The organism is Rhizobium sp. UFLA01-1127, from assembly GCF_059803845.1.
This window is the reverse complement of record NZ_JAUQTZ010000030.1, coordinates 1-55,405: the sequence shown is the minus strand read 5'-3', so window position 1 is coordinate 55,405 and position 55,405 is coordinate 1. Positions and strand designations below refer to the sequence as shown.

General features: G+C 60.6%; 54 protein-coding genes and 1 pseudogene (1 of these 55 cut by a window edge). 23 read left to right on the top strand and 32 right to left on the bottom strand.

Translation table 11 applies throughout. The annotated features are described in order from the left end of the window. Positions 1-804: the 3' end of an anthranilate synthase gene (locus Q4Q11_RS10225; RefSeq protein WP_498569418.1), read on the top strand. The gene continues 1,386 nt to the left of window position 1, outside the view; 804 of the gene's 2,190 nt are visible here — the last part of the coding sequence; its start codon lies beyond the left edge, outside the window; it ends in the stop codon at positions 802-804. 119 nt (positions 805-923) lie between these two features. Here the strand turns inward: Q4Q11_RS10225 and bluB are convergent, their stop codons facing one another. Then, a complete protein-coding gene (gene bluB / locus Q4Q11_RS10220; RefSeq protein WP_498569417.1) occupies positions 924-1,664 on the bottom strand; it encodes a 5,6-dimethylbenzimidazole synthase in 741 nt (246 codons plus the stop codon). 403 nt (positions 1,665-2,067) lie between these two features. Here bluB and Q4Q11_RS10215 point away from each other — a divergent pair, with 403 nt between their 5' ends. Continuing rightward, positions 2,068-2,982: a cation diffusion facilitator family transporter gene (locus Q4Q11_RS10215; RefSeq protein WP_498569416.1), complete on the top strand. Its 915-nt coding sequence runs from the start codon at positions 2,068-2,070 to the stop codon at positions 2,980-2,982. 1 nt (position 2,983) lies between these two features. Then, on the top strand, positions 2,984-3,448 hold the full coding sequence (gene queF, locus Q4Q11_RS10210; RefSeq protein ID WP_498569415.1) for a preQ(1) synthase: 465 nt from the start codon (positions 2,984-2,986) through the stop codon (positions 3,446-3,448). A gap of 59 nt (positions 3,449-3,507) precedes the next feature. Here the strand turns inward: queF and Q4Q11_RS10205 are convergent, their stop codons facing one another. Next, the gene (locus Q4Q11_RS10205) at positions 3,508-4,317 is read right to left on the bottom strand and encodes a DUF2076 domain-containing protein (RefSeq protein WP_112506068.1); all 810 of its coding nucleotides are present in this window, start codon (positions 4,315-4,317) and stop codon (positions 3,508-3,510) included. A 231-nt stretch (positions 4,318-4,548) separates the two neighbouring features. Here Q4Q11_RS10205 and Q4Q11_RS10200 point away from each other — a divergent pair, with 231 nt between their 5' ends. Continuing rightward, on the top strand, positions 4,549-5,136 hold the full coding sequence (locus tag Q4Q11_RS10200; protein ID WP_112506067.1) for an ATP-dependent Clp protease proteolytic subunit: 588 nt from the start codon (positions 4,549-4,551) through the stop codon (positions 5,134-5,136). 217 nt (positions 5,137-5,353) lie between these two features. On the opposite strand, the gene Q4Q11_RS10195 is transcribed toward Q4Q11_RS10200, so the two are convergent. Genes Q4Q11_RS10195 through Q4Q11_RS10185 form a run of 3 tightly spaced genes read right to left on the bottom strand, consistent with a single transcriptional unit; the run spans position 5,354 to position 7,690 of the window. Further along, on the bottom strand, positions 5,354-5,737 hold the full coding sequence (locus Q4Q11_RS10195) for a VOC family protein (RefSeq protein WP_112506066.1): 384 nt from the start codon (positions 5,735-5,737) through the stop codon (positions 5,354-5,356). Further along, positions 5,703-6,887, bottom strand: coding sequence for an MFS transporter (locus tag Q4Q11_RS10190; protein ID WP_498569414.1), 1,185 nt, complete (start codon positions 6,885-6,887; stop codon positions 5,703-5,705). The genes Q4Q11_RS10195 and Q4Q11_RS10190 overlap by 35 nt, the downstream gene beginning before the upstream one ends. Before the next feature lie 2 nt (positions 6,888-6,889). Continuing rightward, positions 6,890-7,690: a DeoR/GlpR family DNA-binding transcription regulator gene (locus tag Q4Q11_RS10185; protein ID WP_113216625.1), complete on the bottom strand. Its 801-nt coding sequence runs from the start codon at positions 7,688-7,690 to the stop codon at positions 6,890-6,892. Positions 7,691-7,882: 192 nt separating this feature from the next. Between Q4Q11_RS10185 and Q4Q11_RS10180 the strand changes: the two genes are divergently transcribed. Then, positions 7,883-9,067 (top strand): benzoate/H(+) symporter BenE family transporter, encoded by a 1,185-nt coding sequence (locus Q4Q11_RS10180; protein WP_498569413.1) that lies wholly within the window; start codon positions 7,883-7,885, stop codon positions 9,065-9,067. Positions 9,068-9,394: 327 nt separating this feature from the next. Then, entirely contained in the window at positions 9,395-11,101 is a 1,707-nt protein-coding gene (gene leuA, locus Q4Q11_RS10175) for a 2-isopropylmalate synthase (protein ID WP_498569412.1), read from the top strand. 96 nt (positions 11,102-11,197) lie between these two features. Here leuA and Q4Q11_RS10170 read toward each other — a convergent pair whose 3' ends face one another. From Q4Q11_RS10170 to Q4Q11_RS10150, 5 genes are all read right to left on the bottom strand, one after another. Continuing rightward, a complete protein-coding gene (locus tag Q4Q11_RS10170; RefSeq protein ID WP_498569411.1) occupies positions 11,198-11,659 on the bottom strand; it encodes a GNAT family N-acetyltransferase in 462 nt (153 codons plus the stop codon). 73 nt (positions 11,660-11,732) lie between these two features. Then, a complete protein-coding gene (locus Q4Q11_RS10165) occupies positions 11,733-11,936 on the bottom strand; it encodes a hypothetical protein (RefSeq protein ID WP_113216622.1) in 204 nt (67 codons plus the stop codon). A 100-nt stretch (positions 11,937-12,036) separates the two neighbouring features. Beyond that, positions 12,037-12,858: an anti-sigma factor family protein gene (locus Q4Q11_RS10160; RefSeq protein ID WP_113223563.1), complete on the bottom strand. Its 822-nt coding sequence runs from the start codon at positions 12,856-12,858 to the stop codon at positions 12,037-12,039. A 21-nt stretch (positions 12,859-12,879) separates the two neighbouring features. Beyond that, positions 12,880-13,392, bottom strand: a complete 513-nt coding sequence (locus tag Q4Q11_RS10155) for an RNA polymerase sigma factor (RefSeq protein WP_113216621.1) — start codon at positions 13,390-13,392, stop codon at positions 12,880-12,882. Between the two features lie 402 nt (positions 13,393-13,794). After that, the gene (locus Q4Q11_RS10150) at positions 13,795-14,733 is read right to left on the bottom strand and encodes a metallophosphoesterase family protein (protein ID WP_113216628.1); all 939 of its coding nucleotides are present in this window, start codon (positions 14,731-14,733) and stop codon (positions 13,795-13,797) included. 50 nt (positions 14,734-14,783) lie between these two features. Between Q4Q11_RS10150 and Q4Q11_RS10145 the strand changes: the two genes are divergently transcribed. Further along, on the top strand, positions 14,784-15,275 hold the full coding sequence (locus Q4Q11_RS10145; RefSeq protein WP_112506056.1) for an NUDIX domain-containing protein: 492 nt from the start codon (positions 14,784-14,786) through the stop codon (positions 15,273-15,275). A gap of 17 nt (positions 15,276-15,292) precedes the next feature. Here the strand turns inward: Q4Q11_RS10145 and Q4Q11_RS10140 are convergent, their stop codons facing one another. Continuing rightward, positions 15,293-16,282, bottom strand: coding sequence for a glutathione S-transferase family protein (locus Q4Q11_RS10140; RefSeq protein WP_498569410.1), 990 nt, complete (start codon positions 16,280-16,282; stop codon positions 15,293-15,295). Between the two features lie 350 nt (positions 16,283-16,632). Here Q4Q11_RS10140 and Q4Q11_RS10135 point away from each other — a divergent pair, with 350 nt between their 5' ends. Further along, on the top strand, positions 16,633-17,205 hold the full coding sequence (locus Q4Q11_RS10135) for a GNAT family N-acetyltransferase (RefSeq protein ID WP_498569409.1): 573 nt from the start codon (positions 16,633-16,635) through the stop codon (positions 17,203-17,205). Positions 17,206-17,239: 34 nt separating this feature from the next. Here the strand turns inward: Q4Q11_RS10135 and Q4Q11_RS10130 are convergent, their stop codons facing one another. Genes Q4Q11_RS10130 through Q4Q11_RS10110 form a run of 5 tightly spaced genes read right to left on the bottom strand, consistent with a single transcriptional unit; the run spans position 17,240 to position 24,524 of the window. Beyond that, positions 17,240-17,665, bottom strand: a complete 426-nt coding sequence (locus Q4Q11_RS10130; protein WP_498569408.1) for a GNAT family N-acetyltransferase — start codon at positions 17,663-17,665, stop codon at positions 17,240-17,242. Between the two features lie 2 nt (positions 17,666-17,667). Next, a complete protein-coding gene (locus tag Q4Q11_RS10125) occupies positions 17,668-19,740 on the bottom strand; it encodes a hypothetical protein (RefSeq protein ID WP_498569407.1) in 2,073 nt (690 codons plus the stop codon). Position 19,741: 1 nt separating this feature from the next. Continuing rightward, the gene (locus Q4Q11_RS10120) at positions 19,742-22,567 is read right to left on the bottom strand and encodes a DUF4159 domain-containing protein (RefSeq protein ID WP_498569406.1); all 2,826 of its coding nucleotides are present in this window, start codon (positions 22,565-22,567) and stop codon (positions 19,742-19,744) included. Further along, positions 22,564-23,484: a DUF58 domain-containing protein gene (locus Q4Q11_RS10115; RefSeq protein ID WP_113222504.1), complete on the bottom strand. Its 921-nt coding sequence runs from the start codon at positions 23,482-23,484 to the stop codon at positions 22,564-22,566. The genes Q4Q11_RS10120 and Q4Q11_RS10115 overlap by 4 nt, the downstream gene beginning before the upstream one ends. A 26-nt stretch (positions 23,485-23,510) precedes the next feature. Continuing rightward, a complete protein-coding gene (locus tag Q4Q11_RS10110) occupies positions 23,511-24,524 on the bottom strand; it encodes an AAA family ATPase (protein WP_498569405.1) in 1,014 nt (337 codons plus the stop codon). A gap of 168 nt (positions 24,525-24,692) precedes the next feature. Here Q4Q11_RS10110 and Q4Q11_RS10105 point away from each other — a divergent pair, with 168 nt between their 5' ends. Genes Q4Q11_RS10105 through Q4Q11_RS10095 form a run of 3 tightly spaced genes read left to right on the top strand, consistent with a single transcriptional unit; the run spans position 24,693 to position 27,201 of the window. After that, positions 24,693-25,316: a DUF1285 domain-containing protein gene (locus tag Q4Q11_RS10105; RefSeq protein WP_112506040.1), complete on the top strand. Its 624-nt coding sequence runs from the start codon at positions 24,693-24,695 to the stop codon at positions 25,314-25,316. Then, complete coding sequence (locus Q4Q11_RS10100; protein WP_112506038.1) at positions 25,313-25,948, top strand: CoA pyrophosphatase; 636 nt, start codon at positions 25,313-25,315, stop codon at positions 25,946-25,948. Before Q4Q11_RS10105 ends, Q4Q11_RS10100 begins: the two co-directional genes overlap by 4 nt. Continuing rightward, positions 25,945-27,201 (top strand): CCA tRNA nucleotidyltransferase, encoded by a 1,257-nt coding sequence (locus Q4Q11_RS10095; RefSeq protein ID WP_498569404.1) that lies wholly within the window; start codon positions 25,945-25,947, stop codon positions 27,199-27,201. The genes Q4Q11_RS10100 and Q4Q11_RS10095 overlap by 4 nt, the downstream gene beginning before the upstream one ends. Positions 27,202-27,242: 41 nt before the next feature. Here the strand turns inward: Q4Q11_RS10095 and Q4Q11_RS10090 are convergent, their stop codons facing one another. The 3 genes from Q4Q11_RS10090 to hemF form a co-directional block, all read right to left on the bottom strand. Further along, positions 27,243-27,428, bottom strand: a complete 186-nt coding sequence (locus tag Q4Q11_RS10090) for a DUF1059 domain-containing protein (RefSeq protein WP_075851104.1) — start codon at positions 27,426-27,428, stop codon at positions 27,243-27,245. 125 nt (positions 27,429-27,553) lie between these two features. Next, positions 27,554-27,832, bottom strand: a complete 279-nt coding sequence (locus tag Q4Q11_RS10085) for a hypothetical protein (protein WP_112506033.1) — start codon at positions 27,830-27,832, stop codon at positions 27,554-27,556. 192 nt (positions 27,833-28,024) lie between these two features. Continuing rightward, entirely contained in the window at positions 28,025-28,936 is a 912-nt protein-coding gene (hemF, locus tag Q4Q11_RS10080; RefSeq protein WP_498569403.1) for an oxygen-dependent coproporphyrinogen oxidase, read from the bottom strand. Positions 28,937-29,110: 174 nt separating this feature from the next. Here hemF and Q4Q11_RS10075 point away from each other — a divergent pair, with 174 nt between their 5' ends. After that, positions 29,111-29,368, top strand: a complete 258-nt coding sequence (locus Q4Q11_RS10075; protein ID WP_112506029.1) for a hypothetical protein — start codon at positions 29,111-29,113, stop codon at positions 29,366-29,368. An 89-nt stretch (positions 29,369-29,457) separates the two neighbouring features. Here the strand turns inward: Q4Q11_RS10075 and Q4Q11_RS10070 are convergent, their stop codons facing one another. After that, positions 29,458-30,606 (bottom strand): hypothetical protein, encoded by a 1,149-nt coding sequence (locus Q4Q11_RS10070; RefSeq protein WP_113216611.1) that lies wholly within the window; start codon positions 30,604-30,606, stop codon positions 29,458-29,460. 94 nt (positions 30,607-30,700) lie between these two features. Beyond that, the gene (locus tag Q4Q11_RS10065) at positions 30,701-31,180 is read right to left on the bottom strand and encodes a tRNA (cytidine(34)-2'-O)-methyltransferase (RefSeq protein WP_112506025.1); all 480 of its coding nucleotides are present in this window, start codon (positions 31,178-31,180) and stop codon (positions 30,701-30,703) included. Positions 31,181-31,573: 393 nt separating this feature from the next. Here Q4Q11_RS10065 and Q4Q11_RS10060 point away from each other — a divergent pair, with 393 nt between their 5' ends. Next, positions 31,574-33,427: an ABC transporter ATP-binding protein gene (locus Q4Q11_RS10060; protein WP_498569402.1), complete on the top strand. Its 1,854-nt coding sequence runs from the start codon at positions 31,574-31,576 to the stop codon at positions 33,425-33,427. Positions 33,428-33,540: 113 nt separating this feature from the next. On the opposite strand, the gene Q4Q11_RS10055 is transcribed toward Q4Q11_RS10060, so the two are convergent. Further along, the gene (locus Q4Q11_RS10055) at positions 33,541-34,152 is read right to left on the bottom strand and encodes a LysE family translocator (protein ID WP_112506019.1); all 612 of its coding nucleotides are present in this window, start codon (positions 34,150-34,152) and stop codon (positions 33,541-33,543) included. A gap of 442 nt (positions 34,153-34,594) precedes the next feature. Between Q4Q11_RS10055 and Q4Q11_RS10050 the strand changes: the two genes are divergently transcribed. The 5 genes from Q4Q11_RS10050 (at position 34,595) to Q4Q11_RS10030 (ending at position 40,331) form a co-directional block, all read left to right on the top strand. Next, positions 34,595-36,457, top strand: coding sequence for an ABC transporter ATP-binding protein (locus tag Q4Q11_RS10050; RefSeq protein WP_498569401.1), 1,863 nt, complete (start codon positions 34,595-34,597; stop codon positions 36,455-36,457). A gap of 453 nt (positions 36,458-36,910) precedes the next feature. Then, complete coding sequence (gene petA / locus Q4Q11_RS10045) at positions 36,911-37,489, top strand: ubiquinol-cytochrome c reductase iron-sulfur subunit (RefSeq protein WP_112506012.1); 579 nt, start codon at positions 36,911-36,913, stop codon at positions 37,487-37,489. Positions 37,490-37,503: 14 nt separating this feature from the next. Then, positions 37,504-38,784 (top strand): cytochrome b N-terminal domain-containing protein, encoded by a 1,281-nt coding sequence (locus Q4Q11_RS10040; RefSeq protein WP_112506009.1) that lies wholly within the window; start codon positions 37,504-37,506, stop codon positions 38,782-38,784. Positions 38,785-38,805: 21 nt separating this feature from the next. Next, the gene (locus Q4Q11_RS10035) at positions 38,806-39,672 is read left to right on the top strand and encodes a cytochrome c1 (protein WP_113216606.1); all 867 of its coding nucleotides are present in this window, start codon (positions 38,806-38,808) and stop codon (positions 39,670-39,672) included. 116 nt (positions 39,673-39,788) lie between these two features. Continuing rightward, a complete protein-coding gene (locus tag Q4Q11_RS10030) occupies positions 39,789-40,331 on the top strand; it encodes an adenine phosphoribosyltransferase (protein ID WP_112506003.1) in 543 nt (180 codons plus the stop codon). Positions 40,332-40,379: 48 nt separating this feature from the next. On the opposite strand, the gene Q4Q11_RS10025 is transcribed toward Q4Q11_RS10030, so the two are convergent. Further along, complete coding sequence (locus Q4Q11_RS10025; RefSeq protein ID WP_113222492.1) at positions 40,380-40,847, bottom strand: MaoC family dehydratase; 468 nt, start codon at positions 40,845-40,847, stop codon at positions 40,380-40,382. After that, positions 40,844-41,308, bottom strand: a complete 465-nt coding sequence (locus Q4Q11_RS10020; protein ID WP_112506193.1) for a MaoC family dehydratase — start codon at positions 41,306-41,308, stop codon at positions 40,844-40,846. Before Q4Q11_RS10020 ends, Q4Q11_RS10025 begins: the two co-directional genes overlap by 4 nt. 183 nt (positions 41,309-41,491) lie before the next feature. On the opposite strand from Q4Q11_RS10020, the gene Q4Q11_RS10015 reads away from it, so the two are divergent. After that, positions 41,492-42,616, top strand: coding sequence for a hypothetical protein (locus Q4Q11_RS10015; protein WP_498569400.1), 1,125 nt, complete (start codon positions 41,492-41,494; stop codon positions 42,614-42,616). Between the two features lie 21 nt (positions 42,617-42,637). On the opposite strand, the gene ychF is transcribed toward Q4Q11_RS10015, so the two are convergent. Then, positions 42,638-43,741, bottom strand: a complete 1,104-nt coding sequence (gene ychF / locus Q4Q11_RS10010; protein ID WP_113222490.1) for a redox-regulated ATPase YchF — start codon at positions 43,739-43,741, stop codon at positions 42,638-42,640. A 229-nt stretch (positions 43,742-43,970) separates the two neighbouring features. Here ychF and clpS point away from each other — a divergent pair, with 229 nt between their 5' ends. Continuing rightward, on the top strand, positions 43,971-44,282 hold the full coding sequence (gene clpS, locus Q4Q11_RS10005) for an ATP-dependent Clp protease adapter ClpS (RefSeq protein ID WP_112506191.1): 312 nt from the start codon (positions 43,971-43,973) through the stop codon (positions 44,280-44,282). 16 nt (positions 44,283-44,298) lie between these two features. On the opposite strand, the gene Q4Q11_RS10000 is transcribed toward clpS, so the two are convergent. The 5 genes from Q4Q11_RS10000 to Q4Q11_RS09980 all read right to left on the bottom strand — a co-directional run bounded on the left by Q4Q11_RS10000 (position 44,299) and on the right by Q4Q11_RS09980 (position 49,536). Then, positions 44,299-44,772: a GNAT family N-acetyltransferase gene (locus tag Q4Q11_RS10000; RefSeq protein ID WP_113216602.1), complete on the bottom strand. Its 474-nt coding sequence runs from the start codon at positions 44,770-44,772 to the stop codon at positions 44,299-44,301. Position 44,773: 1 nt separating this feature from the next. Continuing rightward, complete coding sequence (gene pth, locus Q4Q11_RS09995; RefSeq protein WP_112506188.1) at positions 44,774-45,490, bottom strand: aminoacyl-tRNA hydrolase; 717 nt, start codon at positions 45,488-45,490, stop codon at positions 44,774-44,776. 73 nt (positions 45,491-45,563) lie between these two features. Next, the gene (locus Q4Q11_RS09990; protein ID WP_498569399.1) at positions 45,564-46,295 is read right to left on the bottom strand and encodes a substrate-binding periplasmic protein; all 732 of its coding nucleotides are present in this window, start codon (positions 46,293-46,295) and stop codon (positions 45,564-45,566) included. A gap of 14 nt (positions 46,296-46,309) precedes the next feature. Beyond that, positions 46,310-48,676, bottom strand: coding sequence for an EAL domain-containing protein (locus tag Q4Q11_RS09985; protein WP_112505986.1), 2,367 nt, complete (start codon positions 48,674-48,676; stop codon positions 46,310-46,312). A 242-nt stretch (positions 48,677-48,918) separates the two neighbouring features. Then, positions 48,919-49,536: a 50S ribosomal protein L25/general stress protein Ctc gene (locus tag Q4Q11_RS09980; protein WP_112505983.1), complete on the bottom strand. Its 618-nt coding sequence runs from the start codon at positions 49,534-49,536 to the stop codon at positions 48,919-48,921. 300 nt (positions 49,537-49,836) lie between these two features. Between Q4Q11_RS09980 and Q4Q11_RS09975 the strand changes: the two genes are divergently transcribed. The 3 genes from Q4Q11_RS09975 (at position 49,837) to Q4Q11_RS09965 (ending at position 54,111) form a co-directional block, all read left to right on the top strand. Continuing rightward, entirely contained in the window at positions 49,837-51,279 is a 1,443-nt protein-coding gene (locus tag Q4Q11_RS09975) for a hypothetical protein (protein WP_112505980.1), read from the top strand. Between the two features lie 110 nt (positions 51,280-51,389). Beyond that, positions 51,390-52,850: a hypothetical protein gene (locus Q4Q11_RS09970; RefSeq protein ID WP_112505977.1), complete on the top strand. Its 1,461-nt coding sequence runs from the start codon at positions 51,390-51,392 to the stop codon at positions 52,848-52,850. A 25-nt stretch (positions 52,851-52,875) separates the two neighbouring features. Continuing rightward, a complete protein-coding gene (locus Q4Q11_RS09965; protein ID WP_498569398.1) occupies positions 52,876-54,111 on the top strand; it encodes an MFS transporter in 1,236 nt (411 codons plus the stop codon). A 14-nt stretch (positions 54,112-54,125) separates the two neighbouring features. Here Q4Q11_RS09965 and Q4Q11_RS09960 read toward each other — a convergent pair whose 3' ends face one another. Next, on the bottom strand, positions 54,126-55,058 hold the full coding sequence (locus Q4Q11_RS09960) for a ribose-phosphate pyrophosphokinase (protein ID WP_112505972.1): 933 nt from the start codon (positions 55,056-55,058) through the stop codon (positions 54,126-54,128). A 105-nt stretch (positions 55,059-55,163) separates the two neighbouring features. After that, positions 55,164-55,405 (bottom strand): annotated as a pseudogene (locus Q4Q11_RS09955) (hypothetical protein); the annotation flags it as partial.

The following is a 55,405-nucleotide window of genomic DNA, read 5'->3' as shown; positions in this document are numbered from 1 at the left end:
CTGACGCTGCGCACCGTCCGCATCAAGGACGGCATTGCCGAAGTGCGGGCCGGCGCGACGCTGCTCAACGACTCGATCCCCGAGGAAGAAGAAGCCGAAACCGAACTGAAGGCCTCCGCCATGCTTTCCGCTATCCGCGATGCCAAGACCGGCAATTCCGGCAAACAGCAACGAGACGTCGCATCCGTCGGCAAGGGCGTGAAGATCCTGCTCGTCGACCACGAGGACAGTTTCGTCCATACGCTTGCCAACTACTTCCGTCAGACGGGCGCGACGGTTTCGACCGTGCGTACGCCGGTGCCGGAAGAGGTCTTCGACCGCCTCGATCCGGATCTCGTCGTGCTGTCGCCAGGTCCCGGCAATCCGAAGGATTTCGATTGCAAGGCGACCATCAAGAAGGCGAGGGCGCGCAACCTGCCGATCTTCGGCGTCTGCCTGGGCCTGCAGGCGATTGCCGAAGCCTATGGCGGCGAGCTGCGCCATCTGGCGATCCCGATGCACGGCAAGCCTTCGCGTATCCGCGTGCTGGAGCCCGGCCTGGTCTTCTCCGGTCTCGGCCGCGAGGTCACCGTCGGCCGCTATCACTCGATCTTTGCCGATCCTTCGAGCCTGCCGCGTGATTTCATGATCACGGCCGAGAGCGAAGATGGCACCATCATGGGCATCGAGCATGTGAAGGAGCCGATCGCGGCCGTGCAGTTTCATCCGGAATCGATCATGACGCTCGGCGGCGATGCCGGGATGCGGATGATCGAAAATGTGGTGGCGCATCTGGCGCGGCGGGTGAAGACGAAGGCCGCCTGAAGCGATAGCTGCCAGCCGTAGATTTGTGCACCTCGTGCGTTTGGAAAAGCGCATGGGGTGTTTTCATGCGTTGAAAGCGCCAGCAAATCGCTGAAGCATCTCATGTTGCTAGGGTGGCCTCACATGTCCTCGCAGTCCTGCCAGCCTTCTTCGAAGACAAGCTTGTCGAGCGGCAGGCGATTGCGCCATCCCTTCACGGCGAGTTCCGGCATGTCATAGAGCTCGTCGATATAGCCGACGCAGAGCCAGGCGACGATCTTCACATGCTCCGGAATGCCGAGGATCGCCTTGATGGCGTCCTCGTGGAAGATGCTGACCCAGCCGACGCCCACACCCTCTGCGCGGGCCGCGAGCCAGAGATTTTGTACGGCACAGACGGTCGAGTAGACATCGGTGTCCGGATTATGCGTGCGGCCGAGAACGACCGGGCCGCCGCGTTTGGTATCGCAGGTGATACAGATGCTGAGCGGCGCCTTGCGGATGCCCTCCAGCTTCAGCCGCTGGTACTGTGCGCGGCGGTCGCCTTCGAACATCGCACAGGCTTCCTCGTTGGCCTGATGAAAAGCCTGCCACACTCGCTCGCGCGTCTTTGCCTGACGGATCAGGACGAAGTTCCATGGCTGCATGAAACCGACCGAGGGTGCCGAATGGGCAGCCTCGAGCAGACGCCTGATGAGAGCATCGGGCAGCGGATCGGGGCGGAACTGGTCGCGCACGTCGCGCCGGGTCTCGATGGCGCGATAGACTGCGTTGCGCTCTGTCTCCGAAAATGCGCCGGCTGCGACCAGATGTTCCGATGTGCCGGTCGGAGCGTCAGCGATGGAGGGTGCGGCATCAGCGGTATTTTCAAGAATGGGCATGTTCAACCATGGTTTCATAAAGGATGGCGGTTCGTCGGCCGGTACCGCCGACCCTTGCACACGAGGCTGAAGCACAGCTTAGTGCTGGGTCGCAAGTCAAACTACCAGCACGAATTTTTGCGGGCGAGCGTATAATCGGCTTCCAATTGTCGCGGAACGCCGGCTGGAGCAAGGTCTTCCCATGTTCTGCAACCTGAATGCTCAAGCGGCATCTCGTTCAATGCGCACAATATGCGCGAATTGTTGCGCGAAAAGGGGTGCCTCCTTTGACAAACACCGCGTCGTGCGCCATATGGACCGCCAATGAACCGCCTGCGCGAAATTCGCGCGGGCGGTTTTGCATTTCAACGGCGCCTTTTTTGCAATTCATTCGCATGAGCAGGCGCGGGATACTGGAGAAGACATGAACAGCCAGGGAAACGATACGATCAGGCGGCTCGCCCTTTGGGGCATTCCGCTTTCGCTCGGCGTCATGGGGCTGAAGGTGCTGGCCTGGTGGCTGACGGGCTCCGTGGCGCTTCTGTCCGACGGTCTGGAATCGCTGACCAATGTCGTTGCGGCTTTCATAGCCTTCTTCGTCATCCGTTATGCGCAGAAGCCGGCCGATTACGATCATCCGTTCGGCCATCACAAGGCGGAATATCTTTCCGCCGTCACCGAAGGCGCCATGATCGTCGTTGCCGCGCTGATGATCGTGCAGGAAGCGGTCGGGCATCTCGGCAATCCGCAGCCGATACAGGCGCCGGTGCTCGGCCTGGCAATCAATTTTGCCGCGGGTGTCATCAACGCGATTTGGGCAGTCACTCTGATCCGTGTTGGCCGGGCGCATCGCTCGCCGGCATTGACGGCAGACGGCCAGCACATCATGTCCGACGTCTATACCTCGGTCGGGGTGCTCATCGGCCTGCTTCTTGCGCTTGGCAGCGGTTATCCGATCTTCGACCCCGTGCTCGCCATCCTCGTTGCCATCAACATTCTCTATCAAGGCTGGAGGGTCATCTCCCATTCCATCGACGGGTTGATGGACAAGGCTGTGCCGCCGGATGAGGAGACCGTCATCAAGGATGCGATCGCCAGGAATGCGGTGGGGTCGCTCGGCGTGCATGACCTGAAGACGCGCAGGGCAGGGGCAGTGACCTTCGTCGATTTCCATATGGTCGTGCCTGCCGCCATGCCGGTGCGCGAAGCGCATCGCATCTGCGACCGCCTTGAAGACGCCATAAGGGCAATTCATGCGGGTTCGGAAATAACCATTCATGTGGAGCCGGAGGGCGAGAAGGCCCATGGCATCCGCGTCAAGATGATCAAGGAGACCTGAGATGCCAAAGACCGATGTGTCCGGCCTGTCCATGCTCGGCAGCCAGACGGAAACCGCCGGCAATCCCGAAGAGGCCGTTCTGGAAAAGGTACCATCCGGCCATGCCGGCACCGACTATGTCGTGCGCTTCACAGCGCCTGAATTCACCTCGCTCTGCCCGATGACGGGGCAGCCGGATTTTGCCCATATCGTCATCGACTACATACCGAACGAATGGCTGGTGGAATCGAAGTCGCTGAAGCTCTTCCTGCACTCCTTCCGCAATCACGGCGCATTTCACGAGGATTGCTCGATCTACATCGCCAAGCGCCTCGTCGATCTCCTGCAGCCGAAGTGGCTGCGCATCGGCGCCTACTGGTATCCGCGTGGCGGCATCCCGATCGACGTTTTCTGGCAGACCGGCAAGCCTCCCGAGGGCGTCTGGCTGCCCGATCAGGACGTTCAGCCCTATCGCGGCCGAGGCTGAATGAAAAAGCCGCCATCCAGGGATGGCGGCTTTTCCGACAGATTCGATGAGACGGTGGCTCAGGCGAACGAGTTGTCGTCGCCATTGTCATAGGACGAGTCGTCATAATCATCGTCCTGGGCGTCCTGGGCGGCGTCCTGGGCGTAATCGGCCGCGCTCTGATCATCCTGGCCGCTGCTGTCGTCATTGCCGAAATAGTTGTTGTTGATGATCGTTTCCTGAACGGGTTGTTCGGCTGCATTGGCCGCAGCTCCGCCGAAGAGCCCGCCGCCGGCACCGCCAAAGAGGCCGCTACCGGTGCCGCCGAGGTGGGGGCTGAAGAGGCTGGAAAGCGATTCCGCCAGCATCACGCCGCCAGCCACGCCGGCTGCCGTGCCAAGCGCACCGCGCAGGAAGCTGCCGCCGGCCGAAGGAGCTGATGCCTGCTGGCTCCACGGGCCTGACGGCTGTGGCTGGCCGCCCCAAGGGCCAGGCTGCGGCTGCGGCGCATTGCGGGCATAGTCATCATAAAGACGGCCCTGCTGCGGATTGCCGCCTTGCGGTGCCGCGGCGCGCTGCTGCTGGCCGCCGCCGAAGAGCGAGCCTATTCCGCCGAGGAAGCCGCCGCTCTGGCCCTGCGGTTGACCGGTTTGGGCGCTTTGCTGCTCGAGTTCGTGCACGCGCGCTTCCAGCTGTTGGATGCGATCTGCCGCAGCCTTCATGCCCTGTTCCTGCATGATGACGGCCTGCGCCAGGAAATAAGGCGCATAGGGCTGGTCGCGGACCGACTGATTGATGAAGGCCTCCGCCTCGGCGTCGCGCTGCGTGCTGGCAGCACCGCGCACGCGATCGAAGAGAGAAGCAAGCAATTGACGTTCTTCTGGCGACATGATGGCCTCCTTGGCTATCCGTGCTGCAAATTCGGGGCGCGATCTCTAACCGCGCTGACCTGACGTAGGATCAAATCTCGGCTTTTCAAAGCCATTCAAGTTACATTTCGGTAATCCCCAATCATAACACCATGTTGTCAGTCGCTATTGCCGCCTTGTCTTTTTCCGGCATTGTTTTACGCATTGAGTCGCACTATGTGCGGTGAACGACGCATCATGCTGGAGAGTTGAATGAACGACGAAGACGAACAGGAAGACAAGAAGACCGAGCTGCCTTTGGGCAAGGACGCGGAGGCGAATCTTTTCAAGTCGCGTTCGATCTTCATCTATGGCGGTATTACGCAGGAACTGGCGCAGAAAGTCTGCTCGCAGCTCGTGGCGCTTGCCGCTGCCAGCGACGATGATATCCGCATCTACGTGAATTCGCCCGGTGGTCACGTCGAGTCAGGCGATTCCATCCACGACATGATCAAGTTCATCAAGCCGAAGGTCTGGATGATCGGCACGGGTTGGGTCGCCTCCGCCGGCGCGCTGATCTATGTGTCCGCTCCGAAGGAGCGCCGCATCTGCCTGCCGAACACGCGCTTCCTGCTGCACCAACCGTCCGGCGGCACGCGCGGCATGGCCTCGGACATCGAGATCCAGGCGCGCGAGATCATCAAGATGAACGAGCGCTTGAACAAGATCTTCTCGGAAGCCACCGGCCAGCCGGTCGAACGCATCGCCAAGGACACCGACCGCGACTACTGGCTCTCAGCCGAGGAAGCCAAGGCCTATGGCCTCGTTTCGCGCATCGTGACCTCGCAGGCGGATATCTGATCTAGCAGGTTTCCTAATTGAATTGAGCGCCCTTGCTTGCCGGAAGGCCGGCGAGGGCGTTTTGTATTGGGCGATGGAGCCTGTCGGCTTCGATCGGAGGAAGCATGCTGGCGGCGGAGATATCCGCCGCCAGCTTTCGCCACTCGGGAGGTTGCAACGTTTCCGAGCGCGGCGAACTCTGAAGGGCAAACGAAAGGCAGCGCAGTTTGGGCTGGCCCTATATGGTAATTTCGATCGGCGTTCCCTCGGGCATGACGATAATGGCCTCATAGAAGCCGTCGCCTGTCATGCGGGGCGCAGATTTCAGCAAGCCATCCGCCTTGCATCGTTCGGCCAAAGCATCGACGGCTGCTTTGCTGCCGAGCGATATGGCAATGTGGTCCCAGCCGATGCGTTCGTCGTGTGGATCGAGAGGAAGCCAGGGGCCGGTCATCAGTTCGATCTCACCGCCGCTTTCCGGCAAGGAAACGAAGCGGGAGATGAAGCCCGGGCGGCGGCTGCTTCGATATGCTTCGCCCACGGTGGCGCCGAAATAGGTTTTCCAGAAATCGGCGGCGGCATCGAGATCAGGCGTCCATAGAGCGGTATGAGCGATGCGCATCGGCCTCTCCCTGTTCCTGATTGCGGGTAACGATGCCGGCGCAGAGAGGGGCGACGCAGAGCAACAGGGCGAGCATCCAGAAGGCGCCGGGCAGGCCTATGTGATCCGCGGCGAAACCGACGCCGGCGGGACCGACGAGCACGCCTGCATAGCCCGTCATGGTGATCGCCGCGACGGCCAGTCCGGGCGGCATGATCTTCTGTGTGCCTCCCTTGCGGAACAGCACCGGGACGATGTTGGAGGCGCCGAGGCCGATGAGCAGGAAACCTCCCACGGCAAGGATCGAAATCGGGCTGATCAGCAGGACGGCAAATCCTGCGACCGCGACGAGCCCGCCCCACAACATGATCGCCCGGTCTCCAATTCTTGCGGTGACTGCATCGCCGGCGAATCGTCCGGCCGTCATCGCAATGGCAAACAGCATGTAGCCGAGGCCGCCATGGCTGGCATCGGCCCGGCCTTCGGTAGTGAGAAGCAGTGCGCTCCAGTCGAGGATTGCGCCTTCGACCAGGAAGGTGATCGCGGCAAGGGCCGCAAGCAGCAGTACGAAGCCGCGAGGCAGGACGAAGAGTGGGGCGTCTTCCGCTTGAACGGTGCGCAGCAACCGCGGCCAGGCAACGATCATGGCGATCACCATTATCGCCGAGCTTAGAAGCGTCGCAGCAAGGGGGCCGGCCTTGAGGGACAGAAGCACGGTGACCAGCAGAGAGCCGATGAAGCCGCCGACGCTGAACAGCGCATGGAAGCCGGACATCAACGGCCGCCCCGCGCCTTTTTCGACTTCGACCGCGTGAATGTTCATGGCAACGTCGAGCGATCCGAGACAAGCGCCGAAGGCCGCCAGCGCCACGCCAAGGGTGAATGGCGTGCCGGCCACGGCCAGCATCGGCAAAATAAGCGCGAGGCCGAAACCGCCCGCGATGATGATCGGCTTGCTGCCATAGCGCGCGCTCAACATGCCGGTCGCAAGCATCGCGGCCACCGAGCCCAGGCCGAGACAGAGCAGCAGCATGCCCAGCACGCCATCATCGACCCCGAGGCGAGCTTTGGCGAAGGGGACAAGGGGAGCCCAGCAGGCCAGCGCAAAACCGCCGACCAGAAAGGCAAGTCGTGTCGCCAGCCGGGTTTCCGGCCGATCCGTGGATTGCATGGTCATTCCTTGTCTTTCGAGATCGGGAGGATGACATCGCTCGCCTTCACGAGCGGCAAGCCGGCTTCGACGGCCGTCTTCTCGTCATCGGCAGGCAGATCATCCTCGACGACAAGCCAATCGACATCGCCAGCGCCGCCGATGCGGTGCGGTGCGCGTTCGTGAAACTTCTCCGAGGTAATCAAGGCGATGCGTGCTGCGCTTCTCTTGAGAAGCGTCCGTTTGAAGATGGCGTCTGCATGTTCGTACACGCTGATGCCGCTTCTTGCCGAAATGGCGCAGACACCCAGGAAGCAGCGGTCGATATTCATCGCCTCGATGGCGGCGACCGCAGAAGCATCGACGCTGCCGCCGACAACGGGATCGACCGCGCCGCCGATCAGGACGAGCGGAATGTCGCCCCGCTTCATGATTGCGCTCGCTATGTCGATGGAATTCGTCGCGATGGTCGCTTTCAGGTTCTTCGGCAGAAGATCGACCATTGCGAGATTGGTGCTGCCGCTGTCGAAAAACAGGAATTCGCCGGGCTCGATCATCGCGACGGCGGCTGCGGCCAAGGCTCTCTTGCGGCCGGATTCCTGTCCGACGCGTACGGCCATCGGCTGCGACGGGGTCAGGAGAGGGAGAGCGCCGCCATAGACGCGGCGGCATTTGCCCTCGGCGGCAAGCGCGCGCAGATCTCGGCGCACGGCATCTTCGGACACGTTGAACTCGGCTGCGAGCGATGCGGCAACAATTTGCCGCCCCTCGGCAAGCCGCGCTTCGATGATATCCCGGCGGGACAATGGGAGTGAATTGCTCATAAATATGCAATATCGTGTATAAACTGGAGAGTCAATGTGCACATTTATGCACAATTTGAATCGTCAACGATGCATGCCGCGATCGATTTGACGATCGCACCGCCATTTAGGTTCGAAACCGCCCTTGCACGTCCGACGCTTGTAATGCTCCATGCCGCTTCAATCGCTCTTCCCATGAGTCTCCGCCGCGCCATGCTCAAAGATTTCTCCGTCCAAAGTCTCTTCATGGGATGCCTGACCGCCTTTGTCGGCTTCGCCAGCTCCTTTGCCGTCGTCTTCCACGGTCTGCAGGTTGTCGGCGCCACCGATGCGCAGGCTGCCTCCGGTCTGACGGCGCTTTCGGTGGCGATGGGCCTCTGCGCCATCGTCCTCAGCATGGCGACGAGGCTTCCGATCAGCATTGCCTGGTCGACCCCTGGGGCGGCATTGCTTGCGAGCGCCAGGGCGATCGAGGGTGGCTTTCCTGCGGCCGTCGGAGCTTTCTTCGTCTGCGGCATATTGATCGTCATTGCCGGGCTCTTCCGGCCTTTCGGGCGTGCGGTGGCCTCGATCCCGGCGCCGCTCGCCAATGCCATGCTCGCCGGTGTCCTGCTCGGCCTTTGCTTTGCGCCGGTGAAAGCGATCGCCTTCAACCCCGCCTTCGGCTTGCCGATCATCCTTGCCTGGATCGTCGTCGGCGCGTTCAAGCGGCTTTGGGCGGTGCCGGCGGCCCTTGCGGCTTTTGCCCTGGTGCTGGCCTTCGGCGTGAAGATACCGGACGGAGCGTCTGCCTCGCTCGAACATTCGCTGCTGCCGACGGTCGAATTCGTGAAGCCGGTCTTCACGCTTGCCGGCATCGTGTCCATCGCGCTGCCGCTGTTCATCGTAACGATGGCGTCGCAGAACATCCCCGGCATCGCCGTTTTGAAGGTGCATGATTACGACCCCAAGCCGGGTCCCCTGTTTGCCGTAACCGGCGTGTTCTCGCTGCTTGCCGCTCCCTTCGGCGGCCATGTCGTCAATCTTGCGGCGATCACTGCGGCGATGTGTGCCGGGCAGGATGCACATGCCGATCCCAAGCGGCGCTACTGGGCGGCGATCGTCGCCGGCGTCGGCTATATCGTCTTCGGCCTGCTGGCGAGTGCCGTCACAGCTTTCGTGGCCTTGGCGCCGCCGATCCTCATCGAGGCGGTGGCGGGTCTGGCGCTGGTCGGCGCGCTCTCCAATTCTGCCTTGAATGCCTTCCAGCAACCTGAATCGCGCGAGGCGGCCGCCATCACGTTTCTCGTGACGGCATCGGGCGTTTCCTTCGGCGGCATCTCCGGCGCCTTCTGGGGGCTGATCGCCGGCGGGCTGATGCTGGCGCTGTCGCGCGGCGTGCAGATGCTGAAGAAATGACAAGGGGTTGCTTCTTTTCCGTCCGGCGGTTATAAGCGCGGCGATGAAGATGACAGGCGCAAAGATTTCCGAACAGATTGCACGTGGGCGTGTTGCCTTGCGTGACAATACGCGCGCCCTTACCTCGCTCCTTCTCCTCGGCCTTACACGCGGTTGCCGGGTCCTTTGAGGAGCGCCCGGCGGCCGAAAAGCCCGCTGGCCATCGCTCCTCGCGACTTACCCTAAAATCGACAGCATACCCGCAATGGGTCCGCTTTTATCGTCGCCAAGCCGCATCCTATCGGCTAAGACGCGAGATAAAATGACGGGAAAGGAAGAGACGATATCATGGACGCGAACAACCATTCCCCCAAAGGCATGCCGGAAGCCGCAGTGAAGTACCGCGCCTACCCGCAGATCAATATTCCAGACCGGACTTGGCCGTCCAAGACCATCACCAAGGCGCCGATCTGGTGCTCGGTCGACCTGCGCGACGGCAATCAGGCGCTCGTCGATCCGATGGGTCACGACCGCAAGGCGCGCATGTTCCAGCTGCTGCTGGATATGGGCTTCAAGGAAATCGAGATCGGCTTCCCCTCGGCTTCGCAGACCGACTTCGACTTTGCGCGCTGGTGCATCGAGCAGGGCAATGTGCCTGACGACGTATCGCTGCAGGTTCTCGTCCAGTGCCGCCCGGAACTGATCACCCGCACCTTCGAGGCTCTCGAAGGCGCTAACAAGCCAATCGTGCATTTCTACAATTCCACCAGCGAATTGCAGCGCCGCGTGGTGTTTGCCAAGGATGTGCGGGGCATCAAGCAGATTGCCGTCGATGCGGCCAAGATGATCACCGACATGGCGGCCAAGGCCGGCGGCGGCTACCGTTTCGAATATTCGCCTGAGAGCTTCACCGGCACCGAGCTGGATGTGGCGCTGGAGATCTGCAACGCCGTCATCGACATCGTAAAGCCGACGCCGGACAACAAGCTGATCATCAACCTGCCATCGACCGTCGAAATGGCAACGCCGAATATCTATGCCGACCAGATCGAATGGATGTGCCGTAATCTCGACAATCGCGAAAACCTGATCATCTCGCTGCATCCGCACAATGACCGCGGCACCGGCATTGCCGCTGCCGAACTGGCTCTGATGGCCGGCGCCGACCGCGTCGAGGGTACCTTGTTCGGCAATGGTGAGCGCACCGGCAACGTCGATGTCGTCACCATGGCGCTGAACATGTTCACGCAAGGCGTCGATCCGGAACTCGATTGCTCCAACATCGAGCGCATGAAGGAAGTCTTCGAATATTCCAACCAGATGGCCATCGGCGAGCGTCACCCTTATGTCGGCGAGCTGGTGTACACGGCTTTCTCCGGCTCGCATCAGGATGCGATCAACAAGGGCATGAAGGCCGCGAAGGTCGCCAACGATCCGGTTTGGGAAGTGCCTTATCTGCCGATCGACCCGCAGGACGTCGGCCGCACCTACGAGGCGATCATCCGCATCAACTCGCAGTCGGGCAAGGGCGGCATCGCCTATATCATGCAGCAGGATTACGGTCTGAACCTGCCGCGCAATCTCCAGGTGGAATATCGCGAGGAGATCCAGCGCATCACGGACGAGGAAGGCAAGGAGTTGCCATCCAGGCGCATCTATGAGCATTTCATCGAACGCTACGTGACGCAGCCCGACGCGCGGCTGCGCTTCGTCGACCATCACACCTTCGCCGACCCCGAGCACAAGGGGCAACGCATCGTCGCGGCCGAGATTACCGACAAGGGCACGGTAAAGCGCATCGAGGGCAGGGGTAACGGCCCGATCGACGGCTTCATCAATGCGCTTTCGATCTATCTCGGCGTTCCGATGACGGTCGAGGACTATTCCGAGCATTCGCTCCAGCACGGCTCCAATGCCGCGGCAATCTCCTATGTCGAAGTCTCCTATCCGGGCGGCAAGCTCTTCGGCGCCGGCATCAACACCAACATCGTCGCCGCGTCTCTCGAGGCGATCGTGTCGGCGGCGAACCGCGTACTCGCCATTAAGGCGGCATAAGACTCAGGCTTTCCGCGGCTTCCATCGAAATCCCCTCGGTTACTCCCGAGGGGATTTTGCTTTGCGGGTTCGCAATATTGCGGCGGGGCCGTCGCTTCACAGCGATTTACGGTAGACGACAAAACCGGAGCGCTCGGCCATCTTGTCATAAACGCGCATTGCGGTGGCGTTCGTCTCATGCGTCTGCCAATAGACGCGATGGGAGCCTGCTTCCCTGGCCCGGGCATAGACGCCTTCGATCAATGCGGATGCCACGCCCATTCCACGCGCCGCCTCGTCGGTAAACAGATCCTGCAGATAACAGTTCGGCTCGACCGCTGTCGTGCTGCGGTGAAAGAGATAATGCGCCAAGCCGAGGAGCCGGCCGTCCTTCTCGGCAACGAGCGCGTGCACGGGTTCGTAGGCATCGAAAAAGCGCTGCCATGTCATTTGCGTGATGTCGGCGGGAAGGGCGGTTGGGCCGGATCGTCCGTAGAACCTATTGTAATTTTCCCACAGGATCAGCCATTGCCCGTGGTCTTGCCGGGTCGCAAATCGAATATGAATATCGTCGGCCATCCCTGTGACCCATTCGAAGGACGAAATCGATTGGCAATCGAGGTAGCCGTCAGAGACGGCCGTCCTCCTGCATTCATGACTTCTGCTGGGTCAATGCGTCGCGTTGCTTCGTCAGGCGTTCGAGCTCTTCTTCCTGTTCGGCTATCCGTTCTGACGTCCGCTCCTCGTCGGCTGCGCCGGAAAAGGCGGCCGCCTGCTCGATCAGTTCGCGAAGATTTTCCCTTATAACCGCGATACGCCTCTCAATTTCCGGAATGGTCAGCAGAACGTCGGACATGTCGAAACTCCAGCAAAGAACTCGGACTCGTGCGATTGCAGCGTTCCATTATCCATCGGCAGGCTCGCAGTCGCAAGCTGCAAAGAGAGGGGAACATCCGTCAGATTTCCGAGGAGACCCTGTTGGCGATCTGATCGAGCATCGCATTCGAAGATGGGCCTACCACGGCATAGGTCGCGCCGTTGCGATGCCAGGATACGATGCTGATATCGTCCTTGATGGTTTCGCTGAAATCGTTGTCGGCAACGCCGTCAGTCTTGGTAAAGCAGATGGCGACGACATCGCCGTCGAGGTTCTTGTAGATCAGTTGGCCGAAGGGCTTGCCGCCGGCGATGAACATCCGCGCCCCCTGAAAGACGAGGCCATCGGCAGCAAGATCGGGAAAGTTGAACTTGACGCCGACCGTGCTTGCCAGCCACTTGGCAATCTCGTCCAGCTGGCTTGCCTGCAGCTCGACCATGTGCTGCGGCTGACGCGAATAGATGCGGTGGTAGGCGGCGATGTCATCCAGCCAACTGCGTGTCGCAACCTGCATCGGCACAGGGGGCGTGCCTGCCGGAACGTCAGCCGGCTGCATGCCGAAGAGGTAGCCTATGGCGCCGCCGACGACAAACAGGATGAGCGCTGCGGCCAGCGACTGTCTGCCGGTCGGCGCCAGCTTCAAGGACGGTCGTGTGATACGCGGCGAGGGTTCGCGGGTCTTCGGAGGCTGAGCGCTTTTGATGGAACGAACAAGCGCCAGCGGCACCGGCTCCTTGAGAACCTCGTCGAAAGCCTTGCGGCCGACATCCGAGCCGTGTTTGAGCTCATCGAAAATTCGCCGCGCATCCGGATCGGACGCAATGAGCCTTTCAAGCTCTTCCTTTTCTTCACGGTTCGTTTCGCCATCCATGAAGGCGGACAAACGGACTTCGAGCGGCATTTTCTTCATGTCTTGCAATGCTTAAAACCTTCGAGGCGAGCGACTGTGACCCTGGGAGGCAAGGTAGAGGCGTGCGCTGGAGAGCCGCGACATGACTGCCGACAGCGGAACTCCGAGGATATCGGCTGCCTGCTTGTAGCTATGCCCTTCGACATCGACCAGCAGGAAGACACTTGCAAGTCCTTCGGGCAAAGATGTGACGAGGCGATGCGCTTCACTGTCCTCCACCGGATTTAAATGCACTCCGGCTGCCAGTTCGCCCTGTTCGACGGCGTTGCCCTTGGCGGCGGGACGCAGCTTGTGGCGTCTGGCCTCATCGACCCATTGATGACGGGCCATGGTGTAGAGCCAGCTCTCCAGCTTGCCGCCGCTGTTCCAAAGGTGGAATTTGGCGATACCGCGCTGACAGACGCTCTGAACAAGCTCGTCCGCCTCGGTCAGATCGCCGGTCAGCGTCACCGCGAAGCGGCGCAGTTTCGGAAGAAGGCCGACCAGATCGCGTCTGATGTCAATGGCTGCTACCGGCGTTGGCATGATCGTTCCAGGAAGGCGTTGGAGGTTGTCGCATGGGCAATGTGCTTCCGCAACGGATGGCCTTTCCCCTGAGAAAGGTGATGTAAGCGGAATAATCGTCCTGTGTTGGTATGAACCATTTCCGTGCCGTTTCGCAAGTCTTCCAAAACACTCGTTCACTGAAGTGTCTTTCTTCGGGCGGCCATCCGTCAATGTGCCGACCCGCATTATTTCAACAGGTACTCCCGGCCTTCGGCGATCGCAGCGACGAGCGGGAAACCGCTCTGGAAAACCGGCATTGCGGTGCTCCTGCCGCAACCTCGAAACCCATCCCATCCTATAGGGATTCCTGTAGTACGATTGTAGCTCCGTATCTTAGAAAACGCTACCGAAACGATGTGGGCGGACAGGCTGAAACGTTCATCACCTTGCTAGAATATCGATGCTTTCGGGAGCTATACCGCTGCCTGCGTCGTTGAGACTGTAGCGCTCCGCCTTCAACTCCCAGGCACCGGGGCGCCCGGCGATCGTGAAGAGATTATAGGCGGCGCGCGGTTTCAATCCGCCGACCCCCTGCGATGCGGAGGCGATGCCGACGACGGGCACCAAACCCATTTGACCGCGCAGCCAATGCAGGGTGTTGAGGTGTGTATGCCCGTGCAGGACAAGTTCGGCGCCGCCGGTCGAGATGACGGCTGCGAAGCGGCGAATGCCGATCATGCGCTTGTAGAAGCTGGTTGCGCCCCGAATCGGCGGGTGATGGATCATGACGACGCGAAAAAGTCCGGCATCCCCGGCCGCGCGCAGAATGTTCACCGTCTCGCGCGCCTGACGGGCGGAATAAAAGCCGCTTGCCGCAAAAGGCGGAGTAGCGACGGCCGTGGAGCATCCCACAAGCGCGACCTGTCCGCGAATGCGCAGATAGGGGAAAATGCGCCGGTCTTCCTGCCATTCGGAGGGAGCGCTATCGCCCTGGACATAGGGGTACCAGGCACGCATGGCCTTTTCGTAGGCGCCGGGCACATAGGCATCGTGATTGCCGGGAACGACTGACGTGTGAAGCGGATCGCCGACCGTCTTCAGCCATTCGGCCGCGGTCTGGATCTCCATGCCGCTCGCGAGATTGACGAGATCGCCGGTTACGGCCAGATGATCGGCCTGCCTCGCCTTGATGTCGTCAAGAAGCAGGTCGAGCGTGCCGCCAAAAAGATGCTTGCGCCGGTTCCGGTGCCAGTTCACAAATCCGGTAATACGTTTGGAGGCGAGTTCTCTGATCGAAAGGCGTGGCAACGGACCAAGGTGAACATCGGAAATATGCGCGAGCTTGAACATGGGATGAGACATAGCCCACTCTATTGTCAAAACAAATACATCCCCAACCTCATTGCGGATCGGGGCATCGAGGTTCACGCATGAGCGACGAGATTTCGAGGGACGAAAAGCAGAGTTTGGCGATGCGGTTGTTCGGCCGGGCGCTGCATGTCTATTTCGGCCTGACCCGCAGCATGACGCTTGGTGTGCGCGCCGCCTGCTTCGATCGGGAGGGGCGAGTTTTCCTGGTGCGGCATTCCTATATCGCCGGCTGGCACATGCCCGGCGGTGGCGTCGAACGCCATGAGACGGTGGAGGAGGCGCTTAAGAAGGAGCTGCGGGAGGAGGGCAACCTAGTGATCTCGGGTCGGCCGCAGCTCTTCCACGTCTATTTCAACAACCATACCAGCAAACGAGACCACGTCGTCTTCTATCGCGTCGAGGTTACCCAGACCGCGCCGCGCAGGCCGGATCGCGAGATCGTCGAAAGCGGCTTCTTTGCGCTCGATGCGCTGCCGCCCGGAACGACGAAGGCGACCTATCGCAGGCTGAAGGAATTGGAGGGAGAGGAGGCGCCTTCCAATCACTGGTAGCTACGGGGGCATTCAAATCAGGCCGCTTTTGCCAATTGCTCCCGGCCATGCGGGCGATCGAAATCCAGCTCGGGGCCAATCGGCACGATACCCGTCGGATTGATCGTCTTGTGGCTGCGATAGTAGTGGTTCTTGATGTGCGCGAGGTTCACCGTCTCGGCAACGCCGGCAATCTGATAGAGATCGCGCAGATAGGCCGAGAGATTGGCGTAATCGGCGATGCGGCGGATGTTGCATTTGAAATGGCCGACATAGACGGCGTCGAAGCGGATAAGCGTCGTGAACAGCCGCCAGTCGGCTTCGGTCAGCCGGTCTCCGAACAGGTAGCGCTTCGTCGCCAGCCGTTGGTCCAGCATATCGAGGGTCTCGAAGAGGCGCCGGGCATTTTTCTCGTAGGCTTCCTGGGTCGTCGCGAAGCCGGCTTTGTAGACGCCATTGTTGACCGTGTCGTAGACGCGCTCATTCAGGGCATCGATATCGGCACGGAGATCGGCGGGATAGAAGTCCGCCTTGGAAACGGTCAGGCCGTCGAAGGCCGTGTTGAACATGCGGATGATTTCGGCCGATTCGTTGTTGACGATCGTGCCGGTCTGCTTGTCCCACAAAACGGGGACGGTGACCCGGCCGGAATAATGCGGATCGGCCTTCAGATAGACTTCCCAGAGCTTGCTTGCGCCGAAGAGGTGATCGGCCGTTCCTCCGTCGGTCCCTTTGAATTCCCAGCCGTTTTCCAGCATCAGCGGATCGACGATCGAAACCGTGATCAACTCTTCAAGCTTCTTCAGCTTGCGGAAGATCAGGGTTCGATGCGCCCAGGGGCAGGCGAGCGACACGTAGAGATGATAGCGCCCGGCCTCCGCCTTGAAACCGCCGGTGCCGGTAGGGCCAGGCCCGCCATCCGCGGTCACCCAGTTCCGGAACTGCGACGCGGCGCGCTTGAAATGGCCCTTCGTCTCTTTGGTATCGTACCAGACGTCATGCCAGACACCATCCACCAACATGCCCATTGCTTGATCCTTTCGGGAAACTGCCGAACTATTTATCTAGAGATACGGCATGCACGCCGGATTTCGAGACGGCAAATGATGAACACTGCGTCATAGGTGCTGCCGGCGGGCTCATGTGGCGGCGTCGGGCTCGAGAAAAGACAATGATGCCGACACGATCCTGCATCGATAAACGGCAGTGCGCATTTTGCATTGGACGCGCCGAATATTTCCTGCTATGCGGCTTGTCACGCTTTAAGGATCCTTGTTCATGAAAGTAACCAGAAGCCTGCGACGACGCCGATGACCTTGAACGCTCGACGAGCGCTTTCGGGAACAACATCGTCCGTCTATCTGGTTTCCTTGGTCTAATGTACAAGCACGATCTGGTCTACCTCACTGAGGATGCGTCACACGACGCTGTCATCGAACTCATCAACGAAGAAGCATTCGGCCCCGGCCGGTTTACGCGCGCCGCAGCTCGCATCCGCGAGCAGGGACCGCACGACCGGTCGCTATCCTTCATCTGCGCCGATGACGGCGAGACGATCGCCTCCGTGCGGATGACGCCGGTATTGGCTGGATCGGTCAAGGGACATCTGCTCGGCCCGCTTGCCGTGCGTCCGTCGCACAAGAACAAGGGGATCGGCCGCGAACTCGTGCGGATTGCCGTCGAAGCGGCCAAGCGCAAGGGATCGGAAGCCGTCATCCTCATCGGCGACCCGCCCTATTATTGCCCGCTCGGTTTCGAGAAGGTTGCCTATAATGCATTGACCTTCCCGGGGCCAGTCGATCCCAACCGGGTGCTGGTCGTGCCGATCGCCGGAGATACGCATGCGCGGCTGCAGGGTTCGATCATCTGGCGTGATGATTCCGCTTCGGCGAGCGAAGCCGAAGACAACGATCTGGACGATGTCGTGCAGCTCACGGCGATCGCCGTCTAAGACGCTATCGACGAAAGACTGCCCCGCTTGAATATCAGCGAGGCGACAATTTCTTCTGCAGAAAGAAACGGCTGCGGCCGGCTGGAAAATCCGGCAGCTCGCCGAAGATGGCATAGCCCTGCCGCTGATAGGCTTTCAGCGCCTGCGGATTGAAAGTATCGATCCATGCGCCGAAGCAGCCGCGCGCGCCTGCTTCGGCTTCTGCCGCCGCCAGGAGCTTTCCGGCCATGCCTTGGCCGCGCAGGCTTTCCGGCACGAAGAGCCATTGCGTGAACAGCCATCCCCAGGCCGTGTAGCCGGAGATGCCGCCAATGGTCTTGCCAGCATCGTCGCGGATCAGAACCGCCAGGGATTGCCGACCGGACGGGCCGACATCTGCGGTGTTGAAGGCCGTCAATCCCTCGCTGATGGCCGCGAGTTCGCTTTCCGATGGTTTATCGGTCACTTCGATCTTCATCATATTCACCGTCCTTCGCGCCACCACGTGGCGGAGAAGGCAAAGAGGAGGGCGGCGAGACCGGCAAAGCCCGCAAAGAGCGGCAGCGTATTGATTCCCTTCAAGACAGTTTCGTCGGTCATGCGGATTGTCAGGCGCTGGCCGTCGGCGACACGCACTGCGCCGCGCACCGGCAGGACCTGCGGCACCGTAACATTGCCGTTTGCGCCGGCAAGGCGGGCGACGAGGCCTTTGGTCTTCTGTGCCAGCGGCTTCAGTGTCTCCGTGGTCGAGATCATCGCCTTGAATTCCGGAGCATCGATGGCGCCGATATGGACCAGCGTCGAGAGGTTGCCGTTGGCGATCTGATAGAGCCCGATCTCATCCATATGCTTTCCGGCTTGGTAGAGACCCGGCTGCGCCTGCTTCAGCGGCAAGGTCTCACTCTTGCCCGATGGCGTTTTGATCGTGGCTGGGCCTGGATCGTCGCCGATCGTCTGGCGCGTCACCTGTAGCGTGCGCCCAGCAGCGTTTGCCGTCAGTGCTTCTTCCTCCAGCGCGGGCTCCTTCAACAGCCAATGGGCGATGCGGCGATAGAGCGACACATGCGGGCCGCCGCCTTCGAAACCGCGCGCCCACAGCCAACCTTCGTCGGAAAGGAGCATGGCGACGCGGCCCTGGCCGACGCGGTTGAGCACCAGCAACGGACTGTTGTTGGCGCCGACCATCACGGTCTGGCCCTGCGGCTTCTCGACATCGACGCTGCGGAACCAGCGGCCCCAATGCGGCGGCTCCGTGTCGGAGCCGTCCAGGCCGCGTGTCACGGGATGCTTGCGGCCCTGATCCGACAAGCGCGGATAGAACGCCTTCTCGATCATCTGGCCCGTCGGCTCGGCGGGAAGCACCGAGGCGAGCGGGGTCAGCGCGATCGAACTGCCGCCGGCGTGCTCGGGACCGGCCGCGACCAGCAGGGCGCCGCCGTTTTCGACATATTGCGCCATGTAATCATAATAGATCGTCGGCAGGACGTTCTGGCGATCCTGATAGCGGTCGAAAATGATCAGGTCGAAAGAACTGATCTTGTCGACGAAAAGCTCGCGCGTCGGGAAGGCGATCAGCGACAGCTCGTTGATCGGCGTGCCATCCTGCTTATCCGGCGGGCGCAGAATAGTGAAATGCACGAGATCGACGGAGGCGTCCGATTTCAGCAGGTTGCGCCAGGCGCGCTCGCCGGCATGCGGCTCGCCCGAAACGAGCAGGACGCGCATGTTCTGGCGGATGCCTTCGATCAGCTGGACCGTTTGATTGTTGGTACCGGTAACTTCGCCGGGAACCTCGGCCACGGCGAATTCGAGGACGTTGTTGCCGGCGCGCGGCACCTTGAAGCTGAAGGGCGTATCCTGGCCGGGCGTGGCCTGAAGCGTGGCGATTTCGTCGCCGTTCATCTTGACCGTCACGGCTGCGGTGCCGCCGGGGCTCTTGCCGTCGTCAACGACGCGAAAGACGAGCTGCTGTTCGTCGTTGACGATGCCGAAGCGAGGCGCGCGGACGATTTCGATGCGGCGGTCGAATTCGTCCGGCCTGCCAGTGATCAGCCCATGAATGGGCGCGTCGAAGCCGAGCTGCTGGTTGACACCGGGAATATCGTGGATCTGGCCATCTGTCAGGAAGATTGCGCCGCCGATGCGGGCTGGCGGCACGTCGGCGATGGACGAAGACAGGGCGGAGAAGAGCCGTGTCGATGGTGAATCCGACTCCGCGGGATCGCGGAATTCGACGATGCGGGGTTCTATGCGCGGGAATTGCGCCAGCCGATCCTTGAGCATCGCCAGGGCCTCGTCCGTCATCTTCGTGCGTTCCGGCGTCTGCTGGCTGAGGCTGCGGTCGACGACGACGGGAACGATCGTCGTCAGCTGATCGCGATCCTCCTGCATCAGCACCGGATTGGTGAGTGCCGTCAGCAGGGCGATACTCGCCAGCGCACGGATCCAGCCGCCGCGCAGGCGTCTGTAGATCGCGAGCGCCGCGATGGCGAGCGTCAGCACCGCAAGAGCTGCAAGCACGGGCCAGGGGAGGAATGGGGCAAAACCGATATTCATATTATTGCCCCAAGCGCTGCAGGATATCCGGAACGTGAACCTGATCGGACTTATAGTTTCCGGTCAGCATGTACATCATGATGTTGACGCCCGTGCGGTAGGCATATTCGCGCTGGGTCTCGTCCGGGGGCACGGTCGGCAGCAGCGGCGAACCATTGTCACCCACGGCCCAGGCACCGGCAAAATCATTGCCTGTGATCATGATCGGCGTCACCCCGTCGGAGGTGGCAACGGCATTCGCATCGCGCCGCATATCCTGACGGGCCTCTACCCAGAGCGGACTGTCGGCATAACGGCCGGGGAAGCTCGACAGCAGGTAGAAGGATTTGGTCAGCACGTGTCCGGCAGGCACGGGCTCTAGAGGAGGAATGTCCAGATTGGCCAGAATCTGCTGTAGACGTTGGCCGTTCGGGCTCGGCGTCGAGGTATCGCCCATGGTGTCGATAGCATCGCGCGTGTCGAAGAGAACGGTGCCGCCATTGCGCATATAGGCGTCGATGCGATTGATGGCGTCGTTGGACGGCATCGGTGCCGTTGCAGAAACCGGCCAGTAGATAAGGGGGTAGAAGGCCAGCTCATCCTTGGATAGATCCACACCCACCGGCGGGCCGGGCTCCAGCGTCGTGCGATAGGTGAGGTATTCGGAGAGACCGGCAAGGCCGCGCTCGGAAATGCGGTCGACTTCCGGCTCGCCGGTCACGACATAGGCAAGATGCGTCTTGTCCAGACGTGAAAAGATGGCGTCATCGCCCGGCTTTGAATCGTCGGCAAACGCGCTTGCGGGATGCAGGAAGATGGCAAGCGAAGCGGCCAGCAGCAGCATCGCCGCACCGCCCGCGATCGTTTTGGCGGATCTGCCCAGGCGGGGGAAAGCACCGTTCATGAGCAAGACGATCACGCTGTCCGCCAGCAGGAGAAGGAAGGCAAGTGTGAAAAGGATCGGCTTTGCCGACCAGGCTTCCCCACCGATGAGGCCTTCGCGTGCGACGGCACCGGCTGCCGAGGCATCCAGCGGCTTCAGTTCCGTTCCGTGCGGAAGGGCATTGAGTGCGCTAAAGCCCTCTTCGGAACCGTAGAGGCCGGGCGGGTTGTCGAAGCTTGCGACTGCGGTTCCCTTGTTGTTCGGCTCCAGCGGGCGGGCACTGCCGATCTCGCTGGTTAGTATGCCCCTGGCGGTCAGGAGCCGGTAGGGCGGCATTGCTTCGCTCGCCTTGGATGCCGCGCCGTCCGCCGAGGTGACGCCGCCGGCACGCGACAGCTGCACGATGCGGCGCAGCATCTCGACGAAATCGCCTGATATCGGGAGATCGGACCATTGCGGCTCGGCGCTGACGTGGAAGAGGACGATGCGGCCGGCCTGCATCTGCTTTTCGGTCACCAGCGGCGTGCCGTCGGCAAGGCTTGCCCAGGTGCGTTCGGCGAGATCCGGCGTCGGCTCGGCCAGCACCTGCCGCTTGATCAGGACATTGTTCGGCTTCGGCATGCCGGCGAAGGGGCCGAATGACGGGAAATCGGCAAGGGGCTGCGGCTCGGCCCAGGAGAGGGCACCGCCGAATGTCCGCTCGCCCTGCCGCAATGTGACGGGAACGAGTGGGTCGTCGGCAGGGGCTGCGGCAAGGCGGGGGCCGGCGAAGCGGACGAGCGTGCCGCCATTCTGGATCCACTTCTGCAGCGGCGCATAGGTTTCCTGCGGCAGGCGGCCGACATCGGCCATGATGATGACCGAGGGATTGCCCGCAAGCAGTTGAGGGATCGCTTTTGCCAGATCGGCGCTATTGGGCTGCGTCAGATCGGCATAGGGCTGAAGGGCGCGCTGGATATAATAGAGCGGAGACAGGATCGGCTGGAATTCGTCGGCCGCCTGCCCGGAGAGAAGCGCCACGCGGCGGCGGCGAAAACCGTCATCGAGCAGATAGACGCTGCCGGCGCTTGCCTGACGGTCGATGCTGATGCGGGCGAAATCATTGCGCATTTCGAAGGGGGCGGTAATGGAGCCGGTCGCAACCGTCTGTCCGCCCGCGAAATCAAGCGATCCGGCCGCGATCGGCCGCCCCTGATTGTCCTGCGCGGTCAGTCCGAAGCGCATCGGGCCGCTGCCGTTCAGCCGAGCCGCGGTGACGGTCATGTTATTGGCGGTATTGGCCGCACCGGTGATTGCGACGATGTTCTGGCCGTTGCCTTCGATCAGACGCAGTTCGCTCGGTTGCAGCGCGGCGAGGCGGCTCACGATATCGTCCTTTTCCCTGCTCTCGACGCCATCGGAGATGAAGGCGATGGTGCCGGGCTTGCTGCGGTTGAGTGCCGCTTTCACTGCGTCGGCCGCGCGCTGCCTATCCGGAACCAGCGGCCTGGGGTTCATCGCATGCAGCTTGTCGCGGGCTGCTGCCGCCGCGCCTGGTGTTGCATCATTGGTCTGTTCGGCGGTGAAGGCGATCGAGATGGGAATGCCCTTGGCATCGGCATCGTCGATCAGCGCGTCGGCGGTGCGCACACGCCGTTCCCAATCCGAAACGCTCGCCCAGCTATTGTCGATCATCAGCACCAGCGGACCGCCGCTGGAGAGCGTATTGGTGCGCGGATTGAACATGGGATTGGCAATGGCAAGAACGACGAGAGCTGCAAGCAGCATGCGCAGCAGCGTCAGCCACCATGGGCTGCGCGCCGGCGTTTCCTCGCGCTTGAGAATGCTCGCCAGAATACGCAACGGCGGGAAGACTTCGGCGCGCGGCTGCGGTGGCGTCAGGCGCAGCAGCCACCAGATCGCAGGAAGCAGAACGAGCGCTGCGAGGATGGCCGGCGAGGCGAATGCGAAGGAGAGACCGCTCATGGCTGCCCTCCGGAGGCTGCCCTGGCCGGCATGCCGGAAAGATACATGTGCACGGCAACCAGCGCTTCGGAAGCCAGCCGATCGGTGCGGTGGCTGACGAAGGTCCAGCCGAGATGGCGCAGCGACTGGCCGAGATTTTCGCGGCGGGCGAGGTAGGCGCGCTGATAGTCCTCGCGCAGGTTTTCCGCGCGGCCGGCAATGAGCTTCGAACCCGTTTCGGGATCGCTGAATTCGGTGCGTCCGCTATAGGGAAAGAGTTCTTCGGCGGGGTCGGCAATCTCGATCACATGACCGCGCAAGCCTCGGCGGGCGAGCGGCCCGATCCTGCCCATGACGCTGTCGGCATCATCGAGAAAATCGCCGATCAGCACGATATCGCTCCAGCCGCGGATCATCGCCGTCTGCGGCAGGCCGCCTTCGAGCGGGGTGTGCATCAGCGCAGCAGCCAAACGCTCGGCGGCGTTGCGGGTCGCCACCGGCTCCATGATGCCGGGGCAGCCGATGCGCTCGCCGGAGCGGGACAGAATCTCGGCAAGCGCCAGCATGATGACGAGGGCACGGCCTTCCTTGGAGGCATGGCCATAGGTCGACTTGTACATCATGGATGGCGACAGATCGGCCCAGAGCCAGATCGTATGAGCGGCTTCCCATTCATGATCGCGGATATAGGTGTGATCGTCGCGGGCCGAACGCCGCCAGTCGATGCGCGACAGGCTTTCGCCCTCGGTATAGGGGCGGAACTGCCAGAAGTTTTCGCCGATGCCGCGTTTGCGCCGGCCATGCCATCCGGCAATGACGGTGTTGGCGATGCGCCTGGCCTCGACGAGGCAATCGGGCACGAGGGCGGCGCGGCTGCGGGCTCGGGAGAGGGCATCATTGCCTGAGGTCGGTCTGACGGTCTGTCCGATGGATGCCACGCGCTATACTCTCCTCGACATCCGCATCATGATCTCGACTGCTTGACCAGCCCTGCAATGACATCACGAACGGACATGCCTTCTGCGCGGGCCGCAAAGGTCAGCGCCATGCGATGCTCAAGAACGGGTTCGGCAAGCGCACGCACGTCATCGATCGACGGCGCAAGCCGGCCCTCATAGAGGGCGCGGGCGCGGGCGCAAAGCATCATAGCCTGACCGGCGCGCGGGCCAGGACCCCAGGCGACGTTCTTGTCGGTCGAGGCATTGCCCTGGCCGGGGCGGGCCGAACGCACCAGAGACAGGATCGCATCGACCACGCCATCGCCGACGGGCATCTGGCGGATGAGCTGCTGGATCTCGAGAAGGCGCTCGGCGTCGATGACGGCCTGCGGCGTCGCTTCGCTCAGGCCCGTGGTTTCGAGCAGGATGCGACGCTCGTCGGCGAGTTCGGGATAACCGACGTCGACCTGCAGCAGGAAGCGATCGAGCTGGGCTTCCGGCAGCGGATAGGTGCCTTCCTGCTCAAGCGGGTTCTGCGTTGCGAGAACGTGGAAGGGCGCGGGCAGGTCATAACGCTGGCCGGCGATGGTGACATGATATTCCTGCATCGACTGCAGCAGGGCCGACTGCGTGCGCGGCGAGGCTCGGTTGATCTCGTCGGCCATCAGCAATTGCGTAAAAACCGGTCCCTTGACGAAGCGGAAGGATCGGCGGCCGGTCTCATCCTGGTCCATGACTTCGGAGCCGAGAATATCCGAGGGCATCAGGTCCGGCGTGAACTGCACGCGGTTGGAGGCAAGGCCGAGAACTGTGCCGAGCGTCGTCACGAGCTTCGTCTTCGCAAGGCCCGGTACGCCGACCAGCAGAGCATGGCCGCCGGCAAGTACGGCAAGCAGCGTGTTCTCCACGACGCTTTCCTGGCCGAAAATGACCTTCGACACCTCCTGGCGAACGGCGGCAATATCGCCCAGCGCCTTTTCGGCGGATGCGATGATGGCCTGCTCGTCGAGGGTCGTTTCGGTCGATTTGATCATGCCCATTTGCGTCTCCAATGGCAGAAAAACGGTGCGCGCGATTCGCAGACGTTACACATTTGCCTCATAATCAATACAACTTATCGCCACCAAGACGGCTGACAAGCACGTTTCAAATGACTATCTCGTGAGAAACTGTCGTATTTGTCACTAACGGCCAACCGGGACAGAAGAATGGCAACCGAGGAAATCAAGGCGACTGGCGATGCAGCGAGCCTGGCGGCGCTGATATCGCGTGCGGCCGGCGATAGCGGCGGCCGCAAGAAGGGATTGCCGCCTGTAGATCTCTGGAATCCACCGTTTTGCGGCGATATCGACATGGAGATCCGCGCCGACGGTACCTGGTTCTATCTCGGCACGCCGATCGGCCGCGCCCCTCTCGTGCGGCTGTTTTCCACAGTTCTGCGCAAGGATGCCGACGAAAAGACCTATCTTGTCACGCCTGTGGAAAAGGTCGGCATTCGCGTCGCCGACGCGCCGTTCGTCGCTGTCGAAATGAGCGTCACGGAGCGCGACGGCAAACGCGTGCTGACGTTCCGCACGAATGTCGGCGATGTCGTCGAGGCTGGCAGGGACCATCCGATCCGTTTCGTCATCCGCGGCGAAAACGACGAGCTGAAGCCCTACCTGCATGTTCGCGGGCGCCTGGAGGCCTTGGTGACGCGCGCTGTCATGTATGATCTTGTCGAGCTTGGCGAACCCATCGAAATTGCCGGACGCCAGATCTTCTGCGTGCGCTCCGGCGGCTCGATCTTTCCGATCATGCCGGTGGCCGAACTGGATGCACTGACTCGATGAGCGAATTCCCCCTTTATTCTGCGGATGAGTTCCGTCGCCGCGCCCTCCATCAGAGCGGCGGGCCGGTGGAGCTTGCCTGGCGCGATCATGGCGATCACCTCCTCAATCCGGAGACGATATCGCAGGTGGCGGACCTGAAGCTGAAGGATGCCGCCGTACTCGTGCCCGTCGTCGACAACGGCGAGGATGCGAAGGTGATCTTCACGCTCAGGACATCGACCCTGCGGAAGCACTCCGGCCAGATCGCATTCCCCGGCGGTGCCATCGATCCGGAGGATGCATCGCCGGAGATGGCGGCAATGCGCGAAGCGGGCGAGGAAATCGGGCTGGCCGATATCTTCATCGAGCCCGTGGCACGGCTGCCGCACTATCTGGCGGCGACCGGTTTTCGCATCACGCCCATTCTCGCCGTGGTGAAGCCGGGCTTCCATCTCGCACTCAATCCGACCGAGGTCGAGGATGCCTTCGAGGTGCCGCTCTCGTTCCTGATGAATCCCAGCCACCATGTGACCGACACGATGCTATGGCAGGGGACCGAGCGCCATTTCTACCGCATGCCCTATGGACAGCGCATGATCTGGGGCATTACCGCGGGTATCGTCCGCACGCTTTACGAAAGGCTTTATACATGACGTCCGTTGCCGGTGAGGCCTGGTTTCGCGATGAGGCACTGCAGCGCGTGCTGGCGCTGCTCGATGCCGATGGCGGCGAGGGGCGCGTGGTCGGTGGTGCCGTCCGCAACAGCCTGCTGGGGCTGCCCGTCGCCGATATCGACATAGCCACAACTCTTTTGCCGGAAGCGGTCGTCGAAAGGGCAGGTACAGCGAGGATCAAGGCGGTGCCGACGGGCATTGCCCATGGCACCGTCACTCTGGTCATTGATGGAAAACCGTTCGAAATCACCACGTTGCGGCACGACGTTGAAACGGACGGCAGGCGTGCCCGTGTTGCCTTCAGCCAGGATTGGCAGGCGGATGCCGAACGGCGCGACCTGACGATCAATGCGCTTTATGCGTCCGCCAATGGCGAGGTCGTGGATCTCGTCGGCGGGCTTACGGATCTGGAGCGACGCAACATTCGCTTCATCGGCGATGCGGCGACACGGATTGCCGAGGATTACTTGCGCATCCTACGTTTCTTCCGCTTTTTCGCCTATTACGGCAGCGGGCGACCCGATGCCGATGGGCTGCGCGCCTGTGCTGCTGCACGGTCGAAGATATCAACGCTCTCGGCCGAGCGCGTCTGGTCTGAAATGAAGAAGCTGCTGGCGGCCCAGGACCCAGGCAGGGCGCTGCTCTGGATGCGCCAGATCGGCATATTGACCGAGGTGCTGCCGGAGACGGAGAAATGGGGCATCGACGCCATTCCGGGGTTGGTGGCCGCCGAACAGGCTCTCGGCTGGCCGCCGGAGCCTTTGCTGCGACTTGCCGCCATCGTGCCGCCCGATGCGGCAAGGCTTGCCAAGCTGGCCGAGCGGCTGCGCCTCTCCAAAGCCGAAGGGGCTTATCTTCAGGCATGGGCGACCGCACCCGTCGTCAAGGATGATATTTCGGAAACGGTCTTCGACCGTCTGCTTTATCGCCACGATCCGACCGGCATCGCAGTTCGCCTAAAGCTGGCGCTTGCGGTCGCCCGGAACAAGGCGGAGGGCGATTTCGAGGAGATGGCCCGTGTTGCCCGGCTCGGAAAATTGCTGGAGCATATCGCAAAATGGAAGAAGCCGGCTTTTCCGCTCAGCGGCGCAGATGCGCTTGCCGCGGGCGTCAGCGCCGGGCCGCGCGTGGGCGAGCTCCTGACCAAACTCGAGCATGAGTGGCTCGAGGGGAATTTCGCGATGAACCGGGCGAGCCTTCTCGCCCGACTCAAGGATTTGGCCAATGCCTGATAATGAAATCTGATCCGCGGGGTTGACTGGCGAACCGCCGATCAGGCCGCATTGGCCTCGTCGCGAATCCTTGCTTTGATATTGTCGACCATGTTTTCGCGGATGATGGTTTCGCCATGCGCCTCCCGCATATGTTCGACGGCGCGGCGGACCACCTCGGCGTCATCCTTGGCGCGGGTATGCCAGGCGCAACCGGGCACAAGCGTACCACATTCGAATAGCCGCATATCTTCCTCCTCAATCTTTCAATCCTTTTCGCCCTGCGAAAGGCATGAAGGCCTAAACGCGATGGGCGGGAAAAGGTTTCCGCCATCCGGCAAGTCTATCGCTCGCCGGCGTCGGTCTTCCGAATTCAATCCGGCATTGCCCAGGATTTGAAGCAGTCCGATGATTGATACTTGGTAATCGGCGCCTGTCTTGCCGAACGATCGGCCGCGAAGCGGACGATATCCTTCGGCGACTTGCCTGCCAATTGCATTCTTACCTGCTCGATGAAACAGGAAAGGGGCAGATCGGATCCACTGCGGATCCGCATATCCTCGGCCAGCCGGACGATGAATTCCGGACTGTCGACTGCGCGCGAAAGTTTCTGTTCTTTCGAAGCTTCCGTGACTTGTTTCTCTGCTGCCATTACAACCTCCTCCGATTGGAACGAGCATTAGGTCACTTAGGCATCCCTCCCGCCGATTTTAGGGCATTGTCCGATTAAATTTTTTTCTGAACGCCCGAAGCACGTCGCGGTCTTTCAGATCGCTGACTGTGCTTCGATCCTTTGTTTTCCACGCCGCTATCGCAAACCGCCATGCGATTTTGTGCGGCATGTTCAGGGCCAACGCACCACCGGCGGCAGAGACGATAGGATCGACTCGACGTTGCCGCCTGTCTTCAGCCCGAATATTGTACCTCTATCGTAGAGCAAATTGAACTCCACATAACGTCCGCGGCGAATTAATTGCTCGTCGCGATCCTCCTCCGCCCATGTTTCGTTGAAATTGGAGCGAACGATCCGCGGATAGACCATCGCGAAAGCGCGGCCGACATCGCGGGTGAAGGCGAAATCCGCGCTCCAGCCGCCGGCTTCTTCCGTCGAATGCAGCCAGTCGAAGAAGATGCCGCCGATTCCTCGAGGCTCGTTGCGGTGCTTCAGGAAGAAATATTCGTCGCACCAGTTCTTGTAGCGCTGATAGTCGGCGACGGAATGGCGGTCGCAGACGATCTGCATGGCGCGATGGAAGAGGACAGTGTCGGGATCTTCCTGGGTGCGCCGGCGGTCGAGCATCGGCGTCAGATCGGCGCCGCCGCCGAACCATTGGCTCGTCGTCACCACCATGCGCGTATTCATGTGCACGGTCGGCACGTTCGGATTGACGGGGTGGGCGATCAGCGAGAGCCCCGAGGCCCAGAAGCGGGGATCTTCCTCGGCGCCTGGGATATGGCTGCGGAAGTCGGGAGAGAATTCGCCGTAGACCGTCGAAGTGTGGACCCCGACCTTTTCGAAGACGCGGCCTTCCATCATGGACATGCGGCCGCCGCCGCCCTGACCCTTCTCCCGCTGCCAGTCCTTGGCCACGAAACGGCCGGGCTCCTGGTCGGAAAGGGGGCCGGTCACCTCGTTTTCCAGCTGCTCGAATTCCGCGCAGATCGTGTCGCGCAGGCCTTCGAACCAGTGCCGTGCGGCCTCTTTCTTTTCTTCAATATCCTCGGGTAATCCCTTGGGAAGATTGGGTCGTTCCATTCACGCTCTCCGACGGTGCGAGCAGCCGGCGGCCCGCGATTCGCACCGTATGTATCGTGATTTGGAATATCAGCAAGATTGCGGCGCTGCCAGTGCGGCGGAGCCGCAGGAGAATCGACTCGCAAATTTCACAATGCGGTATTATGTTCCCCCTCTCGAAGGCGAGGTTTTGTCATGAGGATACCTGGACCGCCGCCCTTGGATGGGTTGAGAAACAGAATATTCCGTTACCGGCAGGATCACCCTGCAGGCGGGAAAAGCGAATTCGTTCGCGAAACCTTTTGTCTCAGTCGCCCCGAAGCGCGTGAAAAGGCGCGCGAGTGGTTCGATGAATTTCCGAAAGCTGCCTATTGGACCGAAGTGGAAAGCTGGCGTCAGGTGGACGGCGATCGCATCGAATTTACCATGCGGCGCCTGCCGTCGGCGGATTGAGCCGAACGAAAAACCGGCTCGCAGCGACGGGCAATGAGGCCGAAGCATATCTCAGCATGCTTGCGGCAAACACACCCTTTATGACGCAATCAATGCGGGTTGGCTGATTGCGGATCATCCGATGCGCCGGATCCGGCCGGCTGGACCGCGATGCCTGCAGAGAAGGCTTTCTTGACCATTTCTATCGTTGCTCGTTGTCTTCCGCCCGGAACGGGAGGCAAGAGAGCCTCCGTGTGCGGCATTGCCGGTTCGGATATCGCACCGGGCGTTTCGGTCTGATGGTCCGCTGCTTGGGGGCTCTCGACGATTGGCGATGCCGCAAGGATTTCCCGAAGCGTGGTTGTCACAGGCAGATGCCCGCCCAAGTCGGTGTTCGTGTGATGCCACGCCTGCGGAACGCGCCGATCGGCATGAATGAACGGCCGGGAGTTGATCTCGCCGAACCAGTCCCATTCGCCCATGACGTCGACGACGTCGGTGAAAACCGGCGGCATGGCGATGCGCGTGCCGATCGTCACGATCTTCGTATGCCGCGCCAGTTCGGCGACCCGCCCTTCGTCCTGTTTCCAAAGGTTATGCAGTGCGGCCGACAGCACGAGATTGCCCTTGGAGTGGCCAGTGAGCAGGCGGAAGGAAAGGCGGCGGTCGGCAAGAAGCGCCTGCACGGTTCTGGTGTCGAGGCTCGCTCGGGCGGTCGTTTCGTCGCGATGCGCGCCGACCCTGGGGCGGCCGGCAAGGTCGTCCAGGCTTTCGAGAAATGGCCGCAGGCCTCGCAGGTGGCCGAAGAAAAACAGTCCGCCGAAGGCTTCAGTGATGACATCGGCGATGCCATAGCCCGAGACGACGACTGCGACGGGCGCGTCGAGCGCATCGGCCACGTTGCGGGCGAATGCGGCGGCGCCGAGCGCCGAACCGCCGATGCCGGCGACGGCAAGCGCCCGGGCATTGCCGCCTCCGCGCAGGACGAACTCATCGATGGTTTCGCAGAGGGTGAGCGCACCAAGGCCGCTCGGCGGGACGATCATGATCGCGCCTTCGGCGGCCAGGGAATCGCTGATGTAGAAGGCCTCTTCCGGCGTGATCACCTTGACATCGTAGAACAGCGCATCAAGTGCGAAATTCCGTTGACGAAAGCCTTCGAGGGCCAGATTGCGAGCAGGCGAATGCTGGAGCCGTTCGGGGAGGCTCAATGCGCGCGCAAACTGCGTGAGGGAAAGCGTGAATGCCGTCTGGAACATGGGTCACCTCGCCAAGGTCGCCTGAGTTAGAGCATTCCATAATGAAGCTTCTCACACTTTATTCGGTGTGCCAACGCCTATTCGGGTGCGACATTCAGGCTCGGGGTGCAGGCGGCGACCATTGCGTTTGCCGCAGCGCTTCACCCGCTATCATCGCCGCGGACATGGCGACATTGATGGAGCGTTGGCCTTCGACCATGGGGATGAGAACGCGACCGCCGGCTCTTTCGTGTACGTGGTCCGGGACGCCGGCGCTCTCGCGGCCGAAGAGAAGCACATCGCCATCGCGGTAGGCGAAGCCGGTGTAAGGCTGAGCTGCCTTCGTCGAGGCCAGCACCAGCCGGCGGCCGCTTTCCTGCCGCCATGCCTCGAAGCGCTCCCAGTTCACATGCCGCGTGAGGGCGACGGAGGCAAGATAGTCCATGCCGGCGCGCTTCAGATTGCGGTCGGAGATGTCGAAACCCGCCGGCTCGATGATGTCGACGCCGAGGCCGAGGCAGGCGGCGAGCCGCAGGATCGTACCGGTATTGCCGGGAATATCGGGCTGGTAGAGAGCGATGCGAAGTTTTGTCATGTGCTGCAACTAGCGAAATCGCCTGGATTTGTCTTCGATTTTTGGCGAGCCCTTAGTTTCCATGATGCCTGCCATAAACAGAATTGAAGGATTTAGCCCATTTTTCAGGCATATTTCGCTTTTCAAACAAGAAAAGTCGCGCTAAAAGACGGGTGCTCTACAACTTGCGAAAGAAGGAGGCTCAGATGGATATCTTGTTTGTGATTATGCGCCTCCGAACCGTGAATCCACGGATTTGAAGAGCGCTGCAAGGCGCGTATTTGCAAGTACCCCCCTTCTTTAAATCACTGCGCGGCCTGCATGGCCTCGTCGTTTTACCGCCCGGCCACCATATGAGTCTGCGACCTTTGCGCGCAGCGGGTGGTCGAAGGGTCGAGTCTTTGGAGCATTTCAATGTTTGGCTGGTTCGAACGCCGACTAAATCCATTCCCGAGCGAGGTGCCGGATACGCCGCCGCGCGGCCTCTTCGCCTTCTGCTGGCATTATTCCAGGCCGGCCCTGCCGTGGCTGATCGCCATGAGCATTCTCACCATGTCGATTGCGATCGGTGAGGTGGCGCTATTCCAGTTTCTCGGAAACATCGTCGATTGGCTGACGAAGGCGGATAAGACGACATTCCTGCAGACGGAATGGCACAAGCTCTTCTGGATGGGCGCGATGGTGCTTGCCGGCTTGCCGGCAGCGGCGATCCTCGACAGCTTCATCATGCATCAGGTGCTGCTTGGCAACTATCCGATGATTGCGCGCTGGCAGATGCACCGCTTCCTGCTGCGCCACAGCATGACCTTTTTCGCCAACGAGTTCGCGGGCCGCGTCGCCACCAAGGTGATGCAGACCTCGCTTGCCGTGCGCGAAACGGTCATGAAGATCCTGGACGTCTTCGTCTACGTGTTCACCTATTTCCTGTCGATGATCCTTGTCATCGGGGCGGCGGACTGGCGGCTGATGATCCCGATCCTGGTCTGGCTTGGCGTCTATGTCGCCATCGTCGGCTATTTCGTGCCGGTACTGCGCAAGATCGCCGCGCAGCAGGCCGATGCGCGCTCGTCGATGACAGGCCGTGTGGTCGACAGCTACACCAACATCGCCACGGTGAAGCTGTTCTCCCATGCGGGCCGCGAGGAGAAATATGCCAAGGCCGGCATGGAGGAGTTCCTCGATACCGTGCACAAGCAGATGCGCAAGGTGACGCTGTTCCACGCCTCGGTCTATTTCAACAACTGCGCGGCGCTGTTCATCGTCTCGGCTCTGTCGATCTGGTTCTGGCTCAGCGGCTCGATCTCGGTCGGCTCCATCGCCATTGCCATCGGCCTTGCCATGCGCGTCAACGGCATGTCGCAGTGGGTGATGTGGGAAGTCTCGGCGCTCTTCGAGAACATCGGCACCGTTTATGACGGCATGGAGATGATGACGAAGCCGCACGACATCGTCGACAAGCCGGCAGCTTCGGCGATCGTTGCCAAGCAGGGTGCGATCCGGTTCGAGCACATTCGCTTCCACTATGGCAAGGCGAAGGGCGTCATGGAGGATCTGAGCCTCGACATCCGCGCGGGCGAAAAGGTCGGTCTCGTCGGCCGCTCGGGCGCCGGCAAGACGACGCTGATGAACCTGCTGCTGCGCTTCTACGATCTGGAAAGCGGCCGCATCACCATCGATGGCCATGACATTGCCGGGGTGACGCAGGACAGCCTTCGCTCGATGGTCGGCGTGGTGACACAGGATACGTCCCTGCTGCACCGCTCGATCCGCGACAACATCGCCTACGGCCGCCCGGACGCGACCGACGAGGACATCATCCAGGCGGCCAAGCGCGCCAATGCCTGGGAGTTCATCGAGGGACTGGTCGACATGCATGGCCGCACGGGGCTCGATGCGCAGGTCGGCGAGCGGGGCGTCAAACTGTCAGGCGGCCAGCGGCAGCGTATCGCGATCGCCCGCGTCTTCCTGAAGGATGCACCGATCCTGGTGCTCGACGAGGCAACCTCGGCGCTCGATTCCGAAGTGGAGGCGGCGATCCAGGAAAACCTCTTCGCGCTGATGCACGGCAAGACGGTGATTGCGATCGCCCACCGCCTGTCGACCTTGACCGAGATGGACCGCCTCGTCGTTCTCGACAAAGGCCGGATCATCGAAATGGGCACGCATCAGGAACTGGTCAAGAATGGCGGCATTTATGCCGAACTCTGGAGCCGCCAGTCCGGCGGTTTCCTCGCCGACCACGAAGAGGTCGAGGCGGCAGCACAATAGCGAGCTGGACAACCGGGGCGCCGAGGCGCCCCGGTTGTTGCTTCCATGCGCCTTTGGACGATGCCGTTTTGGCGGAACAAAGGCTTCAGGCCGGCCGCTAAAAGGCCGAGGCTCTAACGGCTCGCAAGAGCAAGTTGTACCGCGAGCAATCCGAAGGCGGCCGCAAAGCTTCGCCGCATCCAAGACTGAACGGCCGGATTTGCAACGATACGGCGGCGCAGATAGGCCGCGAACACGCCATAGCCTGCGAAAATGACGAAGGTGAGCGCCATAAATACCAGGCTCAGCTTCAGCATCAGCGCAATCGGATTCGGCTGATCCGGCATCACGAATTGAGGCAGGAAGGCGAAGAAAAAGATCGATAATTTGGGATTGAGCAGATTGATCAGGATTGCCGAGGCGATCACTTGCCGCGTGCTCTTGTCGGTCGGTGCACCGTCAACGCGCATAATGCCCCGTTCCAAAAACATCGACCAGGCCATGTAGAGCAGATAGGCCACTCCGAGCCATTTGAGCGCTTGAAATGCCACGGCACTGGTGTGCAGGAGTGCGGCAAGGCCGCTTATTGCGGCAAGCAAATGCGGGATGATACCGAGCGTGCAGCCGAACGCGGCGACTATACTCGCCCTCGCACCGCCCGATAATCCGGCGGCAAGCGTGTAGATTGCGCCGGTGCCGGGAGACGCCACGACGATGAGGGTTGTTATCAGAAAGTCGATGCTCATGCGACCGCCCCCATGGAAGAGCGGAGTATCGGCGGCAAGGGCTGGGCCAACGCGCCTGTTTCGGGCGTCGATCCGCGCGAGGGGTCCGGGCGGACCGCGGGTGAAGCTTTTCCGACGACGAGATCGGCAATTGCACTATTTTGCACGCCGGAATATCCGGCTGGCAGGTTCACCGCGGGCAAGGTGCGGATTGATAACGGATGCCGCGGATACATCGCTTCGGCTTGCGGGGAGATGGCGGGCATGAATCTCACTCGATAATGGCTTCCGGCAATATCGAGGCATCGCGTTTTCCGGTCTTGAACGAAATTGCAGCTCGGTCGTCATTTGGCGCTTGGCGCTCGATCATGGCGCACGGACAGGTTATTCTAACGAAAATGTAACCTTTGCCGTGGCCAGCCTTTACTTTCCGGACCTTCGGAAATTCCCTATATCGCTGGACATGTTCATTCGTTCGGTATTCCGTCTGTTCGAGACGTGGATTGATCCTTATTATCGCCGTGGCGATCTTCGACCGCCGCGGTCGCTCGGTGCGTTCATCTGGTACTATGTCGGCCAGGCCAAGGGACCCTTCCTGGCCATGGCGGCGCTCGGCGGAGCAGTCGCCATGCTCGAAGCAGCGCTGTTCTGGTTCGTCGGCCATCTGGTCGATATTCTCGACAAGGTGAAGCCGGGCGAGGGGTGGTCGGGGCTGCTTGCCGGCCACGGCGGAACGCTGCTCGGCATGGTCTTCGTCGTGCTCGTCGTGCGCTTCGTCATCGTCAGCCTCGGCGCGCTGGTCGAGGAGCAGGTGGTCGTCCCGGGCTTTCTCAACCTCGTGCGCTGGCAGGCCTACCGGCATGTGGCGCGACAATCGGTCGAGTTTTTCCAGAACGATTTTTCCGGCCGCGTCGTCACTAAGGTCTGGTCGGCCGGGCAGGCGCTTGGCGATCTCGTCGTCTCGCTGCTGCAGGTGGTCTGGTTCATCATCATCTATGCCGCATCGACCATTGCGCTGGTCGGTGGGCTCGACTGGCGGCTGGCGCTGGTGATCGCAGTGTGGATCGGCATCTTTTCGCTGCTCGCCCGCTATTTCGTGCCGCGCATCCGGCAGCATGCGCGTAATGCGGCCGAGGCGTCCTCGATGCTGAATGGCCGCATGGTCGATGCCTATGCCAATATCCAGACGTTGAAGCTCTTCGGCCGCGAAGAGCAGAACGACCATTACATCCGAAACGGCTTCGACCGCTTCCAGGCAGCCGTCATGCCGTTCACGCGGCTGCTGACCGGCGTGCGCTCCTCGCTGGCGCTGCTCTCCGGCGTCATGATCACCACCATCGGCGCATTGGCCGTGCATCTCTGGCTGGCGGGAGAGATTTCGACGGGCGGCGTCGCCTTCACGCTCAGCATGGTGCTCCGTCTTAACATGCTGTTCGGCCGCATGATGTCGCAATTCAATGCCATCATGCGCAATCTCGGCACCATCCAGAATTCGGCCGAGATGATCTCCGAGGCGATAGGGCTTGTCGATCGGCCTGACGCGAGGGACCTGACGGTCAAAGGCCCAGAGATCCGCTTTGACGATGTAAGCTTCCACTACGGACGCGGCGGCGGCATCATCGACAATTTCTCTTTCCATGTGCGTGCGGGAGAGAAAGTCGGCATCGTCGGCCGCTCGGGGGCGGGCAAGACGACACTCGTCAACCTGTTGCTGCGCTTCTACGATCTCGAGGGGGGCCGTATCCTGATCGACGGCCAGGACATCGCCACGGTTAGACAGGAATCGCTGCGTGGCGCCATCGGCACGGTGACGCAGGATACGGCACTCCTCAATCGTTCCATTCGCGACAACATCCTTTTTGGCCGCCCCGATGCCGGCGACGAGCAGATGGTGGCGGCGGCGCGACAGGCGGAGGCGGACGGATTTATTACCGCTCTGGAGGATCAGAAGGGACGCATCGCTTATGCGGCCCATGTCGGCGAGCGCGGCGTCAAGCTTTCAGGCGGCCAGCGCCAGCGCATCGCGATTGCGCGCGTCATGCTGAAGAATGCGCCGATTCTCGTACTCGACGAGGCGACGTCTGCGCTGGATTCGGAGGCAGAGGCAGCGCTTCAGTCCAATCTGGAAGGGCTGATGAGGGATAAGACCGTTCTCGCGATAGCACACCGGCTGTCGACCATCGCTAAGCTCGACCGTCTGATCGTCATCGACGAGGGTAAGATCATCGAGGAGGGGACCCATGACGAGCTGATCGCCCGCGGCGGCCTCTATTCGGAGCTTTGGGCTCGCCAATCCGGCGGCTTCATCGCGGCGGATGCGGAATAGGGCCTCCATTCGCAGCGCGTTGGCGGTACCGCGCGATTATGGCGTAGGTCGATAAATCGTGCATCAGATGTGTTCGCGGTCGCCGGCAAAAGGGAGGTTCGCACCGAGTTTCCCGGATGCCGCGGCTATTTTCATCGCGTGCAGCAATCGATTCAGCGTCTATTTTGCTCCGCACCAAAGAAAAATTCCGTATGAATTCTGTGGTTTTTCAGGTGCTTAACTTCTCGTCCCGGTGAGGGGAAGATTTACGCTCCGGGCTTGCCGCGAAACAGCGCAGTTTTGCCGCGACATTGTGCCCTCTCCCCTTGCCAAGACTGGACATAATTTGCGATCAAGCTTAGAACGCAGCGGGTTACGGAGGAATCTATGGCTAAATTATGGTCGCTTTGATTCGCCGTTAGTGAGAGGGGTATCACGGTTTTGCCGTGGTCTGCGGGAAGAGGATGTGCAGCCTTGAGCGAGCATAGTACGACAGTTGAGTCCACCGGCGAGCCGACTCGTCGCGATTTCCTTTATTTGACGACAGGTATGGCCGGTGCAGTGGGTGCCGTTGCCGTGGCTTGGCCGTTCATCGACCAGATGCGGCCGGATGCATCGACGCTCGCTCTTGCATCCATCGAAGTCGATGTGTCGAGTCTCGAGCCTGGCATGTCCTTGACGGTGAAGTGGCGCGGCAAACCCGTCTTCATCCGTAACCGCACGCAGAAGGAAATCGACGATGCCAAGGGCACGCAGCTTTCGGACCTGAAGGATCCGATCGCCCGCAACGCCAATCTGCCGTCGGACGCACAGGCAACCGATGTCGCCCGTTCGGCCGGCGAGGGCAAGGAAAACTGGCTCGTCATGATCGGCGTCTGCACCCATCTCGGCTGCATTCCGCTTGGTCAGGCGGGAGAATACGGCGGGTGGTTCTGTCCCTGCCACGGCTCGGTCTACGATACCGCCGGCCGCATTCGCCACGGGCCTGCGCCGATGAATCTTGCGATTCCGCAATATGCGTTCACGTCGGAAAAGAAGATCAAGGTCGGTTGAGGGGGAACTGAATCATGAGTGGTCATTCGTCTTACGAGCCATCGACAGGGCTCGAAAAATGGGTCGATGCGCGGCTGCCGCTGCCGCGTATGGTCTATGACAGTTTTGTCGCCTACCCGGTCCCGCGCAATCTGAACTATGCCTATACGTTCGGCGCCATGCTGGCCGTCATGCTGGTCCTGCAGATCCTGACCGGTGTCGTGCTCGCCATGCACTATGCCGCCAATACGGCGATCGCCTTCAATTCGGTCGAAAAGATCGTCCGCGACGTCAATCACGGATGGCTGCTGCGCTACATGCATGCCAACGGCGCGTCCTTCTTCTTCGTGGCGGTCTATCTGCACATCGCCCGCGGCCTGTATTACGGCTCCTACAAGGCGCCGCGCGAAATCCTCTGGATTCTCGGCGTGATCATCTATCTTCTGATGATGGCGACGGCCTTCATGGGCTACGTTCTGCCCTGGGGGCAGATGTCCTTCTGGGGCGCAACCGTCATCACCGGTTTCTTCTCTGCCTTCCCGTGGGTCGGCGATTGGATCCAGACCTTCCTGCTCGGCGGCTTCGCCGTCGACGATCCGACGCTCAACCGGTTCTTCTCGCTGCACTATCTGCTGCCGTTCATGATTGCGGGTGTCGTCATCCTGCACATCTGGGCGCTGCATGTGACCGGCCAGACGAACCCGACCGGCGTCGAAGTCAAGCTGAAGACCGACACGGTCGCCTTCACGCCCTATGCGACGCTGAAGGATGCGCTGGGCGTTTCCATCTTCCTGCTGGTCTTCGCCTATTTCGTCTTCTACCTGCCGAACTTCCTCGGCCATGCCGACAACTATATCCCGGCCAATCCGCTGAAGACGCCGGCCCATATCGTTCCGGAATGGTACTTCCTGCCGTTCTACGCGATGCTGCGCTCGATCACCTTCAACATCGGCCCGATCGACTCCAAGCTCGGCGGCGTTCTGACCATGTTCGGCGCGATCATCGTGCTGTTCTTCCTGCCCTGGCTCGATACGTCGAAGGTTCGCTCGGCCGTCTATCGTCCCTGGTACAAGCTGTTCTTCTGGCTGTTCATCGCCGATGCCGTCCTGCTCGGCTGGCTCGGCTCTCAGCCGGCGGAAGGCATCTACACCACGGCAGCGCAGTTCGCGACGCTGTTCTACTTCCTGTTCTTCCTGGTCATCATGCCAATCCTTGGCATAGTCGAGACACCGAAACGCATTCCGAATTCGATTACGGAGGCGGTTCTTGAGAAGCAGGGCGGCAATAAAAAAGACGCCGTCGCGATGAGCGCCTGAGCGGTTGGAAGGAAGAAAACGATGAAAAAGATTGTTGCCGGCCTTCTCTCGCTCGCCCTGATCGGCGGTTCGGCCACTGTTTCCGCGATCGCTGCGGAAACGAAGCCTGCCGCGGAAGCCGAGACGCCGCATTATCCGCTGAAGGAACCGCGCGAACAGCATTGGACCTTCTCCGGTCCGTTCGGCTATTACGACAAGGCGCAGCTCCAACGCGGCCTCAAGGTCTATACGGAAGTCTGTTCGGCCTGCCACTCGATGAAGCTGGTGGCTTACCGCACGCTGGAAGATCTCGGCTATTCGGAAGCCCAGGTAAAGGCCTTTGCCGCCAATTACGAGGTGCAGGACGGGCCGAACCCTCAGGGTGAAATGTTCAGCCGCAAGGCGCTTCCGTCCGACCATTTCAATTCGCCGTTCCCGAACGACGAGGCGGCTGCCGCCTCCAACAACGGGGCGGTGCCGCCCGACATGTCGCTGCTTGCCAAGGCACGCGAAATCGAGCGCGGCTTCCCGCAGTTCATCTTCGATATCTTCACACAGTATCAAGAAGGCGGGCCGGACTATATCTACTCGCTGCTGACCGGCTACGAAGAGCCGCCGGCCGGTTTCAAGGTGCCGCAGAACTCGCACTACAACCCGTATTTCAGTGCGGCTGCGACCTTTGCGATGCCGAAGCCGCTGTCCGACGGCCAGGTAACCTACGACGACGGCTCGCCGCAGACGGTAGACCAGTATGCACGCGACGTGGCTGCATTCCTGATGTGGACCTCCGAGCCGCATCTGGAAGATCGCAAGCACCTCGGCTTCATGGTCATGGTGTTTCTGTTGATCTTCTCGGCATTGATCTATCTCACCAAGCGCTCCGTCTATGCCAAAGCGGGCGCTCACTGAGTATTGCGATGTTTCAACGAAAAGGCGGCCGGTCGAGGCCGCCTTTTTTGTTGGTCTGACGCCCGGGTCTTGATAGGGTACGGCCGGCCCTATCATAGCCTGAGAGTACATATTTCATGAACACTATCACTTCGGAGCTCGCTGCCAGCATCCGTTCCATTCCGGACTATCCCAAGCCAGGTATCATCTTCCGCGACATCACGACGATGCTTGGCGATGCCAGGGCGTTTCGTCGGGCCGTGGATGCGCTGGTGCATCCCTATGCCGGTTCCAAGATCGACAAGGTCGCCGGGATGGAAGCGCGGGGCTTCATTCTCGGGGGTGCAGTGGCGCATCAGCTGTCGTCCGGCTTCGTGCCGATCCGCAAGAAGGGCAAGTTGCCGCACGATATCGTCCGCATTGCCTACAGCCTGGAATATGGCGTCGACGAAATGGAGATGCATCGCGATGCGATCAATCCTGGCGAGAAGGTCATTCTGGTGGACGATCTGATCGCTACCGGCGGCACCGCCGTCGGTGCGACGAAGCTCTTGCGTCAGATCGGCGCCGAAGTCGTTGCAGCCTGCTTCGTGATCGATCTGCCTGACCTTGGCGGCCGCAGGAAGCTCGAAGAGCTCGATGTGCCGGTGCATACGCTGGTAGAATTCGCCGGGCATTAAGCCGCCTGGCAGATTGCCGGGGCCGTCATGAGCGGCCTCGGCAGGTTGCTATTCAAAGGCCAGCACGGTGCTTTCGAAGCGCAATGCCGGTGCGTTATGCTGGTTCACCCCATCACAGGCGAGCGTGTAGAGCGTCCAGCCGGGGCGCGAGGCCAGCGGACGGCTGCCAAGGATGGTCACGCCATAGGTGATCGTGTCGCCGGCAAAGACAGGGCGCAGCCACTGCAGATTCTTGAAACCCGGCGATGGGCCGAGATTGGGCGGCGTCTTGCCTTCGGCGAGAAGCCGGGACGTTTCGGACTTCCAAAAATCGACGAAGCTGCGCATCCACATGGAGCAGCTATGCCAGCCGGAGGCGCACAGACCGCCGAACAGTGAGTGCCTGGCCGCTTCCGCATCCATATGGAAAATCTGCGGATCGAAGCGCGAGGCGAAGCGGACGATGCTCTCGGGTGTGAAGGTATGGCTGCCGATCTCGACGCGTTCGCCCAAGGGATAGAGGTCGCTCATCTTCATGCCGAGACCTCCGTGCTGGCGCGCATGCGGATCATGGTCGCGTTCTCTCCGAGGCAGACGAGCTCGCCGCGCTGGTTCTCGACTTCATGACGGAATTTAACGATGCCGATGCCCGGGCGGGAGCGCATGGGGCGTACCTCCACCACGATGGATCGGCCCGACAGCGTGTCTCCGGCCAGAACGGGCTTTTTCCACTCCATGAAATCGATGCCCGGTGCACCCTGTGCATCGGCCTCAAGGAGGTAGGAGTCGCACATCATGCGCATGAACACCGCCGAGGTATGCCAGCCGGAAGCGGCAAGGCCGCCGAGAATACTGGCCCGGCCGGCTTCCTCGTCCAGATGCATCGGCTGGGGGTCGAATTCCCTGGCGAATTCGATGATTTCCGCCGCTGTCATATGTTTAGGGCCGAGCGGAAATTCCCGTCCCGGCCGGAAGTCTTCGTAGACGAGTTTCGTCATGTCTTCTGTCGTCCTCCACGTCTCGTCCATCGGCAATCGCATGGCCAGCTGTGGCGGTGCAAGCATTTTCCATGACCATGACGGGCGATCACAGGGTGATTGCCTACCGGCGTCCGGCAGCCCTTGATTGTGCGGCGGCGATGTGTTGAGGCTTGTTCGTTGCAAAACGGGACGGAAGCAGGAATGAGCGAACTCAAGATCGCATTGGACGAGGCAGCCGGCGAGGGGATTATTTCATCGAGCCAGGCCGAGAGATTGCTGCCCTATCTCACGGGGAAGGACATCGGCGCTCTGTCGATAGATCGGGGGCTCTCGGCGCCGCGCTCCCTTGATGAGTCCAATCCGGTGGAAGATACGGAAGCGCCGCGTTTCGTGCGCGGTTTTCACGACGTGCTCATCACTATCGGGGTCATCGTGCTGCTGGTCGGGCTCTGGGGAGTGGCAAACCGCTACCTGTCCTTGCTGGCAATCGTCGTCCTGGCGGAGATCTTGGTGCGACGTCAACGACTGGCGCTTCCGGCCGTGGATTTGACTGTCGCGCTCGTCGCCTGGGTTTTCCATACCGTGGTGACCTACGTCGGCTCCACGCCGGCACTGGGCAACAATTTCACCATCGGCGCAATCGTCATAGCGGCGCCATTTCCGCTGTCGCTGGCATTGTTTTACTGGCGCTATCGCGTGCCGCTGTCGCTGGCGTTATTTTTATTCTCGTTGTTCGGGTTGTTTCTCGCAGCGGTCTTCTATGTCGCCGGTACGGTGACGGGTTCCACGAATGTGCCGGCAGACTATCCGATCCAGACGCTCATGATCCTGCTGGTAACCGCGCTCGCCAGCTTCGCCTTGGCGATGCGTTTCGATCTCAGCGATCCGCAGAGGGTTACGCGTCGTTCCGACGTCGCGTTCTGGCTGCATCTCGCGACTGCGCCGGCATTGCTTTATTCGACCGTCCTTCTGGCTTTGCGCCTGGAGCTTGCCAGCGGCGGCACCGTCTTTAACAATCTTACCGATGTGCCATTCGGCAGCTATCTGCAGGCCGTAACGGTGCTGGTGGTGGTTCTGGCAATGATGCTGATCGGGCTTGTCATCGATCGCCGCGCTTTCGTGACCGCCGGACTCGTCTCGCTAGGCCTCGCGACCGCGGCTCTCCTCACGCACAGCAATGCCGGCTTCGACAAAATCGGTTTCCTGGTGCTGATAATTGTCGGGCTGGTCGTGCTTGTGATCGGTATCGGCTGGGCCGATCTGCGCCGCCTCATCGTGCGGCATTTGCCTTCCGGTATGCAGGCGAGATTGCCGGCGCTCAGATAGGCGCCGACAATCTGGAGGCGATCAGGTGTTGAAGCGGAAGTGGATGACGTCGCCGTCCTGGACGACATATTCCTTGCCTTCGTCGCGCGCCTTGCCGGCTTCCTTGGCGCCGGTTTCGCCGTTGTAGGCGATGTAATCGTCATAGGCGATTGTATTGGCGCGAATGAAGCCGCGCTCGAAATCCGAATGGATGACGCCGGCTGCCTGCGGTGCCTTGGTGCCCTGTTCGATCGTCCAGGCGCGCGTCTCCTTCGGTCCTACGGTAAAGTAGGTGATGAGATGCAGCAGCTTGTAGCCGGCGCGGATCAGGCGGTCGAGGCCGGCTTCATCGAGGCCGAGCGCCGAAAGGAATTCCTTCGCTTCTTCATCGGGCAGCTGCGCCACTTCCGCTTCGATGGCGGCGGAGATGACGACGACTTCGGAATTCTGCTCCTTGGCCATGGCGGCGACGGCGGCCGTGTGCTCGTTGCCGGTCGCAGCATCGCCTTCGGCGACGTTGCAGACATAAAGCACGGGGTGCGAAGTCAGCAGATTCAGGCTCTTGAGGATACGGGTCTCCTCGGCATCCAGTTTGGACAGCAGCGTGCGGACAGGCTTGCCTTCCTGCAGCAGTGCCAAGGATGCGTCCATGATCGGCAGCATCGCCATGGATTCCTTGTCCTTGCCGGTGGCGCGCTTGCGCGTCTGCTCCGTGCGGCGCTCGAGGCTTTCGAGATCGGCGAGCATCAGCTCGGTCTCGATGGTCTCGGCATCGGCGACCGGATTGATGCGGCCCTCGACATGGGTGATGTCGCTATCTTCGAAGCAGCGCAGCACATGCACGATGGCATCGACTTCGCGGATATTGGCCAGGAACTGATTGCCGAGGCCTTCGCCCTTCGACGCGCCGCGCACGAGGCCGGCAATATCGACGAAGGAGATGCGCGTCGGAATCAGCTCCTTCGACTTGGCGACGTCGGCAAGCTTGCGCATGCGCGGATCGGGAACCGCGACTTCACCCGTATTCGGCTCGATCGTGCAGAACGGATAGTTCGCCGCCTGCGCCGCCGCCGTCTTGGTCAGCGCGTTGAACAAAGTGGACTTGCCGACATTCGGCAGCCCGACGATACCGCATTTGAAACCCATGGCACCTGGTCCATATCTAGAAAATCTTTGCAGTGCCTATGGGGGAAGGGCCGTTGCGGGTCAAGTCTTGGGCAAGCAAAGAGCCACTTTTCTGCCCACAGAGGAGGCTTGGTGCGGATATCGGCTTCATTGTCTCCCTCACACGACCGTTCTTGAAGGATGTGGTGCGCTGCACTATAATCCGGCCATTAGCCCAAAGTTCCTTTCCCTGTCGTCAACGGTGATGCCGATGAGTGACAATGACGTTGTCCTGAAACCAAAGCCCAAAACGAAGCCGAAGGTCGAGAGGCCGAAGCTCTACAAGATCATTCTCGTGAACGACGATTATACGCCGCGGGAATTCGTCATCACGGTGCTAAAGGCCGTCTTCCGCATGAGTGAGGAGACCGGCTATCGCGTCATGATGACGGCGCATAAGCTCGGAACCTGCGTTGTCATGGTCTGTGCGCGAGATATCGCCGAGACGAAGGCGCAGGAGGCAATCGATCTCGCAAAGAGCGCGGGCTTCCCGCTGATGTTCACGACCGAACCGGAAGAATAGGAGCGCTGGGCGCCTGTCAGGCCGGCCGGCGGATCTGGAAGCCGGTCTTGTCCTGGGTAAAACCGCAATTGGCGTAGAAACGCAGCGTCGCCGGGTTCTTCGATCCCGTCAGCAGCATGACTTTGTAGCAGTTCTTGTCCCAGGCCCGTGCAAACGCTTTGCGGAGGACCGTGCCGGCAAGGCCGCGCCGACGGTAGTCGGCGTGGGTCACCACATTCTCGATCAACGCGTAGGGCGCGCCGCCGCGCGTGAGATTTGGGGTAACGATCAGCGTCACGGAAGAGACGGCCTTGTCGCTGTCAAAAGCGGCGAGGATCGTCATGCCGGGATGGGCGAGGATTTCACCAAGGCGGCTCTGCGCTAGCTGCAGGTCCAATACCGGGTCCTCTGCATTCAAATGCCGGTAAAGTGCAAGCAGCGTCGGCAGGTCCGCCATCGCAATCGGCCGGATGACAATATCCGCGGTATTTTCGGCTGCTGGCTCCTGCATCTCAATTATCCTTCTTGCCGAACATCCTCTTCAGCATTTCCGCCATCGGGCCGGTTTCCGGCATCTTTGGCTGGCCGTGGTTGCGCGCCTGATGGATATGCGATTTGGCCGGCGCCTTCTTCTCCGGCTTCGGTGCGTCGTCTTCTGCTTTTCCGCCCAAAGCGAGGGCGATCTTGTTCATCAGCTGCGAATCCTCGCCGCGCACCAGCATGTCGGCATTGTCGGCAAGTGCGTCGAACAGCGGCTCGAGCCAGCTTTGATCGACCTTGGCGAAATCGCCGAGAACGTGGTTGTGCACGAGTTCCTTGGCGCCGGGATGACCGATGCCGAGCCGCAGGCGGCGATATTCCTTGCCGCAATGCGCATCGATCGACTTGATACCGTTGTGACCGCCATGGCCGCCGCCGGTCTTCAGCCGCGCCTTGCCGGCTGCCAGGTCGAGTTCGTCATAGATCACCAGGAGATCCGATGGCTGGAGCTTATAGAAGCGCATGGCCTCGCCGACGGCTTCGCCGGAGAGGTTCATGAAGGTCTGTGGCTTGATCAGCAGCACCTTTTGTCCGCCGAGTTCGCCTTCGGCAATCTCCGCCTTGAATTTCTTCGACCAGGGCGAAAAGCTGTGGCGCCGGTGGATCGCATCCACGGCCATGAAACCGATATTGTGGCGGTTGCCCTGATATTTGGCGCCCGGATTGCCGAGGCCCGCGATGAGAAGCATGCGCTTCACCCCTTGGAAAACACCGATGCCCTTCACCACAGCGATTTGACGGCAAAGTCAAGGCGGGATGCAGTCAGTCGCCGAGGTGCAGCCCATACTTCAGGAAAATCTGCCGCTGCGTGCCGTTTGCGATCAGCGCGTCGAGTTCGGCCTGCATTCTGCGCTGCAGATCGGCGGGGAAATCCTTCTGGCAGGCAATGCCCATGGGCTGCTGGGAAAGGATCGTGACTTTCTCGACGGCGTTACCCTCGCTCTTCAGCTTGTCGAAATAGAATTCCGAGATCGGCATCAGGTCGATGCGATCGCTCATGAGCTTCTTGAACGCAGCCTTGAAATCGCCGCCGACGTCGATGCGCGGGAAATTATTCCGGCGCAGGATCGTTTCCGTATAGTCCTCGCGCCAGGTGCCGACGAGATATTCCTTTGCTTCTTCGACGGTCGTTGCGGCAACCTTCGAGCCGCTGTGCTTGATCAGGATGCTACGGTCGATCAGCAGCGGCTGTATCCATTTGAAGAGCTTGTCGCGTTCTTCGTTGTGCGCAGCGACGAATACGCAGGTCATCGGCTCAATAAGAGCCTGGCTGTAGGCTCTCGCCCAGGGCATGATGTCGATCGTATAGTCGACCCCGATATCGGCCATCATCTTCTCCGCCTGTTCGGTGGTTGCGCCGACCGGTGTCTTGCCTTCACGATAATTGAACGGCGGATATTCTTCGGTGGTGAAATGAACGGTTTCGGCGCGGGCCGAAGTGAGAAGAAGCAGCGAAAACAGGCTGGTTGCAATCATGAACAGCAGTCTTCGCATGCGGCTCCTCATCGCTATGACGCTTGTGCTACGAGGGAAGGGTGATCTTGCCGAAGGCTGACCAGTGTCCTTACCAGATTGTCTGGATGCAGCGGCCGATAGAATAGATAGCCCTGACCATAATCGATGCCCATGGCGCGCAGGGTCGCGCATTCCTCTTCGGTTTCCACACCTTCCGCGATCACCGTGCAGTTCATTTTGTGCGACAGCGTGGTGATGCTCTCGACCAGCATGCGGCTTTTCGCACTGACATCGGAGGCGGTGTCGTTGATGGCGCGGATGAAGGATTGATCGATCTTTATGATATCGACCGGAAAGCGGTTGATATAGCTCAGCGACGAATAGCCCGTGCCGAAATCGTCGAGCGCAATGCGGCAGCCATAGTGGCAGATTTCGTTGATGACCATGCGCGTTTCCGGATTGTCATCCATCAACACGGCTTCGGTAATTTCGACGACGATGCGCCGGGGGGAGATTTCATGGCGCGAAAGCAGGGATGCGATCCGCAGCGGCAGTTCCGGCTCGAACTGCAAGGGCGAGAAGTTGATGGCGAGATAGGTGTCCTGCATGCCTTCGAGACGCGAGAGGCGGGCAAAGTTGGCGATCGCCTTCTCCATGATGCGGTTGCCGATGCGAATGATCGAGCCCGTCTCTTCGGCGACGTCGATGATGCGGGCAGGGGGCAGGATGCCTTTTTGTGGATGATGCAGCCGCATCAGCGCCTCGAAACCGGCGATCGAGCGGTCGTCCATGTTCACGACCGGCTGCAGATAGGCTTCGAACCAGTCCTCGTTGAGGCCGGCTTCGATATGGTTTTCCAGCTCGGCGCGGCGACGCGAGTCATCCAGCATGCCGTTGTCGAAGATCTGCGCCCCATTCTTGCCGTCGCGCTTCTTGGCATACATGGCGATGTCGGACTTCAGCAGCAACTCGGCCGCATTGGCTGCATGACGCGGATAGATCGCGATGCCGATACTGGCGCTCAAGCGCGCATCGCCGTCGAAGGGCGTTTCAAAGATTTCGGCAATGCGGGCGGCCATTTCGATGGCTCTTGCTTCCGCATTCTCAGCCAGCAGCAGCATGGCAAATTCGTCGCCGCCGAGACGCGCCGCAATGTCGCCCGGCTTCAGGCATTTCTGCAGGCGCGATACCAGTTCGCGCAGTGCCGCATCTCCGGCGGCATGGCCCATATTGTCGTTGATCCATTTGAAGCGGTCGAGATCGACGAAAAGGCAGGCAAGCTCGCGCCTGCGCAGATCGGCTTCGTTGATCTTGGCATCCAGCGCACTCTCGAAGCCCTGGCGATTGAGAAGACCGGTCAAATGGTCGGTGATCGCCTGCCGCAGATTGCGGTCTTCGGATTGCTTGAGTTCGGTGACGTCGGTCATGACGGAGAGCGACAGACCGTCCTGGATCGCTGTGGTCTCGAGGATCAGGACATCCATGACACGTCTGTCCCGGCACAGGAATTTTACCGTCACGGCGAGGCGGGCGGCGCTGTCGGGGTTGCCACGTTTACGCTCGATATACTGAGCGCGCGAGTCTGGCAGGACAAGGCTTGCAAACTCGCGGCCGATCACCTCGGCGCGATCATAGCCCGTGGCGGCAAGCCAATAGTCGCTGACGGCCGCGATGCAATCGTCCTTGTCGAGCGAAAAGAGCATGGCGGGCGTCAGATTATAGGTATCGGTGGCCCGGCGATGGGCAAGCTTCAGCTCGTTTTCCTCGCGCTGGAGCTTGCTTTGCATATCGTTGAAACTGCTGGCGAGCCGACCCATTTCATCGTTTGATTGCCAATCGACATGATGGCGCGAGCCAAGCCGCCGTGTGGCCTCGATGGCATGCGTCAGCCGCATCAGCGGCTGGATGACGAAGATGCGGTTGCCGATCAGCGCAGCACCGAAGACCGTCAGTACGGCGAAGATGAAGATGGAAATGAAGACGATCTCTTCGTTCTTCAGTCCGTCAAAGAGGCCGAGCTGAGGGTAATAGACCGTTATGGTGCCGAGCCGCTTCGCGCCATCCACGCCGTTATAGATGATCGGCCGATCGACCGACTCGAGATTGCCCTTGTAGGATTTCGGAATGGTCGATTGCGTGACGTCGAGCTGACCGGAAAGATCGCGGACGTTGACACGGACGATCGCGCCTTCGGCAACCGTCGTCGCGCTGATCTGGGTTACGCTGTCCTCGTCCAGATCCCATAGCGGCTTTGCCAGCGCCTGGGCATTGGCGACGAGAAGAACGGTTATATGATCCTTGATTTCCTTTTCGGCGCGTTCGGACGACAGAAAAAGGAACAGGATAAAGAGCGGCGCCACGAAAACCAGCAGCGCACCGCAAACGATCGCGAAAAACCTGTTTTCGACCGAATGGCTCATAATTCCATAAGCTCCCCAGCCATAGACCAGCGGATCTTGGGCGCCGCTTTCTACAACTCTTTCGGGTAGATTTTCATGAATCTGTTAAATGTTGCTGAAATTCTGGGGTTAATGGAAATCAATGACAGTATAGATTCCAAGAAGTTTGTATTTTTACTGTCTCTAATATTTGTTCTGCGGCACGAAAAAACCCGCCGTCCCAAAGGGAGGCGGGTTCGATCGTCTTACGTTGAAGATGCCAATCAGGCGCTGGCTTCTTCGCCGCCTTCGGCTTCGTCTTCCGCAAGGCCGGCAGCCGGAGCAACGATCGTTGCGATCGTGAAGTCGCGGTCAGCGATGACCGGGGTCACGTTCTTCGGCAGCTTCACGGCCGAGATATGGATGCTGTCGCCGCTCTTCAGGCCGCTGAGGTCAACGGTAAAGAATTCCGGGATGGCATCGGCCGGGCAGTGAACTTCGACTTCGTGACGAACAATGTTCAGCACGCCGCCAGCCTTGAGGCCCGGGGACTTCTCGTGGTTTTCGAAGTGAACCGGGATTTCGACGGTGACTTCGGTGTTGCCGGAGACGCGCAGGAAGTCGACGTGAACCGTGAAATCACGGACCGGATCGAGCTGGTAGTCCTTCGGCAGAACCTTGATCTTCTTGCCGCCGACGTCGATCGTTGCGACCGTCGTGAGGAAGCCGCCGGCGTGGATGCGCTTCGTCACCTCATTGGTGTTGAGAGCGATGGAAATGGGGGCCTGCTTGTCACCATAGATGACAGCGGGAATCAAACCGTTGCGGCGAAGTTCACGGGCGGACCCCTTACCAACCCGTTCGCGCGCCTCGGCCTTGAGCTCGTAGCTTTCGTGGCTCATGGCTATTCCTTTCGAGGTTATTTGGAGAGTTCATCCGGCCGGCCATGGCCGCGTCGGCTGAACTGGAGGAGGGACGAGCCCTGCCTCATCCGCGTTGCCTCCAAGGGTGTCTACGCGAACGCGTGGCGTATAATACAAAGCGGCGAAAGGTGCAAGCACCCCCGGAATGCGAGGCTTTGTGATGACATTGCAACTGCCCGAACAAGCCTGCGACGCTGCCTGTATCAACGACTTGACATATACCCTCGGCCCCATCAACAGTCGAATGCAATCGTTCAGGATCAGAAGGAGAGATCGGGCATGCGTTCCAGGGTCATCGCCGCCGCGGTTTTTTCCATGGGTCTTGCCGGTGCCTCACAGGCGGCCGATGTCAACGAGCAGGGTGCCAAGGAACTTCGCGGTATCCTGACGCATTCGCTTTCGCAGGATCTTGCCCGCAGCGATTTCGTGATCGTCAAGCCGGCAGGCGATCAGTATGAGATCACCTACGACCTCGGAAAGTTCTTCGACAAGGTCAACTCCAGCGCGTTTTCGGTTATGGGCTTCAAGCCATTCTCGCTCTTCGCCCAGCCGATCGAACAAGGGAAGTGGCATCTGACGGGCGACAACAGCCTCGATGTCGCCCTGCATTCGCCGACCTCCGATATCGCCTACTCCATCGCTTCCAGCTCCTTCGACGGCATTTTCGATCCCACGATCGAAATGATGCGGTCGATGGGCATCAAGAGCAGCGGCGTGAAATTCTCCAGCGTCGGCAGCGGTCCGAGAGGCGGGCGCAAGGTCGAAGCCACCGTCGACAGCGCCTCCTTCGCGCATACGGTCACGGACAGCAGCGAAGCGGGCAAGGTCGATCTGCAAATGCAGGGCACGCTGCAGCGTCTGAGCGAGCAATTGACCGTGCGACCGGATGGTCCGCCCATAACATTCAGTGCCGACAGCGTCGATACGAATGTCACCGCCACAAGCCTGCCGGCCCAGGATCTGCGGGCGCTCATTCGTTTCTTCGTTCAACATGTAAAGACCAAGCAGCTTTCGGAAAGCGGCAGCGAAAAGTTCGAGCAGCTCGTGCACCGCGCCCTGCCGGTTTTCGGATCGCTCAGCAAGACCGTGACCTTGAACAATGCCCTGGTGGCGACGGAGAAGGGCAAGATCGGCGTCAAACGTATCGACTATAGGTTCAGTATGGATGGCCTGACCAAGGCATCCAATGTCAATCTGGAGGTACGGGCGGAGCAATTCACGCCCGATGCGGGTCTTGTTCCGGCAGCTTATACGGCCTTCCTGCCGGCGGCGCTGGATGTGCAGCTTGGCGTGCCCAACATCGATTTCGCCGGTCTCATCGACACGGCGCTCGATGCGGTTGCCCCGCGAGCGGCCCCGGTTTCCGGTGAAGCGCTGAAGCGGACCATGTTTCCGAGCGGATATGGAACGCTGGAGTTCCCGAAAATCAGTGCGACTTCGGGTGCTTATGATGTCGAGATGTCCGGCGAGCTAAAGGCCTCGACCAAGCCTCATTCGGGCTTTTCTCTTCAGGCAACCATCCTGGCGCGCGATTTCGACAAGACGGTCGCCGCCATTCAGGAAGCAGCCAAGGCTCAGCCTCGTCTGAACAACGTCTCGTTCAGCTTGCTGGCGGCCAAGGGCTTTGCCAAGAGCGATCCGGACGGCCGTCTGCGCTGGGACGTCACCATGGATGAAGACCGGACTGTGACGGTCAACGGGCAGGTGATGAAAAAGCCTTGAGGTTTGAGGGCAAGCCCATGTATCAGGGCATCGACAAAGTTCCATATAAGGGTCCGATCGGGCCACGTCTGATTTGCACGTTTCTTTTTCATCATATTTGGGGGTGAGTTATGCGTTTAAAAGCGGTTGCTGCAGCGGCTGTCGTCGCTGCCGGCGTTGTCGGCAGCGTCCAGGCGGCCGACGTCAGCGAGCAGGGTGCGAAGGATCTCTACGGCAACCTGACCTATTTCCTGCCTGATGATATCGCAAAGAGCGGCGCGATCGCCGTCAAGCCGGTCAGCGGGCACTACGAAGTCACCTATGATTTGCAGAAGCTGCTCGACAAGCTGAATGTCAGCGGTTTCGACATCAGTGGCCTAAAGCCGCTGATGATGCTGGCGACACCGCTTGACGGCGGTCTTTGGAATATCGAAGGCAACAATGCTTTCGATGTGACGGCCCGTTCGAAACCTGGCAGCGGCCCCGACACCGAATTTCGCTATGCCCTGGCGTCATCGACCGTCCAGGGCGTGTTCGATCCGGCGCTTCATTATCTGCGTTCCATGGACATGAAGGGCAACGGCATCACCGTTGCAACAAAGACCACCGCCGAAGATAAGAGCGTCCAGAAGAATGACGCCACAGCCGACAGTATCACCTACACTGCGTCGTCCGCAGACAGCGGCGAGCCGGGCAGGCTCGATCTCAAGATGAACGGCAGCCTGCAATCGCTCTACGACAAGATCTCGGCCGACGATGCGACGCTCGGGGAAGTCAAGATCGCAGCGATCGATTTCAACATGGGAGCGACGAAGCTGCCCTTGAAGGCCCTGAATTCCCTGCTGCAGTTCGTTTCCGAGCACAAGGACGAGAAGACGCTTTCCGATGCCGATAGCAAGGCGGTCAAGGCGTTGCTGATGGATGCCATGCCGATCGTCGGCTCCTTCGAGGAGTCCGTGGCCATCAAGAATATCGCGGTTACGACCCCATTCGGCAATGGCGGCCTGCAGAAGATGGGCTATTTCTTCAAGATAGCCGGACCAGCCAAGGCCATGAATGCGGATTTTGGGTTAAGTGCCGAAAAGCTTGCACTGGAAACGGGCCTGATTCCCCAAGACTATGTCGCCTTCATTCCCGATACGGCCGATATCCAGGTTCAGGTGCCAAACCTGAATTTCTCCGCGCTGGTGGATGTTTTCCAGCAGGCCGACTTGAAGAAGCCGGATAGCGACACGGCCATGGACGAGAAGCTGCAGAAGGCCATGTTCCCCGACGGAACGATGACCGTCAACTTCCCGAGGATCAGTGCCGTATCGGGTCTCTACGATGTCGAGGCCTCCGGCAGCCTGCGCGGCTGGCTGAACGAGAAGGACCGCGTCTCCATGAAGATGACGGTTCTTGCCCGCGACCTCGACAAGACGATCGCCGCCATCCAGGAGGCCGCGAAGACCAAGGAGGATCTGTCTCAGCTCTCCTTCGGCCTGATGATGGCCAAGGGCTTTGCCAAGACGGACGCAGATGGGCGCTCGCGCTGGGATATCGATCTTTCAGACGACGGTCACATGTCGGTCAACGGCCAGGTGATGAAGTAAGCCACTCTGAAATCAGAATGCGATCATGTTCGTCCTGAAGCCGCTGAGCCAGCGCTCGATCTCTCTTCTATGGACCGGCCAGGTGCTGGCGGCTACAGGCTCCGAATTCTACATGGTTGCAGTCGTCTGGATTGCTGCCGATTTCATCGGCCGCGATGCGGGATATGTTTCCGCATTGCAGTCCGGCACGCTGCTGTTCGGCAGCCTTTTCGGCGGTATCGTTACGGATCGCTGGCGGCACAGCACGACAATGATCACTGCCGATCTGCTGCGTGCGGCTCTGTTGCTGATACTATCACTGGCGGGAATGCTGCATCTGATGAGCCTGCCGCTGCTGGTCGTGCTTGCCGGAAGCATCGCATTGCTGACATCGACGTTCGACCCGTCGCTGCAGGCGACGTTGCCGACGATTGCCGTCGATGCCGAAATCCGGCATGCGACCAACGGCTTGTTCGATGCCACCCGCCGCATGGCGCGCATTCTCGGCCCGAGCCTCATCGCGCTCGTGAATGGGTTCCTGCCGAAAACTCAGTTTTTCACCGTCACTGCAGCCACCTTCATATTCTCGGCGCTTGCCGTATGGCTGGCGGTAGCGAAACTCCCGGCGGCGTCGCGACGCCGCGATTTCTCCGGGATGGCGGCTGTCGTGGACGGTGTTCTTGGCGGATGGCGCGCGGCGCGGGGACATGTCGCAATCCTCTATGGCCTTTTCACCAACTTGACGGGAAACGTCGCCTGGGCAATGGGCATCCTGCTCGGCATGATCCTGCACTTGCGTGAAACCAGCGCCGACCCGCTGACCGACTACAGCCTGATGATGACCGCTTACGGGGTCGGCAACCTGACGACCAATCTGATCCTCGGCAGCGTCAAGCCACGCAGGCCCGTGGTCTGGATCATCGCGGCGAAGCTTATCTTCGGGTCGGGAGTTTTCCTGTTGCCGCTGATGCATGATCGGATATGGCTGATGATCGTTGCCTGCTTCGCGGCAATCAACGGCCCGTTTGAGAACCTTGCCATGCTGCATCTGATGCAGACACGCAGCGAACCGCATCGTCTGGCGCAGGTCTATCGCCTATTGATGTGCGCGATCTTCACCGGCCTGCTGCTGGCCTACCTGATGTCGCCGACCCTGTTTGCGTGGTTCGGCATCGGCCCTTCGATCATGGGATCGGGGGCGGCCGTCTTCCTCTCAGGGGTGCTGGGTGTTGGCCTGCTCGCATGGAAGCAGGCGCATCCCGCGCGGGCAAAGACGAGTTGAGGCGGCTGCGGACCTCAGTCGAAGAGGCTGGAAACCGATTCTTCCTGGCTGGTGCGGTTGATCGCTTCGCCGATAAGGCCTGCCGTCGTGATGACGCGGATGTTCGGCGCCGATAGCACAGCCGTCGTCGGCTGGATGGAATCGGTAATCACCAGTTCCTTCAGCTGCGAGTTCGCAACGCGGGTTACGGCGCCGCCGGAGAGAACGCCGTGGGTGATATAGGCGGTGACGCTTGCCGCACCTCGTGCAAGCAGGGCATCGGCGGCGTTGCAGAGCGTGCCGCCCGAATCGACGATATCGTCGATCAGCAAGCAATCCTTGCCGGTGACCTCGCCGATGATGTTCATCACTTCGGATTCGCCGGGGCGATCACGCCGCTTGTCCACGATCGCCAGCAGACAGTCCAGGCGTTTGGCGAGCGCACGGGCGCGCACGACGCCGCCGACATCCGGAGAGACGACCATGACGTTGCCGATATCGTAGTTCGCCTTGATGTCGCGCGTCAGGATCGGCAATGCGTAGAGATTGTCCGTGGGGATATCGAAGAAGCCCTGGATCTGGCCGGCATGGAGATCGAGCGTCAGCACGCGATCAGCGCCGGCCTCAGTGATGAGGTTGGCCACCAGCTTGGCGGAGATCGGCGTGCGCCCGGAGGCGCGGCGATCCTGGCGAGCATAGCCGAAATAGGGAAGAACCGCTGTGATGCGCCGCGCCGAAGAGCGCCGCATGGCATCGATCATGATCAACAGTTCCATGAGATGGTCGTTGGCCGGAAACGATGTTGGCTGAACGACGAACACATCCTCGCCGCGCACGTTCTCCTGGATTTCGACGAAGATTTCTTGGTCTGCGAAGCGCCTGACGCTGGCCTTGCCCAAGGGAACGTTAAGATAATTGCAGATCGCTTCGGCAAGATGCCGGTTCGAATTGCCTGCGAAAACCTTCATTGTGGCCCGCCTGTTACCAACCTGATAGCCGCGCTTTTAACCGCCTTGCTCTCGAATGCAAGGGGGTGAGGTGCGTTAGCTTTCATATTTCTGAAAAGCTTGTGGCTATCCACCGCTGGAATCGCGCCAGGAATTGAATTCCGACATGGTCTTGGTGGCAATTTTCTGCATGACCGTCGGAGGAACCGCCGACCATGGATCGCCGCGCTTGAGCGGCGCGCTTTCCGAGCCCTGTATTCTGTGGACGCGGTTGCCGTTGCCATCCAATACGTCCCAGACGTAGGTCACGGAGATCTGCGGGCCATCTTGGAAGGCGGAGAGATAGCCTTTCAGGATATACGCGGCGC

Excerpts from the sequence above, each read along its gene's own strand:
- Q4Q11_RS10120 (WP_498569406.1), bottom strand. The coding sequence starts at position 22,567 with ATGAGCGGTCTCTCCTTCGCATTCGCCTCGCCGGCCATCCTCGCAGCG.
- Q4Q11_RS10015 (WP_498569400.1), top strand. The coding sequence starts at position 41,492 with ATGAGCGAACTCAAGATCGCATTGGACGAGGCAGCCGGCGAGGGGATT.
- Q4Q11_RS09960 (WP_112505972.1), bottom strand. The coding sequence starts at position 55,058 with ATGAAGGTTTTCGCAGGCAATTCGAACCGGCATCTTGCCGAAGCGATC.
- bluB (WP_498569417.1), bottom strand. The coding sequence starts at position 1,664 with ATGCCCATTCTTGAAAATACCGCTGATGCCGCACCCTCCATCGCTGAC.
- hemF (WP_498569403.1), bottom strand. The coding sequence starts at position 28,936 with ATGGAACGACCCAATCTTCCCAAGGGATTACCCGAGGATATTGAAGAA.
- Q4Q11_RS10165 (WP_113216622.1), bottom strand. The coding sequence starts at position 11,936 with ATGTCCGACGTTCTGCTGACCATTCCGGAAATTGAGAGGCGTATCGCG.
- Q4Q11_RS10205 (WP_112506068.1), bottom strand. The coding sequence starts at position 4,317 with ATGTCGCCAGAAGAACGTCAATTGCTTGCTTCTCTCTTCGATCGCGTG.
- clpS (WP_112506191.1), top strand. The coding sequence starts at position 43,971 with ATGAGTGACAATGACGTTGTCCTGAAACCAAAGCCCAAAACGAAGCCG.
- Q4Q11_RS10060 (WP_498569402.1), top strand. The coding sequence starts at position 31,574 with ATGTTTGGCTGGTTCGAACGCCGACTAAATCCATTCCCGAGCGAGGTG.
- Q4Q11_RS10215 (WP_498569416.1), top strand. The coding sequence starts at position 2,068 with ATGAACAGCCAGGGAAACGATACGATCAGGCGGCTCGCCCTTTGGGGC.
- Q4Q11_RS10200 (WP_112506067.1), top strand. The coding sequence starts at position 4,549 with ATGAACGACGAAGACGAACAGGAAGACAAGAAGACCGAGCTGCCTTTG.
- Q4Q11_RS09965 (WP_498569398.1), top strand. The coding sequence starts at position 52,876 with ATGTTCGTCCTGAAGCCGCTGAGCCAGCGCTCGATCTCTCTTCTATGG.
- Q4Q11_RS10025 (WP_113222492.1), bottom strand. The coding sequence starts at position 40,847 with ATGAAGATGAGCGACCTCTATCCCTTGGGCGAACGCGTCGAGATCGGC.
- Q4Q11_RS10180 (WP_498569413.1), top strand. The coding sequence starts at position 7,883 with ATGCTCAAAGATTTCTCCGTCCAAAGTCTCTTCATGGGATGCCTGACC.
- leuA (WP_498569412.1), top strand. The coding sequence starts at position 9,395 with ATGGACGCGAACAACCATTCCCCCAAAGGCATGCCGGAAGCCGCAGTG.
- Q4Q11_RS10020 (WP_112506193.1), bottom strand. The coding sequence starts at position 41,308 with ATGACGAAACTCGTCTACGAAGACTTCCGGCCGGGACGGGAATTTCCG.
- Q4Q11_RS10095 (WP_498569404.1), top strand. The coding sequence starts at position 25,945 with ATGACGTCCGTTGCCGGTGAGGCCTGGTTTCGCGATGAGGCACTGCAG.
- Q4Q11_RS10065 (WP_112506025.1), bottom strand. The coding sequence starts at position 31,180 with ATGACAAAACTTCGCATCGCTCTCTACCAGCCCGATATTCCCGGCAAT.
- Q4Q11_RS09985 (WP_112505986.1), bottom strand. The coding sequence starts at position 48,676 with ATGAGCCATTCGGTCGAAAACAGGTTTTTCGCGATCGTTTGCGGTGCG.
- Q4Q11_RS10100 (WP_112506038.1), top strand. The coding sequence starts at position 25,313 with ATGAGCGAATTCCCCCTTTATTCTGCGGATGAGTTCCGTCGCCGCGCC.
- Q4Q11_RS10160 (WP_113223563.1), bottom strand. The coding sequence starts at position 12,858 with ATGCCGCTCGAAGTCCGTTTGTCCGCCTTCATGGATGGCGAAACGAAC.
- Q4Q11_RS10185 (WP_113216625.1), bottom strand. The coding sequence starts at position 7,690 with ATGAGCAATTCACTCCCATTGTCCCGCCGGGATATCATCGAAGCGCGG.
- pth (WP_112506188.1), bottom strand. The coding sequence starts at position 45,490 with ATGCTTCTCATCGCGGGCCTCGGCAATCCGGGCGCCAAATATCAGGGC.
- Q4Q11_RS10030 (WP_112506003.1), top strand. The coding sequence starts at position 39,789 with ATGAACACTATCACTTCGGAGCTCGCTGCCAGCATCCGTTCCATTCCG.
- Q4Q11_RS10055 (WP_112506019.1), bottom strand. The coding sequence starts at position 34,152 with ATGAGCATCGACTTTCTGATAACAACCCTCATCGTCGTGGCGTCTCCC.
- Q4Q11_RS10190 (WP_498569414.1), bottom strand. The coding sequence starts at position 6,887 with ATGCAATCCACGGATCGGCCGGAAACCCGGCTGGCGACACGACTTGCC.
- ychF (WP_113222490.1), bottom strand. The coding sequence starts at position 43,741 with ATGGGTTTCAAATGCGGTATCGTCGGGCTGCCGAATGTCGGCAAGTCC.
- Q4Q11_RS09990 (WP_498569399.1), bottom strand. The coding sequence starts at position 46,295 with ATGCGAAGACTGCTGTTCATGATTGCAACCAGCCTGTTTTCGCTGCTT.
- Q4Q11_RS10130 (WP_498569408.1), bottom strand. The coding sequence starts at position 17,665 with ATGATGAAGATCGAAGTGACCGATAAACCATCGGAAAGCGAACTCGCG.
- Q4Q11_RS10155 (WP_113216621.1), bottom strand. The coding sequence starts at position 13,392 with ATGCCAACGCCGGTAGCAGCCATTGACATCAGACGCGATCTGGTCGGC.
- Q4Q11_RS10125 (WP_498569407.1), bottom strand. The coding sequence starts at position 19,740 with ATGAATATCGGTTTTGCCCCATTCCTCCCCTGGCCCGTGCTTGCAGCT.
- Q4Q11_RS10145 (WP_112506056.1), top strand. The coding sequence starts at position 14,784 with ATGAGCGACGAGATTTCGAGGGACGAAAAGCAGAGTTTGGCGATGCGG.
- Q4Q11_RS09970 (WP_112505977.1), top strand. The coding sequence starts at position 51,390 with ATGCGTTTAAAAGCGGTTGCTGCAGCGGCTGTCGTCGCTGCCGGCGTT.
- Q4Q11_RS10195 (WP_112506066.1), bottom strand. The coding sequence starts at position 5,737 with ATGCGCATCGCTCATACCGCTCTATGGACGCCTGATCTCGATGCCGCC.
- Q4Q11_RS10090 (WP_075851104.1), bottom strand. The coding sequence starts at position 27,428 with ATGCGGCTATTCGAATGTGGTACGCTTGTGCCCGGTTGCGCCTGGCAT.
- Q4Q11_RS10110 (WP_498569405.1), bottom strand. The coding sequence starts at position 24,524 with ATGGGCATGATCAAATCGACCGAAACGACCCTCGACGAGCAGGCCATC.
- queF (WP_498569415.1), top strand. The coding sequence starts at position 2,984 with ATGCCAAAGACCGATGTGTCCGGCCTGTCCATGCTCGGCAGCCAGACG.
- Q4Q11_RS10140 (WP_498569410.1), bottom strand. The coding sequence starts at position 16,282 with ATGGGCATGTTGGTGGATGGTGTCTGGCATGACGTCTGGTACGATACC.
- Q4Q11_RS10075 (WP_112506029.1), top strand. The coding sequence starts at position 29,111 with ATGAGGATACCTGGACCGCCGCCCTTGGATGGGTTGAGAAACAGAATA.
- Q4Q11_RS10105 (WP_112506040.1), top strand. The coding sequence starts at position 24,693 with ATGGCAACCGAGGAAATCAAGGCGACTGGCGATGCAGCGAGCCTGGCG.
- Q4Q11_RS09975 (WP_112505980.1), top strand. The coding sequence starts at position 49,837 with ATGCGTTCCAGGGTCATCGCCGCCGCGGTTTTTTCCATGGGTCTTGCC.
- Q4Q11_RS10040 (WP_112506009.1), top strand. The coding sequence starts at position 37,504 with ATGAGTGGTCATTCGTCTTACGAGCCATCGACAGGGCTCGAAAAATGG.
- Q4Q11_RS10050 (WP_498569401.1), top strand. The coding sequence starts at position 34,595 with ATGTTCATTCGTTCGGTATTCCGTCTGTTCGAGACGTGGATTGATCCT.
- Q4Q11_RS10035 (WP_113216606.1), top strand. The coding sequence starts at position 38,806 with ATGAAAAAGATTGTTGCCGGCCTTCTCTCGCTCGCCCTGATCGGCGGT.
- Q4Q11_RS09980 (WP_112505983.1), bottom strand. The coding sequence starts at position 49,536 with ATGAGCCACGAAAGCTACGAGCTCAAGGCCGAGGCGCGCGAACGGGTT.
- Q4Q11_RS10135 (WP_498569409.1), top strand. The coding sequence starts at position 16,633 with ATGTACAAGCACGATCTGGTCTACCTCACTGAGGATGCGTCACACGAC.
- Q4Q11_RS10085 (WP_112506033.1), bottom strand. The coding sequence starts at position 27,832 with ATGGCAGCAGAGAAACAAGTCACGGAAGCTTCGAAAGAACAGAAACTT.
- Q4Q11_RS10000 (WP_113216602.1), bottom strand. The coding sequence starts at position 44,772 with ATGCAGGAGCCAGCAGCCGAAAATACCGCGGATATTGTCATCCGGCCG.
- Q4Q11_RS10170 (WP_498569411.1), bottom strand. The coding sequence starts at position 11,659 with ATGGCCGACGATATTCATATTCGATTTGCGACCCGGCAAGACCACGGG.
- Q4Q11_RS10070 (WP_113216611.1), bottom strand. The coding sequence starts at position 30,606 with ATGTTCCAGACGGCATTCACGCTTTCCCTCACGCAGTTTGCGCGCGCA.